Source organism: Mycobacterium sp. NGS58 (assembly GCF_059812385.1).
Window position 1 is genome coordinate 111,787 of record NZ_JCALCO010000007.1, and the last position, 56,598, is coordinate 168,384.

Sequence of the window (56,598 nt, forward strand, 5' to 3'; positions counted from 1 at the left end):
TCAACGATCCGTTCGCCGAGCCGCTGGTGCGCGCGGTCGGCGTCGAATTCTTCACCAAGATGATGGACGGTGATCTCGATGTGGATGCCATCGAGAGTGCCTCGCCGGTGCGTCTGCAATCGATGGTGGACGGAATGGCCGTGCGCACCAAGTTCTTTGACGATTACTTCATCGACGCTACCGGCGACGGGGTACGCCAGGTGGTGATCCTGGCGTCCGGGCTGGACTCGCGCGCCTACCGGTTGCCCTGGCCGGCCGGCACCGTGGTTTACGAGATCGACCAGCCCCGGGTGATCGAGTTCAAGAGCACCACCCTGGCCGCTGTGGGAGCCGAGCCGACGGCATCGCGTCGCACCATTCCCATCGATCTGCGCGCGGACTGGCCCGCCGCGCTGAACTCGGCGGGCTTCGATACGGCGGCGCCGACGGCCTGGCTGGCCGAGGGGCTCCTGATCTACCTGCCGCCGGAGGCTCAGGATCGGCTGTTCGACAACATCACCGCGCTCAGCGCGCCCGGCAGCACCATCGCCACCGAATTCGTGCCCGGCATCGTGGATTTCGACGCCGAACGGGTGCGCGAGATGTCCGGGTCATTCCGGGAGCACGGCGTCGACATCGACATGGCGTCGCTGGTCTACGCAGGCGAACGCAACCACGTCGTCGACTACCTGTCCAGCATCGGGTGGCAGGCCAAGGGCGTGACCCGTACCGAACTCTTCGGACGCAACGGCATCGAGGTGCCCGCACCGGAGAACGACGATCCCCTCGGCGAGATCGTCTTCATCAGCGCCAGGCTGACCGGCTCGCCGAAATCCGATTAGAGTCGCCGGGGCCCCAGCCACAGCGCGCTGGTCCCGCTGGAGGACCGCTCGACATTGTCGATGATGCCGCCGAGGGTGCGGCCCAGCAGCGCGCCGAGCGCCTCGGGCAGCGACGCCGCGGCCGGCTGTGAGGAGGCCCGCGGCCGCAGCATGTCCAACAGCGATCCACCCGGGTAGGTCACGATCCGCACGTCGGTCTCCTCGTCCAGTCCGGCGAGGATCTTCGCCCGGCGCAACGCAATTCGGAACCCGCCCAGTTCGTCGACCAGGCCCCGTTCGCGCGCGTCGGCGCCGGTCCACACCCGGCCCCGAGCAACGCGTTCGACGGCCTCGGTAGTCAGATTGCGGCCGTCGGCGACCCGCTCCAGGAAGTCGGCGTACACCTGATCGGCTTCGGCCTCGCGGTGAGCGCGCTGTTCCGGGGTGAACGGCGACTCCATCGACCAGGCGTCCGCATTGGCGTTGGTGCGCACGGATTCCAGCCCGACGCCCAAGCGTTCCAGCAGATCGCGAATCACCAGCTTGCCGGTGAACACGCCGATCGAACCGGTGATGGTTGCGGGGTTGGCCACGATCGCGTCGGCGGCCACCGCGATGTAGTAGCCGCCGGATGCGGCGACCGCACCCATCGACGCCACCACCGGCGTGCCCCGTTTGCGGGCCCTTTTCACTTCGCGCCAAAGGGTTTCCGATGCGGTGACCGAGCCTCCTGGGCTGTTGACCCGCAGCACGATCGCGGACACCGAGTCGTCGGCGGCGGCTTCCCGCAGCGCCGCGGCGATGGTGTCGCCGCCGACGGTGGAGTTGCCGAACGGCAGGAACTGGGGACCACCACGACCGTCGACGATCTCGCCGTCGACGTTGATGACCGCCACCGTCGGCTTGGCGCGGAGCCCGGGAACCGAGGGCACCGGCGGAGCCAGCCGTGTGCGGGCCGCACCCGCGTAGCGCGACAGGTACAGCCGCGGCGGTGTTGTGTCGGAAATATCCTCCGCGCCAACCAGTTCCGCGATGCGCTCGTAGGCTTCGTCCCGGAAGCCGATCCGGTCGACCAGGCCTGAGGCCACGGCCTCCTCGCGCAACAGCGGGGCACGATCGGCCAGCGCGTCGAGCACGCCGGCGTCGAGCTTGCGTGATTCCGCGACCGCTTCCCACACCTGCTCTTGTACGCTCCGCAACATCCGCGTGACGGCCTCGCGGTGGGCCTCGGTGAATCCGTGTTCGGTGTAGCGGTTCACCGCCGACTTGTATTCACCGCGCGCAACGAATTGCGGTTCGATGCCGGCCTTGTCGAACGCGTCGCGCAGGAAGGTGGCATTGCTGGCGAAGCCGATCAGTCCGACGCTTCCGGCCGGCTGCATCCAGACCTCGCCGAACGCCGAAGCCAGGTAATACGACAACGTGCCCGGGTAGGTCTCGGCCCAGGCCAGAGACGGCTTGGCGGCGGTGAAAGCGACGACGGCCTCGCGCAGCTCCTGCACCGCGGCCGACGGCGACGCGGTGAGTTGCACGCGTGCGATCAGCCCGGCGACCCGAGGGTCCTCGGCCGCCCGGTAGATGGCGGCCACCATGTCGCGCAGCGCGGTCGGCCGGCTGCCTCCGCTGATGATGGCCAGCGGATCAAACCCTGACGTCTCCGGCGGCATCGCACGCAGGTCCAATTCGAGCACGCAGCCGTTGGGCACGCCATGATGGCGGGCGGTATCGACCCGTCCGGCGAGGGCCCGAACCTCGTGGACGCCGGGGATCGAAGGCAGGAAAGCGAACATCTCTGCAGACTACCGATGCACGGCCGTACGGTGGTCGGGTGAGCTTTGCGATAGCGATTCCGCAGTTCGACTACGACGGCTTCGACGGAGCGGGGCTGCGCGCTTTTCTCGCGCGCGCCGAAGAGCTCGGATTCGAGGGCGGCTGGCTGCTCGAGCAGATCATCGGTCCCGCACCGCTGCTGGCGCCCCTGGAGCTGCTGGCGTACTGCGCGGCCTGCACCGAGCGGCTGCGGCTTGGTGTCGCGGTTTTGGTGACCTCGTTGCACGACCCGCTGCAGTTGGCCTCGGCCGCGACCGCCGTCGACAGACTGAGCCACGGCCGGCTGGACATCGGTGTCGCACCCGGCGGCGGCAGGCGGAAATTCGCCGCCTTCGGCGTGGAGAAGGAGAGCTTCATCTCGTATTTCACCGAGGGTCTGGAGCTGATGAAGGCGGCGTGGTCCGACGAGCCGAGGGTGACTTTTCACGGTCGGTTTCGCGACGTCGACGACCTGCCCATCCAGCCCAAGCCGGTACAGCGGCCGCACCCGCCGATCTGGTTCGGCGGCCTCGCACCCAAGGCGCTGGCCCGCGCGGTGCGGCACGGCGACTCATTCATGGGAGCCGGTTCGTCGACCACCGAGGCGTTCGCCGGGGCGGTGACCGTCGTGCGCCGCGAGCTCGACGAGCAACAGAAGAATCCCGCGAACTTCACCATCGGCAAACGGGTCTACCTGATGGTCGACGACGACGCCGCCAAGGCCCGGGAACGGGTGCTCGACGGGCTGGACCGCATCTACGGACGGATGCCCGGCGTGCAGGACGTACCTGTGTCCGGCACACCCGACGACGTGGTGCGCGGGTTACGTGAGGTCATCGACGCCGGGGCCCAGATGGTGCTGCTGAACCCCGTCGGCGCCGACACCAAAGAGAACCACGAGCAGATGGAACGCCTTGCCGCTGAAGTGATTCCGCAGCTGAGCTAGCTAGGACAGCTCGGTCGCGGAGCCGCCCGCGGCGGTGATCTTCTCGCGTGCGCTGCCGCTGAACTTGTGCGCGGTCACCTCGACCTTGACCGTCAGCTTGCCGTCGCCGAGGACCTTGACCAGCGAGTTGCGGCGAACCGCGCCCTTGGCCACCAACTCGTCCACGCCGATCGAACCACCCTGCGGGAAAAGCCGATTGAGGTCGCCGACGTTGACGATCTCGTACTCGGTGCGGAACCGGTTGCGGAAGCCCTTCAGCTTGGGCAGCCGCATGTGGATCGGCATCTGGCCACCCTCGAAGGTCGCCGGCACGTTCTTGCGCGCCTTGGTGCCCTTGGTACCGCGACCGGCGGTCTTGCCCTTGGATCCCTCACCGCGACCGACCCGGGTGCGGGCGGTCTTCGAACCGCGCGCGGGCTTGAGATCGTGCAGCTTGATCGTCATTTCTTGCTACCTCCGGTGCCCGTGGCCGTCGCCGCGGCCGGCTCCACCTCGACGAGGTGGCTGACCACCGCGATCAGCCCGCGGATCTGCGCGTTGTCCTCGCGGACCACTGACTGGCGAATCTTTCGCAGGCCCAGGGTGCGCAGGGACTCGCGCTGCTTCCAGCGGGCCCCGATGGTGCTGCGCACCTGGGTGATCTTCAGTTGACTGCTCATGGCTGCGCCCCCGAGGTCTGGGCCTCGCGTGCCGCCGCACTGGCCATCGCGTCACTTTCGCGGCGCGCCTTGAGCATTCCGGCCGGTGCAACGTCCTCGATGGGCAGGCCGCGGCGAGCGGCCACCTCCTCGGGACGCTGCAGCAGCTTCAGCGCGGCGACGGTCGCGTGCACCACATTGATCGCGTTGTCACTACCCAGCGACTTCGCCAGGATGTCGTGCACGCCGGCGCATTCCAGCACCGCGCGCGCGGCGCCGCCGGCGATCACACCGGTACCGGGGCTGGCCGGGCGCAGCAGCACCACGCCGGCGGCCGCCTCACCCTGTACCGGGTGGGTGATGGTCCCGCGGATGAGTGGCACCCGGAAGAAGCCCTTGCGGGCCTCCTCGACGCCCTTGGCGATGGCCGCGGGAACTTCCTTGGCCTTGCCATAGCCGACACCGACCATGCCGTGGCCGTCGCCGACGATCACCAAGGCGGTGAAGCTGAAGCGGCGACCACCCTTGACCACCTTGGAGACGCGGTTGATCGCGACAACCCGCTCCAGGTAGTTGCTCTTGTCGCCGTCGCGGTCGCGGCCGCCACGGCCGCCGTCGCCACGGCGACCGCGGCTGTCGCGGTCACCGCGCGAGTCACGGCTGTCGCCGCCGCCCTGTCCGCCGGTCGGCTGCTCCGCCATTATGCGGTCCTTCCAGTCGTGTTCAAGCTCTTCGTCATTCCGCTGTTCATCAGAATTGCAATCCGTTCTCGCGTGCGGCATCGGCCAGCGCCGCGATCCGTCCGCCGTAGGTGTATCCGCCCCGGTCGAAGACCACGCTGTCGATGCCGGCGGCCTTGGCGCGCTCGGCGATCAGCTGGCCGACCCGCACGCTGCGAGCCTTCTTGTCTCCCTGCAGGCTGCGCACGTCGTCCTCGATCGACGACGCGGCCGCCACCGTGGTCCCGTTCTCGTCGTTGACCAGTTGCACGTGAATGTGACGCGCGGACCGGTTGATCACCAGCCGCGGACGCTGCGGGGTACCGGAGACCTTCTTGCGCAACCGGGCGTGCCTGCGCAGCCGGGAGACGCGCCGAGTCGCGGAAACGCTCTGCCCCACCGGCTTTCGCGCGGCGGTGTCAGCTTTTGTTTGCGCCATGATTACTTACCTGTCTTTCCGACCTTGCGGCGGATCTGCTCACCCTCGTAGCGCACACCCTTGCCCTTGTACGGGTCGGGGCGGCGCAGACGACGGATGTTCGCCGAGATCTGGCCGACCTTCTGCTTGTCGATCCCGGTGATGGAGAACTTCGTCGGCGACTGCACGGCGAACGTGATGCCGTCCGGAGCCTCGATCACCACGGGGTGGCTGTAGCCCAGCGCGAACTCGAGGTTGGAGCCCTTGAGCTGCACTCGGTAACCGACGCCGAAGATCTCCATCTTGGTGGTGTACCCCTGAGTCACGCCGGTGACCAGGTTGGACACCAGGGTGCGTGACAGTCCGTGCAACGAGCGGTTGCGCCGCTCGTCGTTGGGGCGGGCGACCACGATCGCGCCATCATCGTTGCGCGACACGGTGATCGGCTCGGCCACCGTCAGGTCCAGGACGCCCTTGGGCCCCTTCACCGACACCTTCTGACCGTCGATCGTCACGTCGACCCCGGACGGAACCGGAACCGGCTGCTTACCAATGCGAGACATAGTGTTTCGTTACCTCCCCGCCCTTACCAGACGTACGCGAGGACTTCGCCGCCCACGCCTTGTCGGGCCGCCTGGCGGTCGGTCAGCAGGCCCGAGGAGGTGGAGATGATCGCCACACCCAGGCCACCGAGCACGCGCGGCAGATTGGTGGATTTCGCGTACACCCGCAAACCGGGCTTGGACACGCGGCGCAGGCCGGCGATGCTGCGCTCCCGGCTCGGCCCGTACTTGAGCTGAACGACCAGCGACTTGCCGACTCGAGCATCCTCGGTCCGGAAATCGGTGATGTAGCCCTCGCTCTTGAGGATCTGGGCGATGTTCGCCTTGATCTTCGAGTGCGGCAGAGTCACCTCGTCGTGATACGCCGAATTGGCGTTGCGCAGACGTGTCAAGAAGTCTGCGATCGGGTCCGTCATCGTCATGACAGCGTTGGTACCTTCCTCGCGGTGGTTCCCGGTCCGGGCCTATCGCGCACCTTTTCTGGGTTGGTCTTGTGGGTTAGGGCTGTTACCAGCTGCTCTTCTGCACGCCGGGCAGTTCGCCCGCGTGCGCCATCTCGCGCAGGCAGATCCGGCACAGGCCGAACTTGCGGAAGACCGCGCGCGGGCGGCCGCACTTGTTGCAACGCGTGTAGCCGCGCACCGCGAACTTCGGCTTGCGTGCGGCTTTGTTGACCAGTGCCTTCTTTGCCATCTACTCAGTTCTCCTTGAACGGAAAGCCGAGAGCCCGCAACAGCGCTCGCCCTTCGTCGTCATTCGTCGCCGAGGTGACGACGTTGATGTCCATGCCGCGGACCCGGTCGATCTTGTCCACGTCGATCTCGTGGAACACCGACTGCTCGGCGAGGCCGAAGGTGTAGTTGCCGACACCGTCGAACTGCTTGGGCGAAAGCCCGCGGAAGTCGCGGATACGGGGCAGCGCGATCGAGGTGAGCCGGTCCAGGAACTCCCACATCCGGTCCCCGCGCAGGGTGACCCGCGCGCCGATCGGCATGCCCTCACGCAGTTTGAACTGCGCGATGGACTTGCGCGCCCGACGGATCTCGGGGCGCTGCCCGGTGATCAGACTCAGGTCGCTGACCGCGCCGTTGATCAACTTCGCGTCCCGCGCCGCATCGCCGACACCCATGTTGACGACGACCTTGGTCACCGTCGGGATCTGCATGACGTTGGCGTAGCCGAACTGCTGCTGCAGCGAATCACGAATCTCGCTGCGGTAGCGCTCTTTCAGGCGCGGCTGAACTTTCTCTGCAGTACTCATCAGATGTCCTTGCCGTTGCGCTTGGAGATACGAACACGCTTGCCGGTCTCCTCGTCGACCCGGTAACCGACGCGGGCGGGCTTACCGTCCGAGTCGACGACCATCACGTTGGAGACGTGGATGGGAGCTTCCTGGGTGACGATGCCGCCCGACTGCGCTCCGCGCTGGTTGGTCGAGATCGCGGTGTGCTTCTTGATCCGGTTGACGCCCTCGACCAGCACTCTGTCACGTTCCGGGTAAGCCTGCAGCACCTTGCCTTTGGCGCCCTTGTCCTTGCCGGCGATGACCAGGACGGTGTCGCCTTTACGGACCTTCATTTACAAAACCTCCGGGGCAAGCGAGATGATCTTCATGAACCGCTTCTCGCGCAGTTCGCGGCCCACCGGCCCGAAGATGCGCGTCCCGCGCGGGTCGTTGTCGGGCTTGATGATGACCGCGGCGTTCTCGTCGAACTTGATGTAACTGCCGTCGGGACGACGGCGCTCCTTGACCGTGCGCACCACGACTGCCTTGACGACGTCCCCGCGCTTGACGTTGCCACCGGGAATGGCGTCCTTGACGGTGGCGACGATGACATCACCGATGCCGGCGTAGCGTCGCGACGAACCGCCGAGCACACGGATGCACAAGATCTCCTTGGCGCCGGTGTTGTCGGCGACCTTCAGTCGCGATTCCTGCTGAATCACTCGATCTCCTGACCTGGTTGCGTGTGCACGGCAGGGCAACCCACCTGGGTGAGCATTCGGCGGGCATGGCCCACCAAAAACCTGACGTGCGCGGTCTTTGTCACCGAAGGGCACGCGGGGCCGATTCGCACCGGCCGAGGTCTGCCCAAGGCAACCCCTAGAGTCTAGGGGACGACCAGCTCAGAGCCAAATTCTGCTCACGGGCGGTCGCGACCGGGGACGGCGTGGGCAGATGATGGCACCCTGATGTCGAGGAACACGTGCCTCGCACGCTCTTGAGCAGCGGAAACGCCTGCTGACCCGCCCGCTGGGAACTAGACTTCCCGCAATGTTCTCGGAGACGCGGTATGCGATGAACGGGGACTTGCGCGTCGCCTATAGGGCGTCGCCCACGGGTGAACGCGACATCGTGTTCGTCCCGAATTGGTTCACATGCTGCGAACTCCTGCCAGAGCTTCCACCTCTTCAAGGCTGGGTCGAGGCGATGACATCGCTCGGGCGAGTGATCTTCTTCGACCAGCCGGGGAGTGGAGCGTCGGATCCTGTCGAGCCTGGCGCGCTGCCGACTTTGGAGCAATGGGCTGACAGCATCACTGCGGTGCTCGACGATCTCCAAAGCCGCGAAGCAGTACTCATCACCGGGCCCGGTGCGTTTGCGACGGGTGCGGTGTTCGCTGCTACATATCCGGCGCGCACCTCCGCCCTTGTTGTGCTGGAGGGCTACGCCAATCCAGTTAATGAACGGGCTGATGGCGTTAATCCAGAGGAAGTCATCGCTGGCCTGGCGGCCATGTGGGGAACGGGCAATTACTGGCTTTCGATCAATCCCGACATGCCATACAACGAGGAGATCGGCGCTGCGTTGGCGCGACATGACCGGCTTGCCGCGAGCCCACGCACCTACGCTCTCTTAATGCCTTTATTGACCGAGGTAGACGTGCGGGCGGTGCTGACGACCATCCGCGTACCAACTCTCGTGCTCCAGCACACCGACGACCTTATGGTCCCGCCCCCGTGGGGTAAGTATGTCGCTGACCACATACCTGGCACGAAATACGTCGAACTGCCCGGGCGCAACCTGTACCACTTCGTGGAACCGTGGCGGGATTCGTTTCAGGAGATCGCTGAGTTCCTGACAGGCCACCGCGCAGAAGTTGCCGATGATCGGGTTCTCGCCACAGTGCTGTTCACCGACATCGTGGACTCGACGCGACGGGCCGCCGCGATGGGCGACCGCGATTGGCGTGCTCTGCTCGACGCTCACGACGCCGTCGTGCGTTCGCAGCTCGCTCGCTTTCGGGGCCGCGAGGTGAACACGTCGGGTGACGGCTTCCTCGCGATGTTCGACGGCCCGCAGCGAGCGATCCGCTGCGCCATGGCGATTCGCGATGCAGTGCAGGCGCTAGGTATTCAGGTGCGCGCCGGGTTGCACACCGGCAAGTGCGAGGTCCGCGGCGATGACATTGGCGGCATCGGGGTGCGGGTGAGCGCGCTGGCCGGGCCGAACGACGTACTGGTGTCTAGCACGCTGCGCGACCTGGTGATCGGGTCAGGACTCGAGTTCGAGGAGCGCGGCATGCACGAACTCAAGGGCGCGCACGGCGAGTGGCGTCTGTTCGCCGTCGCCACTTCGTAAGTCGTTCGTAAGTCGTTGCGCTGCAGTCAGAATGGCGGCGGCTCGTCGTCGCCGGGGGGCGCGGGCCCGCAATAGGCGGCCTCGCGTTCTCGGCGTTTCGCTTGCCGGGCTTGGTGGTTTTGCCTGCGTTCGGCCGCAACGCGATGGGCGCGGTCCTGGGCGCGGGTGCGCCGGCGGCTGGGCATCATGACACTGCGGTCACCGCAGTAGTCCGGGACGGGGTCGACTTCCGGGGCCGGTATCGCGCCGGTGGCCCCGCACAAACTCGGAAACAGCAGTGCGCTGCCCGGCGCGGTGACATAGGTGCGCCCGCCCGGTGAGGTCAGGATCAGCGACCCATCGGGCAGTTGCTCGTCGCGCCACCCCCAGAAAGTTTTGACCAAATGATGAGTGCGGCAGTAGCACTTCAGGTTGGACGCATGGGTGGGCCCGCCTTCGCTGTGGGGAATTGTATGGTCCACGTCGCAGTCGGTGGCCGGAACGTCACACCCGGGCCAGCGGCAGGTCAAATCTCGACAGCGCACGAAATCGGCCAGCGCCTTGGAGGGCACATAACCGGGTTCCGGTGGCGCATCACCGGGATGTACCAGCGGCACCAGCTTCGCCGAGGCGGCCAGTTCGGCTATCAACTCGGGCGGGATCAACCCCTCAGCACCCACCTCGACGGCCGGCACCCGGCCATCACGCAGCGTCGAATGCTCTGCGATCACATGGATTATCACCGGTCCGGCGGCGCGCCGTGTCCCCGCCGCGCAATCCGATCGCCCGCACCGGCAGCCCAACCGGTCCGCACCGGCAGCCAACGCCCCCAACGCGTCAGCGCGACGCTGATCGCGGGTGCGCGGATCGTGCTCACATGCCGTGGCTGCCAGTGCGTCCAACCGCTTATCCAGCGCGTGCGCGTCCGGACTCACCAGGCTGCCTTCGATATGCGACATGCCCTCGCCCGCATCGACGATGCAGATCTCACGATCACCCGCGCGTTCCTTGCGGCGCCGTACCGCGTCCGCATCGGCGCGGGCCACCACCTTATCCACCTGCGCAGCCAGCCGGCCCTGACTTAGGGACGGCCACCTGGTGACATTGGCGGCCAGCACGGCGTCCACGGCCCCCAAGACGTCGGGGTCGGTGATCAAATCGGTGCGGAACACGATCGTTTGAAACATTCGGTAATCGAGATCACCGGCTCGAAAGACCGCGCCCACTTTTGGCAGCCGCTCACTCATCGCGCGGGCATACCGCACTCGGCTGGCGGCCAGTCCCTGGCTGATCCGCAACTCCGCGGCAACTTCCGCACTCACCGCCGACTCGGTGTCCACCGCCCACTCCTCGGTCTCCGAACACCGCGAAAGCCGATATGAAAACAACTCTCCGATCGCCGCCAACTGCTCACCCGCAGCGCGGTTTTCGATCCGTGAAAACAACCCAATCCGCTCCAGCAGCGCCGTGGATGCCGCCGTCCGTGACGGATAGTGCCGCTCGACCAACTCATCGAACCGGGCAATCACGTCTTCGAACATAATTCGATTATGTCGGGGGGCACCGACAAGTTACGGTCCGTCGCGGCCTGCCCGCCGCGTCTCGGGCGCAACCGGCGGGCGCGGTGCTACGGATTGCATGACAAGTCCGCCACGCAGCGAAACCCGATGTGCGTCGTCGCGGAGTCCTGCGACTGCGGTGACCGGGCCGCCGGCCGGTAGCGGTGGCAGTACTCCGGCGCGCACAGGTGGCTGCCGCCCTTCAGCGTCTGGTTGACGGACGGATCGGCGGGACCCGACGGGGTGCAGCAGGACTTGGGCGGCTGGTCGAGCCGGTGATGCGCGGTGAACTCGGTGGCCGTCCACTCCCACACGTTGCCGATCATGTCGACAAGCCCAAAGGCGTTGGAGGCGAACGTCCCAACGGGCGACGTTCCCACCCAGCCGAGTGCTCCCTCATTGCGGTACGGGAAGTCGCCCTGCCAGGTGTTCGCCATCAGTCGGCCATCGCTCGTGGCCTCGTCGCCCCACGAATACGTCCTCGTGGATCCGCCCCGGGCCGCGTACTCCCACTCGGCCTCGGTCGGCAGCCGCCGCCCTGCCCAGCGGGCGTAGGCGATCGCATCCGGATACGCCACCTGCACCACCGGGTGATCACCGCGGTCCGCCACATCGCTGTCGGGGCCGAACGGATGGCGCCAGCTCGCCCCCGGCACCCACTGCCACCATTGGCGCCAGTCGCGCAAGTCGACCGGCCCGGGTGTCGGCCGGAAAACCATTGCGCCCGGGCATAACTCGCCCGGGTCCACTCCCGGATACAGCGCCGGGTCGATGGGCTGTTCCGCCACCGTCACATACCCGGTGGTGTCGACGAATTCGGCGAACTGCGCGTTGGTCACCGGGTGCCGTTCCACTGCGATCCGGCCCACCGTCACGGTGTGGATGGGCGCCTCTTCGGGGTAGAAGCTGGTCGAGCCCATGCGGAATGACCCGCCCGGCAGGTCGACCAGCTCGCTCAGCACCCCGCCAGGCTACGCCGGTCGAGCGCCCTAGTCGGATTGTCGATACCAGGTGAGCAGTGGAGAGCCGTCGACGCATCGAAACCCGAGTGAGACAGATCTTCACCCGCCGACACGTCAGTCTCGCGAAAAGGCCAGCGCGATCTCGGCTTCCACGTCCACGTAGGGCCGGCCGGACAGGTCCACGGTGACCTCGCTGATGGTGCCGCCGGTGAACGTGAACGGCGCCTTGTATCGGCTGGACACCCCCGAACCGCCGTTGCGCCCGACCGTGATACCGGCACCGGCCAGCCCGAAGGTTCCGGGGTGGGCGGTCACCCCGGCCAGCGTGCCGACGACCTTGTCGTCGATGAACAGCGTGACGTCGCCCAGCGGCGTGTGACTGTTCTCGACAGTCCCGGTGCGGGAATAGCTGGCGCCGAACAGATGCCTGCCAAGGGGCACCGCGTCGGACGAGGAGACCTCCTGCTGGCGCTCGCCGAGGAAGTTGTACACGTAGTGCAGCCGTCCGTCCTGGATGAACAGCACGTGCCCGCCGTGCGCGCCGCCCTGCTTGAACAGCACGCCCTCGGCGCCGGTGGTGTCGATGGTGACCCCGGCCAGCACCGAGAATGACCGGCCGCGGATTTCGGCGGCGGCGCCGATGCTCACATCGGCGCAATCGGGATAGTAGAGGTAGCTGTTGCGTTCGCTGACCAGATACGGCCGCGACCGCGTCATGGTCTCCAGGATGTTGAGGTCTGACAGCGGCAACCCGTTGTACTTGGCCGCTTCCGAGAACCACAGCGCCTTGAGTTCTTCGAGTTTGTCCGGGTTCTCGGCCGCCAGGTCGTGGCACTGGCTGCGGTCGGCCTCGATGTGGAACAGTTCCCAGCGGTCGGCGTCGAAATGCGACCAGCCGGCTGGGGTGGCCGCGTGCACGGTGTTGGCGAACCAGCCCTGGTGCCAGATCCCGCGAGTTCCCAGCATGGTGTAGAACTGTGTGCTCTTGCCAGTGTCGGCGCCCGGATCGGCAAGGGCCGCTTTGAAACTCACGCCGTCGAGCGGTTTCTGAACAATGCCCCTGACGGTTTCCGGCGGCGTCATTCCCAGCAGGTCGTAGACGGTCGGGGTGATGTCGCATACATTGACGTAGTTGTCGCGGACTTCCCCGTGCGCGGCAATTCCGTTGGGCCACGAGATGATTGCCGTGTCGGCGATGCCGCCCTCATGGGAGGCGTACCGCTTGTACAGCTTGTAGGGCGTGTTGAACGCCATCGCCCATCCGATGGGGTAATGGTTGTAGGTCTCGGGGCCGCCGAGGTGCTCGAACATCTTCATGCTTTCTTCGACTGTGTCGATGTAGCCGTTGAAGAACTTGCCCTCGTTGACCGATCCGTTCGGGCCGCCCTCACCGCTGGCGCCGTTATCGGAGATGACCACGATGATGGTGTTGTCCAGCTGGCCCGAATCCTCGAGATAGTCCAGGATCCGGCCGATCTGGGCATCGGTGTAGCTCAGGAATCCGGCGAAGACTTCGGCCATCCGGGAGAACAGCTTCTTCTCTTCATCGTTGAGCGTTTCCCAGGGCCGCACGGTGTCCTGCAACGGCCACGGCTCGCCACCCGGCCCCTTCACGTCGAGATACGGGTTGACCGGCGACAGTTCGGTGTCGGCCGGCACGATGCCCAGCGACTTCTGCCGCTCCAGCACGACCTCGCGGTAGCGCTCGTAGCCCATGTCGAACTTGCCGGCATACTTGTCCGCCCACTCTTTGAACACGTGGTGCGGGGCGTGCCCGGCGCCGGGGCACACGTAGGAGAACCAAGGCTTCTCGGGCGCAATTACTTTGGCGTCGCGGATGAATTCGATCGTCTTGTCGGCGATGTCCTTCGAGAGGTGGTAGCCGTCCTCCGGGGTGCCCGGCGGAGTCACCGGGTGGTTGTCGTAGACCAGGTCCGGATACCACTGATCGGTCTCGCCGCCCATGAACCCGTAGAACCGTTCGAAGCCGCGCGAGGTCGGCCAGTGCCGCTTCGTCGAGGCCAGGTTCGATTCCTCGAGGGGTGTCAGGTGCCACTTGCCCACGCAGTAGGTGTTGTATCCCCGTTCGGCGAGAGCCTCGGAAAGCAGACCTGTCTCGAACGGGATACGGCCGTTGGCGTTGGGAAAGCCCTCGGTGAACTCCTCGATGGTGGCCATGCCGACGGTGGTGGCGTTGCGGCCGGTGAGCAAGGACGCCCGGGTCGGTGAGCACAGCGCGGTGGTGTGGAATTGCGAGAGCCGGATGCCGCGCTCGGCGATGCGCGCCATGGCGGGCATCTCGACCAAGCCACCGAAGCAGTCCCAGGTCGCGATGCCCGTGTCGTCCCACACGAGATACAGGATGTTGGGTGAGTTCTCCGGCGCGGTCGGCGCGGCGTAAGGCCCCCAGTCCGGCTCGGAATCCCGGATGTCGAGCTCGATCTTGCCGGTGAACTCCCACTGCCTCGACCCAGCCACCATCGTCAGCCTCACTCTTGTAGCGGACTTGCCGAACGTGCGTGAAGACTACACCCGGGACCGGGCGTTTAGGTGCTGGTATTGAAGGGCTTACTTCGCCTTTTCCAGAATTTCGACGAGCCGCCAACGCTTGGTCGCCGACGTCGGGCGGGTCTCCATCAGCGAGACGCGGTCGCCGATTCCGGCGGTGCTGTTCTCGTCGTGCGCCTTGACCTTGGTGGTGGTCCGGATGATCTTGCCGTACAGCGGGTGACGCACACGATCCTCGAGCTCGACCACGATGGTCTTCTGCATCTTGTCACTCACCACGTAGCCGATGCGCACCTTGCGGCGGCCCCGCACCTTCGGGTTGGCCGGAGTGTTCTTGGGGCCTTTGGGATTCCCGTCCTTCGACGCGGCCTCGGTTGCGGCGGCCTTCTTGGGGGCGGCCTTCTTGGGGGCGGCCTTCTTGGCTTCTGCCATCACGATTCCTTACCGTCGGGCCCGGAAGCCAAGCCCAGTTCTCGTTCGCGCAGCACGGTGTAAACGCGCGCGATCTCCTGACGCACCGTGCGGAGCCGGCGGTTGTTGGTGAGCTGCCCGGTCGCCATCTGGAAACGCAGGTTGAACAGCTCTTCCTTGGATTCGCGCAACCGCTCGGTCAGCTCCTCTTCGGTGAGCTCACGCAGTTCGCCAGGCGAAATTCCCACTGCCATCAGAACTGATCCTCTCGAGTCACGATGCGTGCCTTGATCGGCAGCTTGTGGATTGCACGGGTGAGCGCCGCCCGGGCGGTCTGCTCGTTGGGGTAGCTGAGTTCGAACAGCACCCGGCCCGGCTTGACGTTGACGACCCACCACTCCGGCGAACCCTTACCCGAACCCATCCGGGTTTCGGCGGGCTTCTTGGTCAGCGGGCGGTCGGGGAAGACGTTGATCCACACCTTGCCGCCACGCTTGATGTGCCGGTTGATGGCGATACGAGCGGACTCGATCTGCCGGTTGGTGACGTAGGCGTGCTCCAAGGCCTGGATGCCGTAGTCACCGAAGTTCACCGCCGTGCCACCACTGGCGATACCGCGCTGGCGGGGGTGGTGCTGCTTGCGGTGTTTAACCCTGCGGGGAATCAACATGATTCAGCTCTCCGTGCTTTGTGGTTCTGCAGCGGGTGCGGTCTGGGTCGCGGCCGCTGCGCCCTCTTCGGCACTCGCGGCGGCGCGGCCGGCCTCGGTGCTGGTGCCCGTGGTGCCCGACGCGCCACTGCGACGCGGACGGGTGCCCGACGGACGCTCGCGGCGTGAACGCTCGGCGCCCGCCGGCGCGGCGGCGGCCAATTCGCGCTTCCCACCGACGATGTCGCCCTTGTAGATCCACACCTTCACGCCGATCCGGCCGAAGGTGGTCTTGGCTTCGTACAGGCCGTAGTCGATGTCGGCACGCAGCGTGTGCAGCGGCACCCGGCCCTCGCGGTAGAACTCCGAACGGCTCATCTCGGCGCCACCGAGACGGCCGGAGCACTGGACCCGGATGCCTTTCACGTTGGGCTGACGCATCGCGGACTGGATGGCCTTGCGCATCGCGCGGCGGAACGCCACGCGGTTGCTCAGCTGCTCGGCGACGCCCTGCGCCACCAATTGCGCCTGGGACTCCGGGTTTCGGACCTCGAGGATGTTGAGCTGCACCTGCTTGCCGGTCAGCTTCTCGAGGTCGGCACGGATCCGGTCGGCCTCGGTGCCGCGACGGCCGATCACGATGCCGGGACGCGCGGTGTGGATGTCCACCCGGACCCGGTCACGGGTGCGCTCGATCTCCACGTCGGCGATCCCGGCCCGCTCCAGGCCGGTCGAGAGCAGCCGCCGGATCGCGACGTCTTCCTTGACGTAGTCGGCGTACTGCTTGTCGGCGTACCAGCGTGACTTCCAGTCGGTGGTGATGCCCAGCCGGAAGCCGTGCGGATTGATCTTCTGGCCCACTAGTCTGAGCCTCCCTTCGCGTCAGAGGTCTCAGACGTCTCGGCTTCGGCTTTCGATGCGGCCTTCTTCGCGGGCGCTTTGGTGGCCGCCTTCTTGGCCGGTGCCTTGTTGGCCGGCGCTTTCTTGGCGGGTGCCTTCTTCGCGGGCGCCTTGGAGGCGGCCTTGCTGGCCTCGGCGCGACGGGCCCGGGTCGACTTCGCCGACCCCTGGTCCTTGCCCGGCCGGCTTTCCACCACGACCGTGATGTGGCTGGTGCGCTTGCGAATCCGGAACGCGCGGCCCTGGGCGCGCGGACGGATGCGCTTGGCGGTGGGTCCCTCGTCGGCGTAGACGGTGGCGACCACCAGGGTCGCCGGGTCCAGGCCGTTGTTGTTCTGCGCGTTGGCCGCGGCACTGGCGATCACCTTGGCCACCGGCTCGCTGGCGGCCTGCGGCGCCCAGCGCAAGATGTCGAGCGCGTCGGCCACCGAGCGGCCGCGCACCAGGTCGATCACCCGCCGCGCCTTCCTCGGCGACACCCGCACGAAACGTGCTTTGGCCACCGCCGATGGGAATTCCGTTGTGGTCATCGCCGTTTGGCCTTCCGGTCGTCCTTGATGTGTCCCTTGAAGGTGCGGGTGGGCGCGAATTCACCAAGCTTGTGGCCGACCATCGCCTCGGTGACGAACACCGGGACGTGCTTGCGCCCATCGTGGACGGCGAAGGTGTGGCCGATGAAGTCAGGAATGATCGTCGAACGCCGCGACCATGTCTTGATCACCTGTTTGGTGTTCTTCTCGTTCTGCGTGTCCACCTTCTTGAGCAGGTGGCCGTCGACGAACGGGCCCTTCTTCAGGCTGCGTGGCATGTGCTACTCCTGACTTCCTAGCGACCGTGCTTCTTGCCGGTGCGCCGGCGTCGGACAATGAGCTTGTTACTGGCCTTGTTCGGGTGGCGGGTGCGGCCCTCGGGCTTGCCCCACGGGCTCACCGGGTGACGACCACCTGAGGTCTTACCCTCACCACCACCGTGCGGGTGGTCCACCGGGTTCATGACCACACCACGGACCGAAGGGCGCTTGCCCTTCCACCGCATCCGGCCGGCCTTGCCCCAGTTGATGTTCGCCTGCTCGGCGTTGCCGACCTCGCCCACGGTGGCGCGGCAGCGCACGTCGACGCGGCGGATCTCACCGCTGGGCATACGCAGCGACGCGTAGGTGCCCTCCTTACCGAGCAGCTGGATGCTGGATCCGGCCGACCGCGCCAGCTTGGCGCCACCGCCCGGTCGCAGCTCCACGGCGTGGATCACGGTACCGGCCGGGATGTTGCGCAGCGGGAGGTTGTTGCCGGGCTTGATGTCGGCGTTCGGGCCGCACTCGACCACGTCACCCTGCGAAAGTCCCTGCGGCGCGATGATGTAGCGCTTCTCGCCGTCCAGGAAGTGCAGCAACGCGATGTTGGCGGTGCGGTTGGGGTCGTACTCGATGTGCGCGACCTTGGCGTTCACGCCGTCCTTGTCGTTGCGACGGAAATCGATCACCCGGTAGGCGCGCTTGTGGCCACCACCTTTGTGGCGGGTGGTGATGCGGCCGTGCGCGTTTCGCCCACCGTGGCCGTGCAGCGGGCGCACCAGCGACTTCTCCGGGGTGGAACGAGTGACCTCGGAGAAATCGGACACGCTCGAGCCGCGACGGCCGGGGCTCGTCGGCTTGTACTTACGAATTGCCATGTCTAATCAGGTTTCCTCTCGCGGCGGCTACGCCGGTGCCCCGAACAGATCGATCGGCTTGCTACCCGGCGCCAGCGTGACGATGGCCCGCTTGGTGCTCTTGCGCTTGCCGAATCCGGTCCTGGTGCGCTTGCGCTTACCTTGCCGGTTCGCGGTGTTCACCGACGCGACCTTGACGGAGAAGATCTTCTCGACAGCGATCTTGATCTGCGTCTTGTTCGAATCGGGGTGCACCACGAACGTGTACACGTTGTCGTCGAGCAGCGAATAGGACTTCTCCGAGATGACCGGGCCCAGAATGATGTCGCGGGGGTCAGTGATGGTCGCCATTACGCGGTTACCTCCACATCCTTGTCGGCGGCACCGCCGGTGGCCCCGGCGATGTAGGCGCCCAGCGCCTCGACGCTGAACACCACGTCGTCCGAGCGCAGCACGTCATAGGTGTTGAGCTGGTCGGGAGCCAGGATGTGCACACCCGGCAGGTTGCGCACGCTCTTGGCGCCGGCCTCGTCGCTGCGGCCGATCACGACCAGCACTCGCTTGCGGTCGGTCAGGCTGCCCAGGAACGCCTTGGCGCTCTTGGTGGACGGCGTCTGACCCGAGACCAGCTCGGTGATCGCGTGAATGCGGCCGTTGCGCGCCCGGTCGGACAACGCGCCACGCAACGCCGCGGCGATCATCTTCTTGGGGGTGCGCTGGCTGTAGTCGCGGGGCTTGGGACCGTGCACGATGCCACCGCCGGTGAACTGCGGGGCACGCGTCGAACCCTGACGGGCCCGACCGGTTCCCTTCTGCCGGTACGGCTTACGGCCACCACCACTGACGTCGCCGCGGGTCTTGGTCGAGTGCGTGCCCTGACGCGCCGCCGCGCGCTGCGCGGTGACCACCTGGTGCATCAGCGCGATATTGGCCGGGGCGTCGAACAATTCGGCCGGCAGCTCGATCGAGCCCTCGACCTTGCCGGCCGGCGTCTTGACGTCGATCTTGAGCGTCTTGGAGCCTTCTGCCATCACTTCTCACCTCGTTTGACCGCGCTGCGGACCACGACGAGTCCGCCGGTGCGGCCGGGGACCGCGCCCTTGATCAGCAGCACGCCGTTCTCGGTATCGACCTTGTGCACCAACAGGTTCTGGACGGTCACCCGGTCGCTACCCATCCGGCCGGACATCCGGGTGCCCTTGAACACCCGGGCGGGCGTGGCGCAGCCGCCGATGGAACCGGGACGGCGGTGCACCGCCTGGGCACCGTGGCTGGCGCCCTGGCCACGGAAGCCGTGGCGCTTCATGGTGCCGGCGAAGCCCTTGCCCTTCGAGGTGCCCGTGACGTCGACGTAGGCGCCGTCGGCGAAGATCTCCGCCGTCAGCTCCTGGCCGACCTCGTAGTCGGCGGCCGCCTCGGGGTTCTCCAGCCGCAGCTCGGCCAGGAACCGGCGCGGGTTCACACCGGCGGCGGCGTACTGACCGGTCACCGGCTTGTTGACCTTGCGGGGACTGATCTCGCCGTACGCCAGCTGCACGGCACTGTAACCGTCGCGCTCGGGCGTACGGATCCGGGTCACCACGTTCGGACCGGCCTTGACGACCGTCACCGGCACGACCTTGTTGTTCTCGTCGAACACCTGCGTCATGCCCAGCTTGGTACCCAGAATGCCTTTTCTTGCCATGAGTCTGGATCTCCTACTGGATGTTGACGTCGACGCTGGCCGGGAGGTCGATGCGCATCAGCGCGTCGACGGTCTTCGGCGTCGGGTCGAGGATGTCGATCAGCCGCTTGTGCGTGCGCATCTCGAAGTGCTCCCGCGAGTCCTTGTACTTGTGCGGGGAGCGGATGACGCAATACACGTTCTTCTCAGTCGGCAGCGGCACCGGACCTACGACGCTGGCACCCGTGCGGACGACGGTCTCGACGATCTTGCGCGCCGACGCGTCAATAGCCTCATGGTCGTAGGCCTTAAGCCTGATGCGGATCTTCTGTCCCGCCACGCTTCTCCTACCCTCACTCCTGTTGAGGCCCGGTATCCGGGCTCAAATGTCCTCAGTGCCACCGGCGCGCCGATCGGGCCGGCCAACTCTGGGCCGATCGAGCGTTGCGCCGGATATTGCGCCGCTGTTTACCTGTCGTGGTCCACCGGCCCCCGCGGTCGGGCGTGTCACCCTCACGCAGCCTCATCCGCGATCGAAATTCGTCGCTCTCAAAGGATGGGACCGGACGCGCCCGTTTGGACGCTGGTCGTATGCCCGACCAGGCGCAAGCCCGGCTCAAGGCAACCTGAACAGTATGCCTTAGATCGTGGCCCGAACAAAATTCGCCCGCGATCGCCGGCCGAATACAGCGCGCCCGACTGCAGGACGGTAGCACCGGAGCCTAAACGTAATGGTCAGAGGCCTCGGGACGGTGGGCGCCGGGGCCTCAGGCGCCCGCCGATTCGATGTTCGCCGTGCCGGCCCTGCCGCATTGCACATGTAAGAAGCCGTCGACGGCCGCCAGCGCGCACTGGTGGTAGTCGAAATCGGGCAGCGTGGACAGGCGGCCCAGCACCAGCGGGCCGATGAGCAGGGCGATCGCCCCCGACCGGTCCACCTCCCCCAGCTGGGCGGCCTCCGGGCTGTCGAAGATGACGTCGAAGGGCTCCGCGTACTGCTGGGCGATGCGTTCGCGCAGGGTGGTGATCGCCGCGCTGTCGGCGTTGTGGCTGTGCCGCGGCTCGGGCAGGCCCTCCAGGTCGCGCCCCAGCGCGAGCCAGGACATGGCGGTCATCATGGTGGGCGCCTGGGCGACGGATTCGGCCTGGGCCAGCACCACCGCGACCAGCCGGTCGCGCAGCGAACCTTCGGCGGGCGGGGCGGGCGACGGCGGGATCAGGCTGTTGAAAGCCGCTGCCAGTAGGTCGTTTCCGCTCGGGAAGTGGCGATACAGGGTCGCCCGGGCCACGTTGGCGGTGCGGGTGACCGCGTCGACCGTCACCGCGCTGGGACCCCCGGTACGCAACAGCGTGACAGCGGCTTCCAGCAGCCTGGCCCGCGACCTCGCGGGGCGCGGGTCGGACGTCCCGGCGGTAATTGTGACCCACCTCCCTGTTTCAACACGAGACTATCGGTCTACCTACAAGACTATTGGTCTCGAAACCTCGCACGCTCCTGAGGAGGCGCACCGCATGGTCGAAACCCTGGTCCGGTCTGACCAGCACCAGCGTACTGACGCGATCGGCGTCGGCGACAGCTTCCGGGCACGAAACTGGACGCTGGCGGTCGCCTGCATGGCCGTGGCCCTGGTGGTGGCGTCGATGACCGCCCTGAACACCGCGCTCGGGGACCTTGCGGTGGCCACCTCGGCCACCGCATCGCAGCTGAACTGGGTCGTCGACGGATACACCGTGGCGCTGGCGTGTCTGCTGCTGCCGGCCGGTGCGATCGGTGACCGCTACGGACGCCGTGGGGCGCTGCTGACCGGGCTGCTGGTGTTCGCGATCGGTTCGATGGCACCCGCGCTGCTGCACAATCCGTCCCAGATCATCGCGGGCCGGGCGGTGGCCGGGATCGGCGCCGCATTCGTCATGCCCGCCACCCTGTCGCTGCTGACGGTGGCCTATCCGAAAGACGACCGCACCAAGGCCGTTGGCATCTGGGCCGGGACGGCCGGTTCGGGCGGTGTCCTGGGCATGCTCGGTTCCGGTCTGTTGCTCCGCTTTTGGGATTGGCACGCGATCTTCTGGTCGCTGGGAATCGCCGGCCTGGTGATTTTCCTGCTGGCCTGCACCGTCGCGTCGTCGCGCGATGCGGCGGCTCCCCGGGTCGATGCGCTGGGCGCGATCCTGATCGGCACGGCGGTCGCCATCGCCGTAGCCGCGATCCTGGAAGCGCCCGGCCGCGGCTGGAGCGACCCGGTGGTGTGGGGCGGCCTCGTCGTCGGTGCGGTGCTCGCCGCGGGCTTCGGCGCCCTCGAATTGCGCCTGGCGTCCCGCGGCAGACAGCCACTGCTGGATGTCCGATTGTTCGCCGACCCCAATTTCGCCACCGGGGTGACCGCGATCGTCATCTTGTTCGGCGCCACCTTCGGCTTCTTCTACATCGGCATGCAATACGTGCAGCAGATCATGGGCTACTCCGCGCTGGCGACCGCGATCGCCTTCGGGCCTTTCATGGTGCCGCTGGCCATCTTCTCGGCCCTGTCGTTCTGGTACGTACCCAAGCTGGGGCTGCGGCTGGTGTTGTTCGTCGGCACCCTGCTGATGGCCGTCGGATTCGGGTGCATGTACGGGCTGGACCTGCACTCGACCTATCTCGAATTCGCTTGGCCCACACTCATTCTCGCCACAGGAATCGGAATCTGCACGGCGCCGACAACTTCGGCGATCATGGGTGCCGTCTCCGACGAAAAACAGGGTGTCGCCTCCGCCGTGAACGACACATCACGTGAGATGGGCGGCGCGCTGGGCATCGCGGTGGCGGGCTCGATCCTGGCCGGCCGCTACTCGCACGAGCTGGCGCCCATGCTGGCGGGCTTTCCCGCACCGGTGCGCGGCCAGGCCACCGACTCGCTGGCCAAGGCCGTCGAGATCGCCGGCCGGCTCGGGCCCCAGGGGCGGCAGCTGGCCGACATCAGCAAGTCCGCGTTCCTGGCGGCACTGCACGCCTCGACGATCTCGATGGCCGCGATCGTCACCGTCGCCGCCGTCGTGATCGGAGTGTGGGCTCCCGGCCGCGACGGTCGCCAGCTGCGCCCGGTGCGGCACCTGCTGACGCGTCACTGAACGAACTCCGCGGCCCGGTGGCCGATCATCACGATCGTGGCGTGCGGGCCGCGGCTGGTGATCGCCGGGAGGATCGACCCGTCGATCACCCACAGGTTGTCGATGCCGAGCACCTGGCACCGGGCGTCGACGACGGCGTGCGGGTCGCCTTCGGCGCCCATCGGTGCGGTGCCGCAGAGGTGTTGAGAGGTCGACCAGACGGCCGCCGCGGCATCGATTGTGCCGTCGGACAATTCGCGGGCCAGCTCGCTGCCCCGGCGCAGCGCCGCGACGTCTTCGGGCTCGCTGTCGTAGCGATGTTCGATTCGCGGCGCCACGTCGGGATCGGCCGAGACCAGCGTCATGCGTCCGCGCGCACGCGGCTGCATCAGCGCGACCCCGATGTGTGGCCAGTCGGCATGCCCGGCGGTGCCATCGCCGGTCATCGCCACGAATCCGCCTGTGTACGGCCTGATCTCGAGGTCGTCTGCCGTGCTGAGCACCACCTCGAGCACCGGCCGTCCGGGAGCCACCGTCCAATCGGTGGGCAGCACCCACTCGGCATGGTCGCTGAAGGACGCGCCCACCGGCAGCGGCATTACCACCGGCACCCCGACGCCCGTAAGCATCGGTTCGTCGCCGATGCCCGAGGCCATGAGCAGCCGGGCCGTCTCGATTGCGCCCGCGCACAACACGACTCGGTCGGCGGTCAGGGTGATCCGTCCGTGTGGACCGATGGCGTCGACGCCCCCCGCAACGGTGCCGGTGAAACGTAACCGGGTGGCCCGGGTCCGCGCACGCAGGTTCAGGTTCGGCCGGCTCAGCGCCGGGATCAGGTAGCCCGTGCCGGAGCCGCGCCGCACTCCGTCGACGATGTTGAGCGGGACGGCGCCGATCCCCGAAACATGCTCCGGTGCAGCGTCATTGAGGTCGGCGATCCAGTCGAATCCGGCGCGCTCGGCGGCGGCGATGAATCTTTCGGTGGTCCCGGTCATTTCGCGGGTGCGACGCACCTGGATGGGACCGCTGTCGCCGTGGGCGGGACCATCGAAGTCCAGGTCGGTCTCGATGGCGCGGAAGCTGTCCAGGACGTCTGACCATCCCCAACCCTCGATCGCGATGCGATCGAAGTCGCGCGGCAAACCGCGGCAGAAGTAGCCGCCGTTGATGGCGCCCGAACCGCCCACCGTCGCCCCGCGCACCAGGGGATGCTGGCGGGCGGGCTCGTCGGTGAGGCGGGTCTGGTAGCGCTGGACCAGCGGACTGCCGACGCCGATCGGCAGCTGAAACCCGTTGGCGGTCTGTGCGAGCAGTCCCGGGTCGTCGAGCGCCGGCCCCGCCTCGAGGACCGTCACCTGACAATGTGGATCGACGGAAAGGCGTTCCGCAACAACCGATCCTGCACTGCCGGCGCCGACGATCAGCACATCGCTCTGCGAGGCGGCTGCGGTCAAGGTGGTGGTTAACTCCGGATCTGAGGCTTCAGGGCGCGCGCGTTGCGCTCCCGTAGCACACCCCACCACAACCCGAGCCCGTACGCCAGGTCGTCGACGCGTTTGAGCACCAGGTAGGTCGGCAGCCCGATCGGTTCGACATCGTCACTGATGGCGTCGCGGCGGCGAAGCCAGTCGACCACCCCGTCCATGACGGCCGCGACCAGAACGACCCGCCTGAAGTGTCGCGACATGGCCGCGGCCAGCAACGCCAGCGGCCAGTAGTGCCGGCACAGCGCCGACGCCAGCTGCAACGCCGCTGACCACAGGCCGCGGCCCGCGATCATCGCGACATCGGTCATCGACGTCTCGGCGCTCCGCATCGCCCGCGCGATGCGGTGGCCGGTCAGCACGGCGAAGACGATGGACACCAGCCGCGACAGGGTGGACCCGAACGCCATCAATATCCACGTCATCAGTGCCCAGCCGGAGATCACCACCGGCGCCGTCTTGTCCGGGTGGCGCACGGAAAGCGGAGCCGCCGAGCCGCCGTAAAACGCTTTGCGTGCAAGCCAATCCCGCAACTCGGTGCGGTGGTCGTGGGCGACCAGCGCGATCGGCTCGTAGCGCAGCCGAGCGCCCGCCTCGATAAGCCGCCAGCACAGGTCGACGTCCTCACCCGACTGCAGCGTCTCGTCGAACCCGCCGACCCCCCGGATCGCCGAGCACCGGCAGATGATCGCCGCGCTGGGCACGTAGGACACCGTGCTGTGCGGCAGCACCGGCGCCTCGCGCTCACCGAGGTCCAGCGAGGAGTGCACCGCCTCGTACCGCGCCACCACGTTCTCGTTGTGCGACAGCCCGACGATGCGGGGCGCGACCAGGCCGACCGTGGGATCGCAGAAGTGGCCGAGCAGGGCCTCCAGCCAGCCGCGGCGCGGTGCGACATCGGAGTCCAGGAAGGCGACGAAGTCGGTCCGGCAGGCCGCCAGCCCGGTGTTGCGGGCCGCCGCCGGGCCCCTGCTGCGGTGGTGGCGCAGCACCTCGATGTCGCAGTGGGCCCCGACGAAGTCTTCGGGTTCGACCGGAGGAAACGAGCCGTCGTCCACCACCACGACGCGCAGGCCGCGCAGTGAGCTGACCAAACGGCGAACACCAGAAAGGTTGTTCCGCACCGGGATTACCACCGTCACGTCGTGGTGCGATGGCCCACCAGCGGGCCGCGGATGCGCCACCGTGGCGTCCAGCAGGGTGCGGGCGAGTTGAGCGCTGAGATCGTCGCGAACCTTCAGCCGGCCGTCCGAGAGCATGTCCTGCGCGGCGGGGGCCAACTTGAGCAGCCGGGTCGGTGAACCGCCGAGCAGCGCCGAGCCGTCGCCGAGCACGCGCACGCGGCGGTCGACCTGAACGGCGAACCCGTCCGGCAGCCGAGGCCCGGTCACGTCAGCATCCCGTCGGGTCCGGGCCGCCACCGGACCACTCGACCGACGCACCCGTCGACCATCTCCGCGAAGATCCGCTCGCCCTCGGCGGCGGTGGAGGTGGTCGGGTCGCCCAGCACGCCGACCGGGCTGACCGCGGCGACTCCCCCGCGGCGCATCGACCCGAGCAGCTCGGGCAGGGGTGCGGTGTTGCCCGCCACCCATTGATCGGCCCGGACCTCGGCCGGTGAGATGTGCAGCAACAGTGATGTTTCGGTATGGCCCGCATGGGCGTCACCGCCGGCGGCCAGGCAGGGGGACCAGCCGACGTCACGGCCCTCGGCGCGCAACCGGGCCACCGCCCGGCTGCACGCCGTGACGTTGCCGCCGTGGCCGTTGACGAAGACCAGGCGCCTGGCCCAGGCGGCGACTGACCTGCCGTACTCGAGCAGCAGCAGCGTCAACGCCTCGGTGCCGAGCGAGATCGTTCCGGCGAAACTCTGATGCTCGCCGCTGGCGCCGTAAGCGATCGCCGGGGCCACCAGCCAGTCGTGTCCGAGGCGCGGTGCAGCGGCGACGGCGACCGCCGTCGCGATCCGGGTGTCGGTGTCCAGGGGCAGGTGCGGACCGTGTTGTTCGGTCGACCCCAGCGGAACCATCACCGACGCCGACATGCTTGATAGCTGGCTCGACGTCGCGGTTCCCAAGTCGCCGAGTACGGACACTCGGTGATGGTAGGCCGAATTCACCTGGCGTGCACCAATTGTTGGAGCTTGAAAATTATTTTTTTTCTGGGTCGTTCACCGGGTGTTCGAATTGTGGGCTCGTCCGTCACGGTTACCCCGCCCGTATCACTGTTTGCGCGAGCGTCACTTAATCCCGATATATTTGCCCGGCATGGCCAGCTTTCGCTACCCGCCGCCCGCGGGCACGCCCAGCGCCCGGGTGAATCCGGGCGGCACCAGGATGTGGTCAGGTCCGAGGTCGTGAACCGAGGACAGCCCGAGGCCGATCAGCGCCGAGTCGATGCCGCCGCGCAAGATGTCGAGAACGTTCTCCACGCCCGGTTGGCCGGCCGCGGCCAGCCCCCACAAGTAGGCGCGTCCGATCATCACCGCGCGCGCTCCCAGCGCGACGGCCTTGACGACGTCACTGCCGCGCCGGACGCCGCCGTCGAGCAGTACCTCGATCTGATCGCCGACGGCTTCGGCTACCGCGGGCAGGGCACGGATCGAGGCCGGCGTGCCGTCCAGATTGTTGCCGCCGTGATTCGACACCGAAATGGCCGAAACCCCCGCGTCCACCGCCTTTTTGGCGTCATCAACGCGCATCACGCCCTTGAGCATGAACGGGCCGCCCCATAATTCGCGGAGCCAGGCGATGTCCTCCCAGGTCGGTGGCGGGGTGCCCATCCACTCCCCGTACGCCTGAAAGAAGGGGGGACCGGGCTCGCCGCGACGGGCCTGGTTGGGCACCCGCAGCTCCGGCGGCCGCATGGTCTTCGCCCACTGCATGAACCACCGCGGCTTGGTGATGACCTCCGGGCTCATCTTGACGATCGTCTTGAAGTCCATCTTCTCCGGGATGGACGGGCTGCCCCAGTCCCGGCCGTGCGAGAAGCTCCAGTCGGTGGTGACGATCAGCCCCACCGCCCCGGCGGCGCGGGCCCGCTCGACCCGCGCGGCGATCGCGTCGCGGTCACCCAGCCAATACACCTGGAAGAACACCTTGGGGTTCGCCGCGATGACCTCTTCGATCGGCTTGCTGGCGAACGACGACAGGCCCATGGCGGTGCCGCGGGCAGCGGCGGCCCGCGCCACGGCCACCTCGCCATCGGGGTGCACCGCCTGCACGCCGGTCGGTGAGATCAGTACCGGCAGCGAAATGTCTTGCCCCATAACGCTGGTCGACAAGTCGCGCTTCTCCTGTGCGCCGATGACGTGCGGTGCGAATCCCAGTTCGCTGAAGGCTGCCACGTTGTCGGAGACCGTAACTCCCTTTTCGCTGGCCGAAATCAGCGACGAATAGGCCGATTTCGGCAGCCGCCGCTTGGCGCGTTGCTGCGCGATGGCGACGGTCTCAAACCATGCGTCGGCCATCGTTACACGGGGCTTTCGTTGCACATGCGGGCCGGCGGCGCCGCCGGCGGCCGCAGCGACAGCGTGAGCGGCACCGGCTGGCGGATGCGCTTGCCCCGGGAGTGATCGGCGCGGGGGCGCGGCGTCTCGCGGTCGTGCGCCAGCGCCGTCGCGCTGTGGCCCTGGACGCATTCGGGGTCGGGTCCGTCCAGCGGCAGGCCGGTGAAGAATTTGGCGGCCATGCATCCGCCCCGGCAGCTGTCGTAGTGCCCGCAGCTGCCGCAGGCGCCCGCCGACTGGGGCTCGCGCAGCTCGCGGAACAGCGGGGCGTGTTTCCAGACGTTGTCAAAGCCACCGTCGGACAACACGTTTCCCGCCAGGAAGCGGTCGTGGATGGCGAACGGACACGCGTAGACGTCGCCGATCGGGTCGATCAGGCACACCACGCGGCCCGCGCCGCACATGTTCAGACCGGCCAGGGCGCCGGATTGGCCGAGCGGGGCCAGGTGGAAGAAGGAGTCGCCGGTGAGCACCCGCTCACCCTTGGCGACCAGCCAGTCATACAACTGCACCTGCTGGTCGGCGGTGGGGTGCAGCTCTTCCCAGACATCGGCGCCCCGCCCGGACGGGCGGAGCCGGGTGATCCGCAGTGTGGCGCCGTAACGGGTTGCCAGCGCAGCGAATTCGTCGAGCTGGTCGACGTTGTGCCGGGTGACGACCACGGAGATCTTGGCGTCGGAGAAACCGGCGTCGGCAAGGTTTTCCAGCGCCCGCACCGCCATGTCGAACGAGCCGGGTCCGCGCACGGCGTCGTTGACCTCGGCGGTGGCGCCGTCCAGCGAGATCTGGACGTCGACGTAGTCGCTGGCCGCCAGCCGCGCGGCGACCTCCGGCGTGATCCGCACGCCGTTGGTGGAGAACTTCACACCCACGTGGTGTTCGGTCGCGTAGTCGACCAGTTCCCAAAAGTCCGGGCGCACAGTGGGTTCCCCACCACCGATGTTGACGTAGAACACCTGCATGCGTTCCAGCTCATCGATGATGTCCATGCATTGACGGGTGGACAGTTCCCGAGGGTCCCGCTTGCCCGACGACGACAGGCAGTGCACGCAGGCCAGGTTGCAGGCGTACGTCAGCTCCCAGGTGAGGCAGATGGGCGCGTCGAGCCCGTGCTCGAACTGCTCGATCAGCCGGGGTACGGGGGCCGCTGTTGTCATTGATCGTCCTTCCGGGGCACCAGCATGTTGGACTCGGCGAGCACACCCAGCGCGTGCAGGTACGGACCCTGCGCGGCGTCTTGCACTCCGGCCGCGCGGCAGGCGGTCCGGATGTCGGCATGCTCAGCCAGCGACTGCACCACGGTGAGGATCGTGCGGTTCTTCAAAAACGACAGCTTGCGGGTGCCGAAGTGGTAGAGAAGCGCGCCGAACGGTTCCGGCCGAACCGCCACCTGCGGATGCAACCGCCAGCCGCGATCAGGGTCGAACGAGGTTGACGTACGAGCCTGCGCGGGCGCGGGCACGGTCAGTAGACCCCGCACATGCCGTCGATGGACACCTCTTCGACCAAGGTCTCGGTGACAAGTTGGGTGTCAGTTTCGGTCTCGTGGTCCACGGGGCTTGCCTTTCGTCCGGTCTCGACAACGATGGGATCTGAGTCACACTCGCCGTCAGAATATGGCATCGAGTGCCGAAATGGAAGGGCGGGGTCCGATGGTGCCGCAGCCGCGGGTGGGCAGGCGCCGCTCGACCACCCCGCACCACATCACCGACGTCGCCATCGACATGTTCACGGCCCGCGGTTTCGCAGACGTGAGCGTCGACGACGTCGCCCAGGCGGCCGGTATCTCGCGGAGGACCCTGTTCCGGTATTACGCGTCCAAGAACGCCATCCCCTGGGGCGACTTCGACAACCACCTTGCCCACCTGAGCGATCTGCTCGACAACGTCGATGCGCAGGTGCGCCTGGGCGATGCGCTGCGCGCTGCGTTGTTGGCGTTCAACACCTTTGACGAATCCGAGATGGCCCGACACCGCCAGCGCATGCGGGTGATCCTGCAAACCGCTGAGCTGCAAGCGTATTCGATGACGATGTATGCCGGCTGGCGCGAGGTGATCGCCGGGTTCGTGGCGCGCCGCCTGGACTGCAAGACCACGGATCTGGCGCCTCAGACCGTCGCCTGGACCATGCTCGGGGTGGCCTTGTCGGCCTACGAACACTGGCTCAGCGACGAATCCGTCCCGCTGCCGGTCGCCCTGGGCAATGCCTTCGACGTTGTCGGCGCCGGGTTGGACGGATTGGGCAGGTGACGCCCGAGCACCTGCTGCACACCCTGCGGTCACAGGGCAGGTTCTGCGCCTCGTCGGGCTCGCCGATGTACGGCGAGCTGTTCGAGTTGGTGGCCGGCGACGTCGAAGCCGGCGGTGTGTTCGCGACCGTCCTGTCGGGGCGCGAAGACGCGCCGTCACGCGATGCGGTGCCGCTGCGATTGCTCGGCGGGCTGCACCGGCTGGTGCTCGACGGCCGTGCGGCGCGGTTGCGCCGCTTCTACCCCAGCACCGGCGGCGGGTGGGACGCCCGAGCCGCCTGGCCGGAAATCCTGGACACCGCGGCCGGTCACGTCGACGTTCTGCGCGCTGCGCTCGGCCAGCCGCCGCAGACCAACGAGGTCGGCCGATCGGCCGCCCTGATTGGCGGGCTTTTGCACATCAACCACGAATTCGGCTTGCCGATAAGGCTTTACGAGATCGGGTCGAGTGGCGGGCTGAACCTGCGCGGGGATCATTACCGGTACGGGTTCGCGGGCGGCGAGTGGGGGCCGGCCGACTCGCCGGTGACCATCGACGACGCGTGGCGCGGCGCGCTGCCGCCCCGGCGCGACTTACGGATCGTGGCCCGCCACGGGTATGACATCGCGCCGATCGACGTCGGCGACGCCGACGGCGACGGCGAAACGACGGTGCTGAGCTATGTCTGGCCCGACCAGGGCGCCCGGCTGGCGCGGCTGCGCGGCGCCATCGAGGTGGCCCGCCGGGTCCCGGCCGTGCTCGAGCGCCGAACGGCGGCCGACGCGGTCGCAGGCCTGGCCCTGGCCGAGGGTGCGCTGACCGTCTTGTGGCACTCGATCACCTGGCAGTATCTGTCCGCCGACGAACGTCGCGCAGTGCGCGCGCACGTGGACGCGCTGGCCGGGCGGGCCGATGCGCGCTCGCCGTTCGCCCACCTCACGATGGAGCCCGCGCGTGACGGCCCGGGCGCACCGATCAAGTTCTTGGTGCGGGCCCGCGTCTGGCCAGGGGGCGATCCGCGGCTGTTGGGCGAGTGTCATCCGCACGGCCCGCCCGTGGACTGGCAATAACCCGTGTCAGCCCAGCATTTCGGCGATGGGCACGGCTGCGGCGATCTTCGCGCGGACCTTCATGACCTTGCCGGGCATGCCGCCGCCGACCACCCCGACGAGCGCCCCGTCGCGTTCGTAGTAGGCCAGGAACTTGCGGCCGTCGTCCTCGACGATGTGGACGATGTCGCCGGCTTCAGGCTCGCCCAGGCACTGGATCTTGACGTCGTATTGGTCGCTCCAGAAGTACGGGACGACCACCACCGAGGGCATGTCCCGTCCCAGCAACGCGGGCACGACGACCCGTGCCTGATCGGCGACGTTACTCCAATGTTCCACGCGCCCTTGGTGTCCCGTCGCATCGCGCCACGATGCGACGTCGCCGAGCGCCCACACGTTCGGCGCGCTGGTGCGACCGGCTTCGTCGCAGATGACGCCGTTGTCGACCTCGACTCCGCTGCCCTCGAGCCACTCGGTCGCCGGGCGCGACCCGATGCCGACGACGACGATGTCGGCCGGCAGTTCGCTGCCGTCACTCAACACCACCGCCTCGACGTGTGAGTCGCCGTGCACCTCAGCCACCCCGACCCCGAGGCGGACGTCGACACCCTCGGCGCGGTGCAGCCGGGCCACCAGCGCGCCGATCTGCTCGCCGAGCACCGCGGCCAGCGGCGTCGGCTGCGGCTCCACCAGCACCACGTCCACGCCCAGGCTGCGCAGGCTGGCCGCCACCTCGCAGCCGATGAAGCCGGCGCCGATGACCACGGCGCGCTGCGCCGCCGACGCGTGCTCGCGCAGGGCCATGCTCTCGTCGACCGAACGCAGCACACGGATGCCCTCGAGATCCGGGATCGCCGGAATGCGCCGCGGCACCAGGCCCGTTGCGATGACCAGTTCGGCGTACCCCAGCGTCGTCCCGTCGTCCAGCGTCACCGTCTGCGCCGCGGTGTCCAGGCTCCTCGCGGCCGACCCCAGTCGCAGCGTGATGTGGTTCTCGTCGTACCATTCGCGCGGCTTGAGCGCGGTGTCGTCGATCTCTTTGCGCAACACCTCTTTGGACAGCGGCGGGCGGTCGTAGGGCAGGTGCACCTCGTCGCTGACGATCGTGATGGGCCCGGAATACTCCGCCTTGCGCAGCTGCTCGGCGGTGCGTGCGGCGGCCAATCCGCCGCCCACGATCACGATCCCGTTGTCGGCGCTTTCGTCAGTACTCACGTGGAGTTCTTAGCACGATGGCCGGTCAGTACTTTAGGGCACCCTTATCCACCGGAATCTGGGTGCCGGTCAGCGTGCCCGATCCGTCGCCGGCCAGCCACGCCACCACGTCGGCCACTTCGTCGGCCGCCATAAAACCATTGGGCTGCACCGGCATTGGCGGGAAACTGTGGACAAAGCTGGGATGCTTAGCGAAGATCTCCATCATCGCCTCGGGCTCGATCATCGGGGTGTCCACAGAGTACGGGTGGATCGAGTTGACCCGGATGCCGAATTCGCCGAGCTCGATGGCGAGCGTGTTGGTGAGCGCCGTGAGTCCGTGTTTGCTGGCCGAGTAGTGGCCGTTGCCCGGTGTGGCCTTGATGCCCGCCGACGAGCTGACCACGACGATGGAGCCGCCGTTTCCAGCCTCGATCATCGCGGGCACGGTGGCGCGCAGCGTCCGCCAGGTGCCGGTCAGATTGACCCCGATGACCGTGTCCCACTGCTCGTCGGTGAGCTCCCAAATGCGGCCCCAGCTCAGCACTCCGGCGTTGGCCACCACGACGTCCAGCCGGCCGAACTGTTCGATCCCGTCGGCGACCACGTCCCGCAGCGCGGCGTCGTCGCGGATGTCGACCTCCCGGCTCAAGACCTTGCGCCCCTCGTTCTCCACCAGACGGGCGGTCTCGTCCAGGTCTTCGCGGGTGGCCGGCGCGTACGTCACGCTGGCGGAGGCCGGCGCGCAGATGTCCAGCGCGATGATGTCGGCGCCCTCGCGGGCCAGCCGCACCGCGTGGGAGCGTCCCTGCCCGCGGGCGGCCCCGGTGATGAATGCGACCCGTCCCTGCAATGATCCGGTCTGTCCAGCCACGTCCAACCCCTTCGACCGCCGATAGATCACGCCAGGCTAGCAGCGCAACTGAAACGTGTTCTAATTCACCCGGCGGCCGGAACGAGCCGTCAGATTTCGGAGATGATCGACGCGCGCCGGCTGGTGTATTCGGCGTCGGTCAGCGCGCCGCTCGCATGTAGATCCTTCAATTCTTGCAACCGCGCGGCGATCGACGATTCGGGCGGTGTGACGACCGCCGCGGGCGCCGCGGCCGGCGCGGCGGCCGGGGCCGGTTGTGCGGCCGGCGCCGGCTGTTCGACCGCTCGGCGCACGACCGCCTGGATCTGCGCGCGCAGGGCCGGATTAGACCGGATGTCGACCATCTGATTGAGCGCGATGTTGTTGGCCTTGAGGATCTGCAGAATCTCCATCAACGGGCCCGCCTGCCCGCTCAGGTCGTAAGTCTTGTTGTCCTCGGCCACGGTGAACTGCGCGGGCACCAGGCCGTTCACCAAAGCGCTTCGCTCCCAGTCGATCCGGTATTCGCTGGTGGTGGGGTTGACCAGGACCACCACCTTGCGGGCGTTGAGGTTGCCGAGCCGGGTGACGCTGGCGATCACGCGGTCTTCGCTGTCGAACGGCAGGATTCCCGGGCCGGCGATGTGTAGGCGCACCTTGACCACCTGCTGGTTGTTCACCCAGGTACCGGTTTCGGTGATCCCGGTGATCTGCGCGAGCGCCAACACCCCGTTCTGCTCCAACGCGGCGACCTTGGCCGACGACTTGGCCCCATAGTTCGCCAACGCGAGCGCGACCAACACGTCGGCCACGGTGATCAGCAACCCGACGTAGAACATCCACTGCAGCAGGCTGCCGAGCCCCAGGGTGAAGTACACGATCAAGAAGATCGGTCCGACCAGTCCGCCGCACAGCAAAACCACCAACTGTGCCTTCAGGTAGCGCGCTAACACATGCCCCTCCTCGGCTTACTGGGGAATTCGTGTCAGATTAGCGCTCGCGAAGTCGTGGCGAATGAATTACGCGCAAACCGCGTCTGGCAACTACAGCCGTTCGGGGGGCACGACCGGCATCCGCTTGGCCGGGGTGCCCGCCGGGTGCGCCGGCTGCGCCTCGCCCGACGCGTGCGGCACCGTGCGCGCCGACACCGGCATCGTCGAAGCCGGCGAGGTCTGCGTCGGCACTCCCGTCTGCGGGACGGCGGCGGTAGCGCCGACAGGTGTCGCCACCGACGGCGCCGGCTCGACGGTGGCCGGAGAACTTGCCGCAGCGTAGGACGGCGTCACCACTCGCGCCGCGCCGCCCGGCGTGGTGGCCGAGGCCAGCGTCGCCGATCCGGCCGGGGCCGCCGCGACCGGCGTGCCGGCCGGTGTCCCGGTGGTAGCCGGCGCCACCGCCGCCACCAGCGGCCCGGCGGGCGCGACCGGCGCCGACGTGCCCACGGCGCCCGCGCTCACCGCCGGTATCTGCGCGGCCACCGACGCCTGGGCCGCCGCGGCCCGCAACGGCGCGGCGTTTGCGGCCTCGGCGAGCGCATAGCGCGCCGCACCGCCGTTCATCAACTCGACGAACTGGCTGTGAAACGCGGTCGCCTGGGCGCTGAGCGCCTGATAGACCTGGGAGTGCGCGTCGAAGAGCGCGGCGATACTCACCGACACCTCGTCGGCGCCGGGGGCCAGCACGCCCGATGTCGGACCCATCGCGGCGGTGTTGGCGGAGCTGATCGTCGACCCGATCGTGGCCAGGTCCCCCGCGGCGGCCTCTACGAATTCGGGCGTCGCTTGAACGAACGACATGGCACCCCCCGCAACGCTCCGGTCAGGAAATATTGGGCAAATCGTAGACCAGAGGCCACCCCTGCCGCAGGGACTCCTCCGCTTTGGTACCAGCTGGGCTCAAACGCACAAAGCCCGGATTGCCGAGTCGGCGATCCGGGCCCTGCGACGATCCGGAACTACTTGATGATCTTGACGACCCGGCCGGCGCCGACGGTGCGGCCACCCTCACGGATCGCGAACCGCAGACCGTCGTCCATGGCGACGGGCTGGATCAGCTTCACCGAGATGTTGGTGTTGTCACCGGGCATCACCATTTCGGTGCCCTCCGGCAGCGTCACCACACCGGTCACGTCGGTGGTGCGGAAGTAGAACTGCGGACGGTAGTTGTTGAAGAACGGCGTGTGCCGGCCGCCCTCGTCCTTGGACAGGATGTAGACCTGGCCCTCGAACTCGGTGTGCGGGGTGGTGGTGCCGGGCTTGGTCACGACCTGACCGCGCTCGACGTCCTCACGCTTGATACCACGCAGCAACAGCCCGACGTTGTCGCCGGCCTGACCCTGGTCGAGCAGCTTGCGGAACATCTCCACGCCGGTGACGGTGGTCTTGGTGCTGGTCGGCTTGATGCCGACGATCTCGACCTCTTCGTTGACGTTGATGATGCCGCGCTCGACACGACCGGTGACCACCGTGCCACGACCGGTGATGGTGAAGACGTCCTCGACGGGCATCAGGAACGGCTTCTCCGTCTCGCGGACCGGGTCCGGGATCGACTCGTCGACGGCCTCCATGAGCTGCTCGACGGACTCGACCCACTTGGCGTCGCCCTCGAGCGCCTTGAGCGCCGAGACCCGCACGACCGGGGCGTCCTCGTCGAACTCCTGGGCGGCCAGCAGTTCGCGGACCTCCATCTCGACGAGCTCGAGCAGCTCCTCGTCGTCGACCATGTCGGCCTTGTTCAGCGCGACCAGGATGTAAGGCACGCCGACCTGACGGGCCAGCAGCACGTGCTCACGGGTCTGCGGCATCGGGCCGTCGGTGGCGGCGACCACCAGGATGGCGCCGTCCATCTGGGCCGCACCGGTGATCATGTTCTTGATGTAGTCGGCGTGGCCCGGGGCGTCGACGTGTGCGTAGTGGCGCTTCTCGGTCTGGTACTCCACGTGGGAGATGTTGATGGTGATACCGCGCTGACGCTCCTCGGGCGCGTTGTCGATCTGGTCGAACGCGCGGGACTCGTTCAGGTTGGGGTACTTGTCGTGCAGAACCTTGGTGATAGCCGCGGTCAGCGTGGTCTTGCCGTGGTCAACGTGACCAATGGTCCCGATGTTGACGTGCGGCTTCGTCCGCTCGAACTTCGCCTTCGCCACTTCTGTGTCCTCCTGGACTAGTTGGTGCTTGTTAAAGCAGTGTTGGTGTTTTCAGTTGTGCCGCGTCCAAGGCATTCCAATGACCCGGCAAGATTACTCCGAGGGTTTTCTACTGACCCGTCGCCTTCGCGATGATCTCCTTTGACACGTTCGCCGGCACTTCGGCGTACGAATCGAACACCATGGAGTAATTCGCCCGGCCTTGCGTCTTGGACCTCAGGTCGCCGACGTAGCCGAACATCTCCGACAGCGGCACGTGCGCCTTGACGACGCGCGCACCGCTGCGCTCCTCCATGGCCTGGATCTGGCCGCGGCGGGAGTTCAGGTCGCCGATCACGTCGCCCATGTAGTCCTCGGGCGTGGTGACCTCGACGGCCATGATCGGTTCCAGGATGACCGGCTGCGCTTGCTGCGCAGCCTTTTTCAGCACCTGCGAACCTGCGATCTTGAACGCCATCTCCGACGAGTCGACCTCGTGGAACGCCCCGTCGAGCAGGGTGACCTTCAAGTTCACCAGCGGATAGCCTGCCAGCACGCCGTACTGCATCGCGTCCTGGGCTCCGGCGTCCACCGACGGGATGTACTCACGCGGGATACGGCCACCGGTGACCTTGTTCTCGAACTCGTAGGTCGCACCGTCCTCGCCGTGGAACGGCTCGAGGTTGATCAGCACCTTCGCGAACTGGCCCGAGCCACCCGTCTGCTTCTTGTGGGTGAACTCGACCTTCTCCGCCACGCGACGGATGGTCTCCTTGTAGGCGACCTGCGGCTTACCGACGTTCGCCTCGACCTTGAACTCGCGCCGCATCCGGTCCACCAGGATGTCCAGGTGCAACTCGCCCATGCCACCGATGACGGTCTGGCCGGTCTCGGTGTCCTGGTGCACCTTGAAGGTCGGGTCTTCCTCGGCGAGCTTCTGGATCGACAGCGACAGCTTCTCCTGGTCGCTCTTCGTCTTGGGCTCGATGGCCACCTCGATGACCGGGTCCGGGAAGGTCATCGACTCCAGCACGATCTGCTGGTTCGGGTCACTCAGGGTGTCACCGGTGGTGGTGTCCTTGAGCCCGATCACCGCGTAGATGTGACCGGCCGAGGCCGTCTCCACCGGGTTCTCCTTATTGGAGTGCATCTGGAACAGCTTGCCCAGCCGCTCCTTCTTGCCCTTGGTGGCGTTGATGACCTGGCTGCCGGAGTCGACCTTGCCCGAGTACACCCGGACGTAGGTCAGCTTGCCGAAGAACGGGTGAGTCGCGACCTTGAACGCGAGCGCGGAGAACGGCTCGTCGGTCGAGGGGTTGCGGGTGACCTCGTCGTCCTCCTTGCCCGGAACGTGGCCGACGGCCGGCGGCACGTCCAGCGGCGAGGGCAGGTAGTCGATGACGGCGTCCAGCATCGGCTGCACACCCTTGTTCTTGAAGGCGCTGCCGCAGAGCACCGGGTAGGCCTCCGAGCTGATTGTCAGCTTGCGGATGGCGCCCTTGATCTCCTCGATCGTCAGCTCTTCGCCGCCGAGATACTTCTCCAGCAGCGCCTCATCGGTCTCCGCGACGGCCTCGAGCAGCTTGGTGCGGTACTCCTCGGCCTTCTCGGCCAGCTCGGCCGGGATCTCGATGGTGTCGTAGGTCTCGCCCAGCTTCGTCTCGCCGCGCCACACCTTCGCGTTCATCTCGACCAGGTCGACGATGCCCTCGAAGTCACCCTCGGAGCCGACGGGCAGCTGAATCGGGATGGCGTTGGCGCCCAGGCGCTCCTCCATCGTCCTCACCGAGAAGTAGAAGTCGGCCCCGATCTTGTCCATCTTGTTGACGAAGCAGATGCGCGGGACGTCGTACTTGTCGGCCTGCCGCCAGACCTGCTCGGACTGCGGCTCGACACCCTCCTTGCCGTCGAAGACGGCCACCGCACCGTCGAGCACGCGCAGGCTGCGCTCCACCTCGACGGTGAAGTCGACGTGCCCGGGGGTGTCGATGATGTTGATCTGGTTGTCTTTCCAGAAGCAGGTGGTAGCCGCGGAGGTGATGGTGATCCCCCGCTCCTGCTCCTGCTCCATCCAGTCCATGGTGGCGGCGCCGTCGTGCACCTCACCGATCTTGTAGCTGATACCGGTGTAGTAGAGGATGCGCTCGGTCGTCGTCGTCTTGCCGGCGTCGATGTGCGCCATGATGCCGATGTTGCGGACCTTGGTCAGGTCGGTCAGCACGTCCTTCTGTGCCACAGAAGTCTTCCCACTCTTTCGATTGCTTGATTAGTTCGCGGTCGGTTGGCGCCCGGCCACACTGCCTTTGGCGCCGTTGGAGCCCTACCAGCGATAGTGCGCAAACGCGCGGTTGGCCTCGGCCATCTTGTGGGTGTCCTCGCGCCGCTTGACTGCGGCACCGAGGCCATTGCTGGCATCCAGGATCTCGTTGGCCAGCCGCTCGACCATGGTTTTCTCGCGGCGTTGCTTGGAGAAGCTGACCAACCAACGCAGAGCCAGCGTCACGGAGCGATCCGGACGCACCTCGACGGGGACCTGGTACGTAGCGCCACCGACGCGGCGGCTGCGCACCTCGAGGGAGGGCTTGACGTTGTCCATTGCGCGCTTGAGCGTGATCACCGGGTCCGTGCCGGTCTTTTCCCGGGCATTCTCGAGCGCTCCATAAACAATGCGTTCGGCCAGCGATTTCTTCCCGTCCAGCAGAACTTTGTTCACCAGCTGCGTCACCAGCTGCGACCCGTAGACCGGGTCATTGACCAGCGGACGCTTCGGCGCGGGCCCCTTGCGCGGCATCAGCTCTTCTCCTTCTTGGCGCCGTAACGGCTGCGAGCCTGCTTGCGGTTCTTGACGCCCTGGGTGTCGAGCGAACCGCGGATGATCTTGTACCGGACACCGGGCAGGTCCTTCACCCGGCCGCCGCGCACCAGCACCATCGAGTGCTCCTGCAGGTTGTGGCCCTCGCCGGGGATGTAGGCGGTGACCTCAACCTGGCTCGTCAGCTTCACGCGGGCGACCTTCCGAAGCGCCGAGTTCGGCTTCTTCGGGGTGGTGGTGTACACGCGGGTGCATACGCCACGGCGCTGCGGGCTGCCCTTCAGGGCCGCGGTCTTGACCTTGGCGACCTTGTCGCGGCGACCCTTGCGGACCAGCTGCTGAATGGTTGGCATCTACCGGCTTTCTGTGTTCGTGTTCGGCATACTTCGAGCGTTGTCAAGTCTGTGTACTGCAGTTATGTCCGGCCGCGTCACCCCGCGTCCGGGTGTGTCGCATGCGCTGCGCATCGGAGGAGGTCCGATGCTTCGTGGACACGCGAATTCGCCCGGCATTCACTCCCTTACGGTTAGGCGCCGTAAGCCGCCAGGCACGAGGGACCACAATACCCGCCGCCGGTCTCGCAGGTCAAAGCGACGGCGGTGCTAGTGGCGATCGCAAGTGCGGCGTAGCCGGGCGCAGCGGGTCGCCACCATCGGCGCTAGTGGCGGGCGTAGCCGGGCGCAGCGGGTCGCCCTCTGGCTAGTGCAGCGCACCATCGGCGGCGGTGCGCCTTTCCAGGCCCGCCGCCAGCCGCAGCACCATGTCGGAGAACAACGCGTCGGTGTCGATCTCGTCCATCACCCCGGTCATCTCCAGCAAAACGAAGCCGTGCATCGCGGACCAGAACTCGATTGCCGCGTGAAAGGCCGCCTCGCCGTCCAGGCCGTAGGAGGACAGCACCGCGATCACCGGTGCGGCCGCGCCGCGGGTCGCGGCTGTGTATTCGGGGTCGTCGCCGCCCAACGGCATCCGGGTGAAGGCCGAGTAGCGGCCGGGATGGTGGTGGGCGTAGCTGCGGTAGGCACCGGCCATCACCAGCACCGCGTCGTCGCGGGCGCGGCCCTCGCCGACCCGGTTCAGCATCGTGATGATGTCGTCGATGACGCGGATCCGCACCGCGCGCCGCAGATCCTCCAGGCTGTCGACGTGGTTGTACAGCGACGGCCCCTTGGTACCCAGCTGCATCGCCAGCGCGTTGATGGTCAGCGCGTCCCAGCCCTCGCGGTCCAAAAACGTCAGGGCGCCGTCGATGATCCCGTCCCGGCTCAGCTTGGCCGGACGGGAAGCGGGCCGTCCCGCGCGTTGGCGCCCGGCCGCCGACGGCGGATCCGGTGGAACTGCCATGGCGTCGCCCTTCGATCGCATGAACGGGTTGCGGTTAACTAATGACTCTAGTTGACGAGCTTCCAGACTTTAATCTCATCGGGATATGGGGATATGAGCGCCGGGCCAAGGAAATCAAAGTCTGCCGGCAAGCGGGCAAATGGACGTAATGTCATGCTTGCCTCGTTTCGAGCAGCCGACCCGTCCAAAAGGGGGCCCGCAGTGAAGTGGACGACTGTCGCCGGGTCACTGGCCACCTGTGTCATCGCCGTCGTTGCCACCTCCGCCGCGCCGCCGCGCGTCGCGCAGGCCAAGAACGGTGACACACACATCGTCGGGGAGGGCATCGAGCAGACGATCGACTGCAACGACGCCACGCTGATGGTCAACGGCACCGGCAACGACGTCACCGCGCTGGGCAACTGCTACGCCGTGACGGTGATGGGTTCGTCGAACACCGTCATCGCCGACTCGGTGTCGCACGACATCACCGTGTACGGCTACAACCAGACGGTGTTCTACAAGGGCGGCCAACCCGCCCTGTGGGACCGCGGCCGCGAACTGGGCATGACCAACCGGCTCCAGCAGGTGCCGGGCTAAACCACGGCACCACAACATCATCCGAACAGAATCGAGGAACCATGCCCGCCTACATCCGTGACCGTTCGTTGCGCCTGGCCGTGTTCGCGATGACGCCGGCCGCCGTAGCCCTGGTGCTGTCCAGTTGCAGTTCGACGGCCGGCCCGCCGGCGGGCTCATCGACGACCACGACCAAAAGCAGCGCGACGAGCGCGACGACCAGTGCCGGCGCCGCTCCGACGACGGGATCGAGCGGGGCGAGCACCACCGCGTCCCTCGAGATCGGCAACACGATGAACTACGGATCGATGGGCACGACCACCACCCTCGACTGCGCAAGCGGAAAATCGCTGAACGTCGGCGGCTCGAATAACACGCTGACCGTCACGGGCACCTGCGAGTCGGCCACCGTCACCGGCGCCAACAACAAGATCACCTTCGACAAGGTCAACACCCGCATCACGGTGCTGGGAATGGACAACACCATCACCTACAAGGACGGCACGCCCAAGGTCGACGAGCTGGGTTCGGGCAACACGATCAACAAGGGCGGCTGACCGGTATTCGTTGGCCGGCATCGGTTTTCACCAGCGCCGCCGTGGTCCGCGCCGCGGAGCGGTCGAGATTTGCCGGAGCAGCGTTTGCGGTTGCACCACAACCGTCTTCTCTGCCGCTCGAGGTGCCGCGCGCAGAGCCGCGGCATATGATCGTGCCGGCAGAACGGAATCCGTCATGTTCAGCACCAACGACGCCAGCGCCCTGGTTACGGCCTTCGTGGTACTGACCGGCGTCGTCATGCTGCCCCACGGCACCGCGGCGGCCGATCCCAACCCCGACGATCAGTTCGTGGCACTGCTCGACCAAAAGCAAATCCCCGCCCTCGAGAATGTGCCGAGCCTCATCGCCGCCGCCCACAGGATTTGTCGCCAACTCGACGGCGGAATGCCGGTCGACGGCGTGGTCGACGACATGAAGCAACGGGCGTTCAACGCCAACGCGGGCGGCGGCCCATACCCTCCCGACCGCGTGATGCGCACCGTTGCCCGCTTCATCTCCGCCGCGGTCGAGGCCTACTGTCCGAACAATCAAGCGAAGATCGCTTCCATCTCGGCCTTGGCGAATCCCGTGCCCGGATCGCAGGACCCGACGCAGCGGGGCACCGCGCACCCGCGCTACGCCGCCCTGGCATGGCAGTTTCCCTCGGGGGAGACGGGCCAGCCGGACCCACCGCAACTTCCGCCGGCCCCGCCGCCGACGGTTCAAATCATGACGCCACCCCAGCCCGTCGTGAAGCCGCCGCAAGCGAAACAGCCAGCGCCGCAACAGGAGCCGCCGCCGGGACCGCAGCAGGAGCCGCCCGCCGCTCCCGCGCCTGGGGGTCCTCCCAGCGGGGGCGGGGGTGGTACAGACTCGCCGCCCACGCCGCCCACGCCGCCCGGCCGGGTGAGGCTGGCACCGTAACTCAGGAGCCAAACGTCGGTTACCCTGCTGGCGCCCCGTGCCGTCCGGCACCCGACGCGAAACGCCCGGCCCCTTCGTTCGCCTCCGCGGCCACCCGGGCGATGCTCGCGAATTCGAAATCCATTGCCTCGGATTCTGTTGTCCCCCATTGGTTCAGCGCCGAAAGCCGGTCCGATCGCAGGCACTGCTGCGGCAGCGCCGCCAGTTGTGCCGCCAGCTCCTCCGCGGCCTGGCGCGACTGGCCCTTGGGGACAACGAGATTCGCCAATCCCATGGCCAGGGCCTCGTCGGCGCCCACCGCGCGGCCGGTGAGGATCATGTCCATCGCCCGGCTGTGCCCGATCAGCCTGGGCAACCGCACGGTGCCGCCGTCGATCAGGGGAACGCCCCAGCGCCGGCAGAACACGCCGAACACCGCGCCCTCCTCGGCCACCCGCATGTCACACCAGATGGCCAATTCCAGGCCGCCCGCGACGGCGTAGCCGCTCACCGCGGCGATCACGGGTTTGGACAGCACCATCCGGGTCGGGCCCATCGGACCCGGGCCCGTGCGATGCACGGCGTTGGCGTCGGACGTGCCGAAGGCCTTCAAATCGGCTCCGGCGCAGAATGTCCCATTATCGCCCCACAGCACGGCCACCGACGCGGTGTCATCGCGGTCGAACTCCTCGAACGCGGCATACAGCGCGGCGGCCGTCGGGCCGTTGACCGCGTTACGGGCCCCCGGCCGGTTGATGATCACCGTGGTCACCGGGCCGTTGCGCTCGATACGCACCGGGTCAGTCATGTCGCCTCCGCAAATAGTGGTTCGCGCCGCCGAAGCAGCTCAGCGGCAAAGTCGTGGTATGCCGCCCGCAACCGGGCGCCGGGCCAGCCGGCCGGCAGCAGCTCGTCGGGCAACACCGGGTCGGTGAGCAGGTGGCGCACCATCGCCGCGGCCACCAGGAAACGGCCGGGAATGTCTGGCGCCGCGGACATCTCGTCGAGCAGCCGATGGCCGGTCTGAGCCCAGGCGGGCAGGTCCCACAGCTGCTGGGCAAGTTCGCCGGGGTCGTCGTCGCGCGTCCGCAGCACCCTCGCCTGGGCGGTGACCTCGGGACCGGCGTCCGCATCGATGTTGTCGGGGCGCATCCACACTCCTTCGCGGAGTTCACCGAAGCGCTTGTCGTGCAGGGTAATTCGCAGTGCCGCGCGGGTCCGCGCATCCTTCCCCACGCTGGTCACGATCAGCGTGACCCACTCCCCGCTCCAGGGGCGCAGCCGCGGGTCGATGGCGTCGTCCTGGCGGCGCTGACGAGCCAGCAGGCGATCCGAGAGCCGGTAGCCGTCCGCGGAGCGGATCAGGTCACCGGCACCGACCATGCGCGTCAGCGCCACCCGAAGCGTCGGCTCCTTGATACCGAAATCGGAAGTAAGCCTGACTAACTCGCTGGCCCGGGCGTGGGCGGGGTGGGCGCCGAGCAGCACGCTGAGCACCACCGACCGCGCCGTCATGTCCGGCATGGTTACACCCCGGAGGCGCGGCGGCCGTGGTCGCCGAACGGTTCGTCGCGGTGCCGCACCGCCTCACGGAATCCGTGCTCGACGGCGTCCGCGACGAAGGCGTGTCCTTCGGGCGTATGGCGGGCGACACCGTCGAACACCGTGCTGACCATCCGGCTGGTCGCCACGCCCTGTTGCAGCAGTGCGGAATTCAGCGCGAGCTTGACCATGATCAGCTGGTTGACGGGGACCGCCGCGATCCGCTCGACCAGCCGCTCGGTGCGCTCGTCGAGGTCCGCCGGGTCCGGCGCCTCGATTGCCCATCCCCACTCGGCGGCCTGCGCGCCGGTGATGCAATCGCCGGTGAACAACAGCCGTTTCGCGCGCTGGTCACCCAGGCGGTGCGCCCACAGCCCGGCCGCCGGGACGCCCCACACCCGGGTCGGCGGGTAGCCGATCTTGGCGTCGGCGGCGGCGATCACCTGGTCGGCGTGCAGTGCGATGTCGGTGCCGCCGGCCACGCAGTATCCGTGGATCTTGACCACCGTCGGCTTGTCGGCGTGCATGAGGCTGGAGAAGCCCCGCACGAAGCGACTCATCATCTGGTAGTCGATCATCGGATCCCAGGGCTGATCGGCCAAATGGTTGACCGCCTGGGTCTTTCCGTCCAGCACGGTGCCCTGATAGGCACCGGTGCCGCCGGCCGAGCCGGTGCGATCCGCGTAGGCGCTCAGGTCGAAGCCCGCGCAGAAACCCTCGCCACGACCGGACACCAGGATGACATGAACATTCGGGTCGAGATCGGCGCGCTCCACCAGGGCCGAGAGCTCCAGCGGGGTGTCCGCGACGATCGCGTTGCCTTTGTCCGGCCGGTTGAACGTGATCCGCGCAACCCGGTCGGTGACCTCGTAGGTCATCGTCTTGAGGTTGTCGAAGTCGACCGGCCTGATCGCGTGGGTCAATGGCGCCACTCCTCCTCATCGCTTCGCTCTGCATCGTCGCCAGCGCGAGTCATGTTGCGGCTCAGCCCTTTACCAGCGCCCGCTCCAGGATCGGCGCGAGGTCGAGCCCGTCCGGCATGGTGCCGAAGGCACCGCCCCACTGCCGGTCGAGCCGGGTGGTCAGGAACGCCTCGGCGACGGCGGGATGGCCGTGGCGCACCAGCAGCGAGCCCTGCAGCGCCAGGCAGATGTCTTCGGCCACCTTGCGGCCGCGGTAGGCGATGGTCTCCAGGTCGCCGAGCTGCTTCTTCAGCGCCTCAACGTGGTTGGCGAGCCGCCGGTCCTGTCCCGCGCCGTCGGCCAGCTCGTCGAACAGCACCTCCACGCATTCGGGGCGAGTCGCCATGGCGCGCAACGTGTCCAGTGCGCTGACGTTGCCCGAACCCTCCCAGATGCCCATCAGCGGCGCCTCGCGATACAGCCACGGCATCCCGGAGTCCTCGACATAGCCGTTGCCGCCCAGGCATTCCAGTGCCTCGGCGGCGTGCGGCGTGGAGCGCTTGCACACCCAGTACTTGCTGGCCGCCAGGCCGATGCGGCGCAGCAGCGCCTCTCGCTGGTCGCCGCGCACCGCCTTGTCGGTGGCGCCGGCCATCCGCATCGCGACCATGGTGGCCGCCTCCGCTTCGACCGCCAGATCGGCCAGCACGTTGCGCATCAGCGGTTGGTCGATCAGGTAGGCGCCGAAGGCCTTTCGGTGCTGGGCGTGATAAATCGCACGGGTCAGGCCGGTGCGCATGCTGGTGGCGCTGCCCAACGTGCAGTCCAGCCGGGTGAGGTTGACCATCTCGATGATGGTGGGCACGCCGCGCCCTTCCTCCCCCACCAGCCATGCGATCGCGCCGTCGTATTCGACCTCGCTGGACGCGTTGGCGTGGTTGCCGAGCTTGTCCTTGAGGCGCTGCAGGAACATCCGGTTGCGGGTGCCGTCGGGCAGGACCCGGGGCAGCAGGAAGCAGGACAGTCCGCCCGGCGCCTGCGCCAGCACCAGGAAGATGTCGCACATCGGCGCCGAGGTGAACCACTTGTGACCGGTCAAGCTATAACTGCCGTCGGCGTTCGGGGTCGCCTGGGTGGTGCCCGCGCGGACGTCGGAGCCACCCTGTTTCTCGGTCATCGACATGCCCGCGGTGATGCCCGGCTTGGTGGTGGCGAGCCTGAGCTCGGGGTCGTATTCGCGGCTGGTCAACAGCGGCTCGTAGACCTCGGCCAGCTCGGGATTGCAGCGCAGCGCCGGAACGACGGCGTACGTCATCGAGATCGGGCAGATGTGGCCCGGTTCCACCGTCCACACCGAAGTTTTGGCGGCGCGCACGACGTGCGCACCGGGGCGCTCGTCGGCCCAGGGCGCGGCGTGCATGCCATGCGCGACCGCGGCGCGCATCAGCTCGTGATAGGCCGGGTCGTATTCGACCTCGTCGACGCGGTGACCGTTGCGGTCATGGGTGTGCAGGACGGGCCGGTTGCGGTCGGCGAGTTCGCCCCACCGCTGCGCCTGCCGGGTGGCCGAGAGCGCGCCCACCTCGTTCACCTCGTCCAGGCCCCACTGCCCGCCCTCGCGGATCAGCGCCTCGATCAGCACCGCGGAGCTGGCGGGATTGTGGTTCTCCAGGGGCGGGACCTGGTTGGTCACGACATGCGTATCCGACATTGCACCAATGTTACATTTTTCCGACAGTTGCACAAGAGGTGTAACAGTCGGGCGCGGTCAGCCCGCGGTGTTCTCCCGCAAAAAGGCGATGTCGTCCTTGCGTCCCTCGTCCGCGGTTTCGCAGATCACCGGCGCACCGGCGGCCTCGACCACGGCGACCAGCAGCGCCGGGTCAATCTGGCCGGTGCCGAAGTTGGCGTGCCGGTCCGCACCGGATCCCGCCGCGTCCCTCGAGTCGTTGCAGTGCACCAGGTCGATGCGTCCGGTCAGGGCCTTGATCCTGTCGACCGCATCGATCAGGGCCTCACCGGCGGCCCAGGCGTGACAGGTGTCCAGGCAGAAGCCAATTCCCTTGTCGCCGATGTGATCCCACAGTTTGCCGATGGTGTCGAAATAGCGGGCCATCGCGTGGTCGCCGCCGGCGGTGTTTTCCAGATACACCTGCACGTCTGTTTCCAGGTAGTCCAGCGCCTTGACCCACCGCTCGAAGCCGGCTTCCATGTCGTCGTCGTCGGCGTGGCCGCCGTGCACGATGACCGCGGTCGCGTTGATTTCCGCGGCCGCGTCGCAGGTGTCCTGCAGGATCTTGCGCGACGGGATCCGGATGCGATTGTTCGCCGATGCGACGTTGATGAGGTACGGCGCGTGGACGTACAGCGGCACGGTCGAGGCCTTGAGCGCCTCGGCATCGTCGCGGGGCTTCGGTTTCTTCCAGCTCTGTGGGTTGCCGAGGAAGAACTGCACCACGTCGGCGCCGTCGGCTTGCGCGGCGGCCAGCGGGTCGTCGTTGTGGACGTGTGAACCGATGAGCACGTCGGCCAGTCTAGTGACGGGCTCCGACGCCGGGCACAGCCGTCATCTCCGCCAGAACAGGTGGTGCGTGACCCCACTTGGGCTGGGCACCACCTCGTGGTGGAACCGGTCTTCGAGCTCGTCCGGTGACTCCCAGAGTCGCGATCCGGCGCCGATGTCGACGTCGGCGACCGCAACGTGGAGAGTGTCGACCAGACCGGCGTCGAGGAATTGCCGGACGGTGGTCGCGCCCCCTCCGAGGCGGACATCCTTGCCGGCCGCGGCCGCTTTCGCCTGTTCCAGGACACTCGCCGGATCATCGGAGACGAAGTGAAACGTTGTCTCTCCCAAGGCCAGTGACGGGCGCGCATGGTGTGTCATGACGAACACCGGCGTATGGAACGGCGGTTCGTCGCCCCACCATCCCTGCCAGTCGGGGTGGTCCTCCCAGGGACCGCGGTGAGGGCTGAACTTGTTGCGGCCCATGATCTCCGCGCCGATGTTGTTCCTGAAGTCTCGTGCGAAATAGTCGTCGAGGCCGCGTGTCCCGCCCGGCTCGCTGCGGCCCACCCAGCTCGCCGTCGCGCCGACCCACGCGAACAGGGCGGGTTGGTCGGCATCGCCGAACGGCCGCTCGAGGCATTGGTTCAGCCCCGCGCCGAAGCCGTCGCGCGACAGCATGAAGTTGTGGACTCTGAGCAGTTGGGCCACGCGCGTTCCTCCTGGGATTCTTCGACGGTCGACAGGTAGACCTCGATCGCAGGCCGAACTCATCGGCATACGAAAAAGCCCCGGGCGAACCCGGGGCTTTCTCGTCGTCGATCAGCGGTAGTCGCTGTAGCCGTAATCGTCCAGCGGCACCGCGGCCCCGGTGGCCTGGCCGAAGTCCGGGCTGTAGTACTGATCCTCGTAGGACGGGATCGTGTACGCGGCGGCCCGGGCCTCCTCGGTCGGCTGCACCGCGATGTTGCGGTACCGGTTGATACCGGTACCGGCCGGGATCAGCTTTCCGATGATCACGTTCTCCTTCAGACCGTTGAGCTTGTCGCTGCGGCAGTTGATCGCCGCATCGGTCAGCACTCGCGTGGTCTCCTGGAACGACGCCGCACTCAGCCACGAGTCGGTGGCCAGCGACGCCTTCGTGATGCCCATCAGGACCGGACGTCCGGCGGCGGGCTCGCCGCCCTCGGCCACCACCCGGCGGTTCTCCGCCTCGAACTCCGCACGGTCGATCAGCGAGCCGGGCAGGAACTCCGTCGAGCCCGAGTCGATGATGGTGACGCGGCGCAGCATCTGGCGAACGATCACCTCGATGTGCTTGTCGTGAATCGACACACCCTGCGCGCGGTAGACCTCCTGGACCTCGCGGACCAGGTGGATCTGCACCTCGCGGGGGCCCTGGACGCGCAGCACCTCGTGCGGGTCGGCCGAGCCTTCCATCAACTGCTGGCCCACCTCGACGTGGTCGCCGTCGGACAGCACCCGCTCGGAGCCGTCTTCGTGCTTGAACACACGCAGCCGCTGCCGCTTGGAGAGCTTGTCGTACACGACCTCTTCGCTACCGTCGTCGGGAACGATGGTGATCTTGTAGAACCGCTCACCGTCCTCGAGACGCACCCGCCCGGTGACGTCGGCGATCGGCGCCTTGCCCCGCGGGATGCGGGCCTCGAACAGCTCCTGCACACGGGGCAGACCGCCGGTGATGTCCTCACCGACACCACCCTGGTGGAAGGTACGCATGGTCAGCTGGGTACCGGGCTCGCCGATGGACTGCGCCGCGACGATACCGACGGCCTCGCCGATGTCGACCAGCTTCCCGGTGGCCATGGACCGCCCGTAACAGGTCGCACACACGCCGGTGCCGGTGGTGCACGTCAGCACCGAACGCACCTTGATCTGCGTGATGCCCGCAGCCAGTAGGGCTTCGATCGACGGGTCACCCAGGTCCTCGCCACGCGCGACGACGACGTTGCCGGCCTCGTCGACCGCGTCGGCGCCCAGAGTCCGTGCGTACGCCGAGGTTTCGATGTACGGGTCGCGGATCAGTGTGCCGTCCGGCTGACGCTCGGCCAGCTCGACGATGATGCCCCGCTCGGTCTCGCAGTCGTGCTCGCGGACGATGACGTCCTGGCTGACGTCCACCAGACGACGGGTCAGGTAACCCGAGTCGGCGGTACGCAACGCGGTGTCCGCCAGGCCCTTTCGAGCGCCGTGCGTGTTGATGAAGTACTCCAGCACCGTCAGGCCCTCGCGGAACGACGACTTGACCGGACGCGGGATGAACTCACCCTTCGGGTTGGTCACCAGACCCTTCATGCCGGCCAGCGTTCGCGTCTGGGTGAAGTTACCCGTGGCGCCCGAGTCCACGATCGTGATGATCGGGTTGTCGGCCGGGTAGTGCTCACGCAGCGCCTGACCGACCTCGTCGGTGGCTTCCTTCCAGATCTCCACCAGCGCCTCGTTGCGCTCGTCGTGGTTCAAAGCACCACGCTGGAACTGCTTTTCGACCTTCTCGGCCCGCTCCTCGTACTGGTCGAGGATCTCCTTCTTGCGCGGCGGGACGAGCACGTCGGCCATCGAGACCGTGACACCGCTGCGGGTCGCCCAGTAGAAACCGGCGTCCTTCAGCTTGTCCACGGTCTGCGCGACGACGATCATCGGGTAGCGCTCGGCCAGATCGTTGATGATCGAAGCCTGGACCTTCTTGTGCATCTGCTTGTTCACGAACGGGTAGCCCACCGGCAGCAGTTCGTTGAAAAGCACACGGCCCAAGGTGGTCTCGGCCATCCAGGCATCGCCCGGCTGCCAGCCGTTCGCGCCGAACAGCTCGGCCTCGATCTCGGCGGGCGGACGCAACTGGGTCAGCCGCACCTTGATCTTGGCCCGCACCGACAGCACGCCACGGTCGGACGCCATGATCGCCTCGGCCGGCGAGGAGTACACCCCGACCTCGGGCTCGTCCTTGGCGGCCGCCTTGAATTCGCCCTTGTCCCCCTCGACCTCGGTGGTCAGGAAGTACAGACCGGTCACCATGTCCAGCCGCGGCATGGCCAGCGGACGGCCGGACGCGGGCGACAGGATGTTGTTCGAGGACAGCATCAGGATGCGGGCCTCGGCCTGCGCCTCGGCGCTCAGCGGCAGGTGCACCGCCATCTGGTCACCGTCGAAGTCGGCGTTGAACGCCTCACACACCAGCGGGTGCAGCTGGATCGCCTTGCCCTCCACCAGCATTGGCTCGAAGGCCTGGATACCCAGCCGGTGCAGGGTGGGTGCGCGGTTCAGCAGCACCGGGTGCTCGGCGATGACCTCTTCGAGGACATCCCACACCTGGGGGCGCTGACGCTCCACCATGCGCTTGGCGCTCTTGATGTTCTGCGCGTGGTTGAGGTCGACCAGTCGCTTCATCACGAACGGCTTGAACAGCTCCAGCGCCATCAGCTTGGGCAGACCGCACTGGTGCAGCTTGAGCTGCGGACCGACCACGATGACCGAACGGCCCGAGTAGTCGACACGCTTGCCGAGCAGGTTCTGACGGAACCGGCCCTGCTTACCCTTGAGCAGATCGGAGAGCGACTTCAGCGGGCGGTTACCCGGCCCGGTGACCGGGCGGCCGCGACGGCCGTTGTCGAACAGCGCGTCCACGGACTCCTGCAACATCCGCTTCTCGTTGTTGACGATGATCTCGGGCGCGCCGAGGTCGATCAGCCTCTTGAGGCGGTTGTTCCGGTTGATCACGCGGCGGTACAGGTCGTTCAGGTCCGACGTGGCGAACCGGCCACCGTCGAGCTGCACCATCGGGCGCAGTTCCGGCGGAATCACCGGGACGGCGTCGAGCACCATGCCCATCGGGGAGTTCCCCGACTGCTGGAAGGCGGCGACCACCTTGAGCCGCTTGAGCGCGCGAAGCTTCTTCTGCCCCTTGCCGTTCCGGATGACGTCACGCAGGATCTCGGCCTCGGCGTCGATGTCGAAGTTCTCGATCAGCTTCTGGATCGACTCCGCGCCCATGGCGCCGGTGAAGTACTCACCGAAGCGGTCGATCAGCTCGCGGTAGAGGTTCTCGTCGACGATCAGCTGCTTGGGAGCCAGCTTGGTGAAGGTCGTCCAGATCTCCTCGAGCCGGTCCAGCTCACGCTGGGCCCGGTCACGCAGCTGGCGCATCTCGCGCTCACCGCCGTCACGGACCTTGCGGCGCGCGTCGGCCTTGGCGCCCTCGGCCTCCAGTTCGGCCAGGTCGGCCTCGAGCTTCTGGGCGCGGGCCTCCAGGTCGGCGTCGCGCTGGTCCTCAATGGCCTTGCGCTCCACCATCATTTCGGCCTCGAGCGTCGAGAGCTCGTTGTGGCGCATCTCGTCGTCGACCGACGTGATGACGTAGGCGGCGAAGTAGATGATCTTCTCGAGATCCTTCGGCGCCAGGTCGAGCAGATACCCCAACCGCGACGGCACGCCCTTGAAGTACCAGATGTGCGTGACGGGCGCGGCCAACTCGATGTGGCCCATCCGCTCGCGACGCACCTTGGCGCGGGTCACCTCGACGCCGCAGCGCTCACAGATGATGCCCTTGAACCGGACACGCTTGTACTTGCCGCAGTAGCACTCCCAGTCGCGAGTCGGTCCGAAGATCTTCTCGCAGAACAGGCCGTCCTTCTCCGGCTTCAGCGTGCGGTAGTTGATCGTCTCCGGCTTCTTGACCTCGCCGTAAGACCATTGCCTGATGTCCTCCGCGGTGGCCAGGCCGATACGGAGTTCATCGAAGAAGTTGACGTCGAGCACGTAACTCCCTTTCCCCTTGCGGGTTTAGTTACCAATAAGAGGCTGGCTGCAACGTTGCCGCTAAGCCAGATCCTCAACAGACGCAGATTCGTTGCGGGACAAGTTGATTCCCAGGTTCGCCGCCGCCCGCTCGAGGTCCTCGTCCTCGCCTTCGCGCAGCTCGATCGCCGCACCGTCCGAGGAGAGCACCTCGACGTTGAGGCAGAGCGACTGCAGCTCCTTGAGCAACACCTTGAAGGACTCGGGAATGCCCGGCTCCGGGATGTTCTCGCCCTTCACGATCGCCTCGTACACCTTGACCCGGCCGACGGTGTCGTCGGACTTGATGGTCAACAGCTCCTGCAGCGTGTACGCCGCGCCGTAGGCCTGCATGGCCCAGCACTCCATCTCACCGAAGCGCTGGCCACCGAACTGCGCCTTACCACCCAGCGGCTGCTGCGTGATCATCGAGTACGGGCCGGTGGAGCGGGCGTGGATCTTGTCGTCCACCAAGTGGTGCAGCTTCATGATGTACATGTAGCCGACGGTCACCGGGTACGGGAACGGCTCACCGCTGCGGCCGTCGAACAGCACCGCCTTGCCGTCGCCGTTGACCATGACCTCACCGTCGCGGTTGGGCAGCGTGCAGGACAGCATGCCGGCCAGCTCCTCCTCCTTGGCGCCGTCGAACACCGGCGTCGACACGATCTGGTTCGGCTGGGCGTGCAGCAGCTGCTCGGGCAGGTTGACCGCCCAGTCGGGCGAACCGTCGATGTTCCAGCCGGACTTGGCCACCCACCCGAGGTGGGTCTCCAGGATCTGGCCGATGTTCATCCGTCGTGGCACACCGTGGGTGTTCAGGATGATGTCCACCGGGGTGCCGTCCGGCAGGAACGGCATGTCCTCCTGCGGCAGGATCTTGCCGATGACGCCCTTGTTGCCGTGGCGTCCGGCGAGCTTGTCGCCGTCGGAGATCTTGCGCTTCTGGGCCACGTAGACGCGCACCAGCTCGTTGACACCGGCCGGCAGCTCGTCGTCGTCCTCGCGGGAGAACACCCGGATGCCGATGACCTTGCCGGACTCGCCGTGCGGCACCTTCAAAGAGGTGTCGCGCACCTCGCGGGCCTTCTCACCGAAGATCGCGCGCAGCAGCCGCTCCTCCGGGGTCAGCTCAGTTTCACCCTTCGGGGTGACCTTGCCCACCAGGATGTCGCCGTCGCGAACCTCGGCACCGATGCGAACGATGCCGCGCTCGTCCAGGTCGGCCAGCACCTCGTCGGAGACGTTCGGGATGTCCCGGGTGATCTCCTCGGCGCCCAGCTTCGTGTCGCGGGCGTCGATCTCGTGCTCCTCGATGTGGATCGAGGTGAGCACGTCCTCCTCGACCAGCCGGTTGGAGAGGATGATCGCGTCCTCGTAGTTGTGGCCCTCCCACGGCATGATCGCCACGAGCAGGTTCTTGCCCAGCGCCATCTCACCGTTCTCGGTGCAGGGACCGTCGGCGATGACCTGGCCGGCCTCGACCCGCTCCCCCGCGTCGACGATCGGCGACTGGTTCGCGCAGGTTCCGTGGTTGGACCGCTCGAACTTGCGCATCCGGTAGGTGTGCCGGGTGCCGTCGTCGGCCATCACGGTGATGTAGTCGGCGGAGACCTCCTCGATCACCCCGGCCTTGTCGGCCACGACCACGTCGCCGGCGTCGATCGCCGCGCGCAGCTCCATACCGGTACCCACCAGCGGGGCCTCGCTGCGCACCAGCGGAACCGCCTGGCGCTGCATGTTGGCACCCATCAGGGCACGGTTGGCGTCGTCGTGCTCGAGGAACGGGATCATGGCCGTCGCGACCGACACCATCTGGCGCGGCGAGACGTCCATGTAGTCCACCTCGGACGAGGGCACGTACTCGACCTCGCCCGCCTTCCGGCGGACCAGGACGCGTGCCTCTTCGAACCGGCCCTTGGCGTCGATCGGCGAGTTGGCCTGCGCCACGACGTGGCGGTCCTCCTCGTCGGCGGTCAGGTAGTGGATCTCGTCGGAGACCACACCGTCGACCACCTTGCGGTACGGCGTCTCGATGAACCCGAACGGGTTGACCCGGGCGTACACCGACAGCGAGCCGATCAGACCGATGTTCGGGCCTTCCGGGGTCTCGATCGGGCACATCCGGCCGTAGTGCGACGGGTGGACGTCGCGGACTTCCAGGCCGGCGCGCTCACGGGACAGACCACCGGGGCCCAGCGCCGACAGACGACGCTTGTGGGTCAGCCCGGACAGCGGGTTGTTCTGGTCCATGAACTGCGACAGCTGGCTGGTGCCGAAGAACTCCTTGATCGCGGCGACGACCGGCCGGATGTTGATCAGGGTCTGCGGCGTGATGGCCTCGACGTCCTGGGTGGTCATCCGCTCACGGACCACGCGCTCCATGCGCGACATGCCGACCCGGATCTGGTTCTGGATCAGCTCGCCCACGGTACGCAGCCGGCGATTGCCGAAGTGGTCGATGTCGTCGGTTTCCACCGGCACCTCGGTGCCGCCGGGGACCGTCATCGTGGCCTGGCCCTCGTGCAGGCGCACCAGGTATTCGATGGTGGCGACGACGTCTTCCTCGGTCAGCGTCGACGACGTGATCGGCTCGCCCGCGTGCAGGCCGAGCTTCTTGTTGACCTTGTAGCGGCCGACACGGGCCAGGTCGTAGCGCTTCTCCTTGAAGAACAGGTTCTCCAGCAGGGTCTGCGCGGACTCCTTGGTCGGCGGCTCGCCCGGACGCAGCTTGCGGTAGATGTCCAGCAGCGCCTCGTCGGTGCCGGCGGTGTTGTCCTTCTCCAGCGTCGACATCATGATCTCGGAGAAGCCGAACCGCTCCGTGATCTGCTCGTTGGTCCAGCCCAGCGCCTTGAGCAGCACGGTGACGGGCTGGCGACGCTTGCGGTCGATGCGCACGCCGACGGTGTCGCGCTTGTCGACGTCGAACTCCAGCCACGCGCCGCGGCTCGGGATCACCTTGACGCTGTGCAACAGCTTCTCGGTCGACTTGTCGATCGACTCGTCGAAATACACACCCGGCGAGCGGACCAGCTGGCTGACCACGACCCGCTCGGTGCCGTTGATGATGAAGGTGCCCTTTTCGGTCATCATCGGGAAGTCACCCATGAACACCGTCTGGCTCTTGATCTCGCCGGTGTTGTTGTTGATGAACTCGGCCGTGACGAACAGCGGGGCCGCGTACGTCATGTCCTTGTCTTTGCACTCGTCGACCGGCGCCTTGACCTCGTCGAAACGCGGGTCGGAGAACGACAGCGACATCGAGCCCGAGAAGTCCTCGATCGGCGAGAGCTCGTAGAGCACCTCTTCCAGGCCACCCACCGGAGTCACGTCCCCGCGCGCGGCGGCGGCCTCACGCCACCGGGGCGCGCCGATCAACCACTCGAAGGAGTCGATCTGCACGTCAAGCAGGCCCGGAACCTCGAGCGGTTCGCGGAGCTTGGCGAAGGAAACTCGGTTGGGCGCTCCAGGCACGGAGCCGTTTGAGGAACTTCCGTTAGAGGAACTTTGTGGGCGATCCGTCTTGCTCTGGCGGAAATCTGCCAAGATGCATCCTTCCAGCACCTCGTGCGACTCACGAAGACCGGAACCACCGGTCAGCTCGCCGCGAATTGTGTCGGTTCGGCCGGCGGACGATCTGTCCGGATCTCACGCGCAACTAGAACTAAGCCGCTAGAGGGGCTCAGGCTTAGACCACGGTGTCAGGTGGCGGGTGAGGTGGGCAGGAGGTAGCCAGCGCAACGTCCAACAATAGCGCAGGACGGCGCATTCCTCAACTGCCCAGCATTAGCAGTCCAGGGACATCGGCGCTGGCTGGCATCTCGACTTTCCGCTGGATACATGCTGCCCAACAGACTGGCCCGTTTACGGCCTGTCGTCAAGAGGGCGGGCCGGGAGTGTTACGCGGAGTTATCGCGAAACCCGGCGGCCACCCGCCCTAGTCGCCGAACTCGTGCGACCGGAACTTGTGGGTCCCTTCGAGGTCGTCGAGGATGGCGGCCTGCGCGTTCTTGGGCAGGGTGTGCAGGATCTCACGCACCCGGGCCTGGCGGCGGGCGACGGCCTTGCGCTCGGGCATGCCGGGCGTGGCGGTGATCTGCGGGGGCACACCCTCGATCTCCTCGACACCGCCGGCGTGGTGACCCGCGTCGAGCAGGGCCTGCTCTTCGGCCATGGTCGCCTCGTCCTTTTCCTCCGACATGCCGATCGGCCCGATCCGGCGACCGTTGAGGAACTGCCGCACGACCGGCTCGTCGCTGGTCAGCAGTACCTCGCGGGGGCCGAACATGACCAGCTTGCGCCGGAACAGCATGCCCATGTTGTCCGGCACTGTGCGGGCGATGTTGATGTTGTGGGTGACGATCAGCACGGTGGCGTCGATCTGGGCGTTGATGTCGAGGATCAACTGGCTCAGGTAGGCGG

The 56,598-nt window shown here is 67.2% G+C and carries 60 protein-coding genes (2 of these 60 cut by a window edge); 9 read left to right on the plus strand and 51 right to left on the minus strand.

Annotated features, from left to right (window positions below):
• A protein-coding gene (locus AC5Y4H_RS09055; RefSeq protein ID WP_499980503.1) for a class I SAM-dependent methyltransferase crosses the window boundary here: on the plus strand, positions 1–821 show its 3' portion. 109 nt of this gene lie to the left of the window's left edge; only the last 821 of its 930 coding nucleotides appear in the window; its start codon lies off the left edge, out of view; the stop codon is at positions 819–821.
• Here AC5Y4H_RS09055 and sppA read toward each other — a convergent pair.
• Positions 818–2,590, minus strand: a complete 1,773-nt coding sequence (gene sppA / locus AC5Y4H_RS09060) for a signal peptide peptidase SppA (RefSeq protein ID WP_499980505.1) — start codon at positions 2,588–2,590, stop codon at positions 818–820. The genes AC5Y4H_RS09055 and sppA overlap by 4 nt on opposite strands.
• Before the next feature lie 38 nt (positions 2,591–2,628).
• On the opposite strand from sppA, the gene AC5Y4H_RS09065 reads away from it, so the two are divergent.
• Entirely contained in the window at positions 2,629–3,555 is a 927-nt protein-coding gene (locus AC5Y4H_RS09065; protein WP_499980507.1) for an LLM class flavin-dependent oxidoreductase, read from the plus strand.
• On the opposite strand, the gene rplO is transcribed toward AC5Y4H_RS09065, so the two are convergent.
• From rplO to rplN, 10 genes are all read right to left on the minus strand, one after another.
• Complete coding sequence (gene rplO / locus AC5Y4H_RS09070; protein WP_064950241.1) at positions 3,556–3,999, minus strand: 50S ribosomal protein L15; 444 nt, start codon at positions 3,997–3,999, stop codon at positions 3,556–3,558.
• Positions 3,996–4,214 carry a 50S ribosomal protein L30 gene (rpmD, locus tag AC5Y4H_RS09075; protein WP_499980510.1) on the minus strand — a complete coding sequence of 73 codons (219 nt, stop codon included), beginning with the start codon at positions 4,212–4,214 and terminating at the stop codon, positions 3,996–3,998. The genes rplO and rpmD overlap by 4 nt, the downstream gene beginning before the upstream one ends.
• Positions 4,211–4,894, minus strand: a complete 684-nt coding sequence (rpsE, locus tag AC5Y4H_RS09080; RefSeq protein WP_499980512.1) for a 30S ribosomal protein S5 — start codon at positions 4,892–4,894, stop codon at positions 4,211–4,213. Before rpsE ends, rpmD begins: the two co-directional genes overlap by 4 nt.
• Positions 4,895–4,943: 49 nt before the next feature.
• A complete protein-coding gene (rplR, locus tag AC5Y4H_RS09085) occupies positions 4,944–5,312 on the minus strand; it encodes a 50S ribosomal protein L18 (RefSeq protein WP_499980748.1) in 369 nt (122 codons plus the stop codon).
• Positions 5,313–5,353: 41 nt separating this feature from the next.
• Complete coding sequence (rplF, locus tag AC5Y4H_RS09090; protein ID WP_499980514.1) at positions 5,354–5,893, minus strand: 50S ribosomal protein L6; 540 nt, start codon at positions 5,891–5,893, stop codon at positions 5,354–5,356.
• 23 nt (positions 5,894–5,916) lie between these two features.
• Positions 5,917–6,315 carry a 30S ribosomal protein S8 gene (gene rpsH / locus AC5Y4H_RS09095; RefSeq protein WP_096437471.1) on the minus strand — a complete coding sequence of 133 codons (399 nt, stop codon included), beginning with the start codon at positions 6,313–6,315 and terminating at the stop codon, positions 5,917–5,919.
• Between the two features lie 85 nt (positions 6,316–6,400).
• Positions 6,401–6,586: a type Z 30S ribosomal protein S14 gene (locus AC5Y4H_RS09100; RefSeq protein WP_003873499.1), complete on the minus strand. Its 186-nt coding sequence runs from the start codon at positions 6,584–6,586 to the stop codon at positions 6,401–6,403.
• 4 nt (positions 6,587–6,590) lie between these two features.
• A complete protein-coding gene (gene rplE, locus AC5Y4H_RS09105) occupies positions 6,591–7,154 on the minus strand; it encodes a 50S ribosomal protein L5 (protein WP_067122532.1) in 564 nt (187 codons plus the stop codon).
• Positions 7,154–7,471, minus strand: a complete 318-nt coding sequence (gene rplX / locus AC5Y4H_RS09110; RefSeq protein WP_066999320.1) for a 50S ribosomal protein L24 — start codon at positions 7,469–7,471, stop codon at positions 7,154–7,156. The genes rplE and rplX overlap by 1 nt, the downstream gene beginning before the upstream one ends.
• Positions 7,472–7,840: a 50S ribosomal protein L14 gene (rplN, locus tag AC5Y4H_RS09115; RefSeq protein ID WP_003403649.1), complete on the minus strand. Its 369-nt coding sequence runs from the start codon at positions 7,838–7,840 to the stop codon at positions 7,472–7,474. It lies immediately after the preceding gene.
• Positions 7,841–8,168: 328 nt separating this feature from the next.
• On the opposite strand from rplN, the gene AC5Y4H_RS09120 reads away from it, so the two are divergent.
• The gene (locus tag AC5Y4H_RS09120; protein ID WP_499980524.1) at positions 8,169–9,476 is read left to right on the plus strand and encodes an adenylate/guanylate cyclase domain-containing protein; all 1,308 of its coding nucleotides are present in this window, start codon (positions 8,169–8,171) and stop codon (positions 9,474–9,476) included.
• Positions 9,477–9,502: 26 nt separating this feature from the next.
• Here AC5Y4H_RS09120 and AC5Y4H_RS09125 read toward each other — a convergent pair whose 3' ends face one another.
• The 15 genes from AC5Y4H_RS09125 to AC5Y4H_RS09195 form a co-directional block, all read right to left on the minus strand.
• Positions 9,503–10,996, minus strand: a complete 1,494-nt coding sequence (locus AC5Y4H_RS09125) for an HNH endonuclease signature motif containing protein (RefSeq protein ID WP_499980528.1) — start codon at positions 10,994–10,996, stop codon at positions 9,503–9,505.
• 86 nt (positions 10,997–11,082) lie between these two features.
• A complete protein-coding gene (locus AC5Y4H_RS09130; RefSeq protein WP_499980532.1) occupies positions 11,083–11,976 on the minus strand; it encodes a formylglycine-generating enzyme family protein in 894 nt (297 codons plus the stop codon).
• A 114-nt stretch (positions 11,977–12,090) separates the two neighbouring features.
• Positions 12,091–14,457, minus strand: a complete 2,367-nt coding sequence (locus tag AC5Y4H_RS09135) for an arylsulfatase (RefSeq protein ID WP_499980535.1) — start codon at positions 14,455–14,457, stop codon at positions 12,091–12,093.
• Between the two features lie 87 nt (positions 14,458–14,544).
• Positions 14,545–14,916: a 30S ribosomal protein S17 gene (rpsQ, locus tag AC5Y4H_RS09140; protein WP_499980537.1), complete on the minus strand. Its 372-nt coding sequence runs from the start codon at positions 14,914–14,916 to the stop codon at positions 14,545–14,547.
• Positions 14,916–15,149, minus strand: a complete 234-nt coding sequence (rpmC, locus tag AC5Y4H_RS09145; RefSeq protein WP_055401869.1) for a 50S ribosomal protein L29 — start codon at positions 15,147–15,149, stop codon at positions 14,916–14,918. Before rpmC ends, rpsQ begins: the two co-directional genes overlap by 1 nt.
• Positions 15,149–15,565 carry a 50S ribosomal protein L16 gene (gene rplP, locus AC5Y4H_RS09150; protein ID WP_007773582.1) on the minus strand — a complete coding sequence of 139 codons (417 nt, stop codon included), beginning with the start codon at positions 15,563–15,565 and terminating at the stop codon, positions 15,149–15,151. Before rplP ends, rpmC begins: the two co-directional genes overlap by 1 nt.
• 3 nt (positions 15,566–15,568) lie before the next feature.
• On the minus strand, positions 15,569–16,405 hold the full coding sequence (rpsC, locus tag AC5Y4H_RS09155; RefSeq protein WP_499980542.1) for a 30S ribosomal protein S3: 837 nt from the start codon (positions 16,403–16,405) through the stop codon (positions 15,569–15,571).
• A complete protein-coding gene (rplV, locus tag AC5Y4H_RS09160) occupies positions 16,405–16,974 on the minus strand; it encodes a 50S ribosomal protein L22 (protein WP_499980546.1) in 570 nt (189 codons plus the stop codon). The genes rpsC and rplV overlap by 1 nt, the downstream gene beginning before the upstream one ends.
• Positions 16,971–17,252, minus strand: coding sequence for a 30S ribosomal protein S19 (gene rpsS / locus AC5Y4H_RS09165; protein WP_007773585.1), 282 nt, complete (start codon positions 17,250–17,252; stop codon positions 16,971–16,973). The genes rplV and rpsS overlap by 4 nt, the downstream gene beginning before the upstream one ends.
• Before the next feature lie 17 nt (positions 17,253–17,269).
• Positions 17,270–18,112: a 50S ribosomal protein L2 gene (gene rplB / locus AC5Y4H_RS09170; protein WP_007773586.1), complete on the minus strand. Its 843-nt coding sequence runs from the start codon at positions 18,110–18,112 to the stop codon at positions 17,270–17,272.
• A gap of 27 nt (positions 18,113–18,139) precedes the next feature.
• A complete protein-coding gene (gene rplW, locus AC5Y4H_RS09175; protein ID WP_067350595.1) occupies positions 18,140–18,442 on the minus strand; it encodes a 50S ribosomal protein L23 in 303 nt (100 codons plus the stop codon).
• On the minus strand, positions 18,442–19,122 hold the full coding sequence (rplD, locus tag AC5Y4H_RS09180) for a 50S ribosomal protein L4 (RefSeq protein ID WP_499980551.1): 681 nt from the start codon (positions 19,120–19,122) through the stop codon (positions 18,442–18,444). The genes rplW and rplD overlap by 1 nt, the downstream gene beginning before the upstream one ends.
• Complete coding sequence (gene rplC / locus AC5Y4H_RS09185) at positions 19,122–19,775, minus strand: 50S ribosomal protein L3 (protein ID WP_499980553.1); 654 nt, start codon at positions 19,773–19,775, stop codon at positions 19,122–19,124. Before rplC ends, rplD begins: the two co-directional genes overlap by 1 nt.
• A 13-nt stretch (positions 19,776–19,788) precedes the next feature.
• A complete protein-coding gene (rpsJ, locus tag AC5Y4H_RS09190) occupies positions 19,789–20,094 on the minus strand; it encodes a 30S ribosomal protein S10 (protein ID WP_003873519.1) in 306 nt (101 codons plus the stop codon).
• A 427-nt stretch (positions 20,095–20,521) separates the two neighbouring features.
• Positions 20,522–21,121: a TetR/AcrR family transcriptional regulator gene (locus AC5Y4H_RS09195; RefSeq protein WP_499980751.1), complete on the minus strand. Its 600-nt coding sequence runs from the start codon at positions 21,119–21,121 to the stop codon at positions 20,522–20,524.
• A gap of 145 nt (positions 21,122–21,266) precedes the next feature.
• On the opposite strand from AC5Y4H_RS09195, the gene AC5Y4H_RS09200 reads away from it, so the two are divergent.
• Positions 21,267–22,862: an MFS transporter gene (locus AC5Y4H_RS09200; protein ID WP_499980555.1), complete on the plus strand. Its 1,596-nt coding sequence runs from the start codon at positions 21,267–21,269 to the stop codon at positions 22,860–22,862.
• Here the strand turns inward: AC5Y4H_RS09200 and mftG are convergent.
• From mftG to mftA, 7 genes are all read right to left on the minus strand, one after another.
• Positions 22,856–24,295: a mycofactocin dehydrogenase MftG gene (gene mftG, locus AC5Y4H_RS09205; protein ID WP_499980557.1), complete on the minus strand. Its 1,440-nt coding sequence runs from the start codon at positions 24,293–24,295 to the stop codon at positions 22,856–22,858. The genes AC5Y4H_RS09200 and mftG overlap by 7 nt on opposite strands.
• An 8-nt stretch (positions 24,296–24,303) precedes the next feature.
• Positions 24,304–25,716: a mycofactocin biosynthesis glycosyltransferase MftF gene (gene mftF, locus AC5Y4H_RS09210; RefSeq protein WP_499980560.1), complete on the minus strand. Its 1,413-nt coding sequence runs from the start codon at positions 25,714–25,716 to the stop codon at positions 24,304–24,306.
• Positions 25,713–26,444, minus strand: coding sequence for a mycofactocin biosynthesis peptidyl-dipeptidase MftE (gene mftE, locus AC5Y4H_RS09215; protein ID WP_499980563.1), 732 nt, complete (start codon positions 26,442–26,444; stop codon positions 25,713–25,715). Before mftE ends, mftF begins: the two co-directional genes overlap by 4 nt.
• A gap of 162 nt (positions 26,445–26,606) precedes the next feature.
• Positions 26,607–27,794, minus strand: coding sequence for a pre-mycofactocin synthase MftD (gene mftD / locus AC5Y4H_RS09220; RefSeq protein WP_499980567.1), 1,188 nt, complete (start codon positions 27,792–27,794; stop codon positions 26,607–26,609).
• A gap of 2 nt (positions 27,795–27,796) precedes the next feature.
• A complete protein-coding gene (mftC, locus tag AC5Y4H_RS09225) occupies positions 27,797–28,990 on the minus strand; it encodes a mycofactocin radical SAM maturase (RefSeq protein ID WP_499980570.1) in 1,194 nt (397 codons plus the stop codon).
• Positions 28,987–29,313, minus strand: coding sequence for a mycofactocin biosynthesis chaperone MftB (gene mftB, locus AC5Y4H_RS09230; RefSeq protein ID WP_499980572.1), 327 nt, complete (start codon positions 29,311–29,313; stop codon positions 28,987–28,989). Before mftB ends, mftC begins: the two co-directional genes overlap by 4 nt.
• Positions 29,298–29,387, minus strand: coding sequence for a mycofactocin precursor MftA (gene mftA / locus AC5Y4H_RS09235; protein WP_007773607.1), 90 nt, complete (start codon positions 29,385–29,387; stop codon positions 29,298–29,300). The genes mftB and mftA overlap by 16 nt, the downstream gene beginning before the upstream one ends.
• A gap of 98 nt (positions 29,388–29,485) precedes the next feature.
• On the opposite strand from mftA, the gene mftR reads away from it, so the two are divergent.
• Complete coding sequence (gene mftR, locus AC5Y4H_RS09240; protein ID WP_499980754.1) at positions 29,486–30,082, plus strand: mycofactocin system transcriptional regulator MftR; 597 nt, start codon at positions 29,486–29,488, stop codon at positions 30,080–30,082.
• Entirely contained in the window at positions 30,079–31,131 is a 1,053-nt protein-coding gene (locus AC5Y4H_RS09245) for a DUF2332 domain-containing protein (RefSeq protein ID WP_499980576.1), read from the plus strand. Before mftR ends, AC5Y4H_RS09245 begins: the two co-directional genes overlap by 4 nt.
• A gap of 6 nt (positions 31,132–31,137) precedes the next feature.
• Here the strand turns inward: AC5Y4H_RS09245 and AC5Y4H_RS09250 are convergent, their stop codons facing one another.
• From AC5Y4H_RS09250 to AC5Y4H_RS09290, 9 genes are all read right to left on the minus strand, one after another.
• Positions 31,138–32,325 carry an NAD(P)/FAD-dependent oxidoreductase gene (locus AC5Y4H_RS09250; RefSeq protein WP_499980581.1) on the minus strand — a complete coding sequence of 396 codons (1,188 nt, stop codon included), beginning with the start codon at positions 32,323–32,325 and terminating at the stop codon, positions 31,138–31,140.
• A gap of 25 nt (positions 32,326–32,350) precedes the next feature.
• Entirely contained in the window at positions 32,351–33,178 is an 828-nt protein-coding gene (locus tag AC5Y4H_RS09255; RefSeq protein ID WP_499980585.1) for a mycofactocin-coupled SDR family oxidoreductase, read from the minus strand.
• An 89-nt stretch (positions 33,179–33,267) separates the two neighbouring features.
• Positions 33,268–34,110, minus strand: a complete 843-nt coding sequence (locus AC5Y4H_RS09260; RefSeq protein WP_499980587.1) for an SHOCT domain-containing protein — start codon at positions 34,108–34,110, stop codon at positions 33,268–33,270.
• Between the two features lie 90 nt (positions 34,111–34,200).
• Positions 34,201–34,953, minus strand: coding sequence for a PE family protein (locus tag AC5Y4H_RS09265; RefSeq protein ID WP_499980589.1), 753 nt, complete (start codon positions 34,951–34,953; stop codon positions 34,201–34,203).
• 158 nt (positions 34,954–35,111) lie between these two features.
• Positions 35,112–36,302: an elongation factor Tu gene (gene tuf, locus AC5Y4H_RS09270; protein WP_044483827.1), complete on the minus strand. Its 1,191-nt coding sequence runs from the start codon at positions 36,300–36,302 to the stop codon at positions 35,112–35,114.
• A 109-nt stretch (positions 36,303–36,411) separates the two neighbouring features.
• Positions 36,412–38,517, minus strand: coding sequence for an elongation factor G (fusA, locus tag AC5Y4H_RS09275; RefSeq protein ID WP_499980592.1), 2,106 nt, complete (start codon positions 38,515–38,517; stop codon positions 36,412–36,414).
• 84 nt (positions 38,518–38,601) lie between these two features.
• Positions 38,602–39,072 carry a 30S ribosomal protein S7 gene (rpsG, locus tag AC5Y4H_RS09280; RefSeq protein WP_007767793.1) on the minus strand — a complete coding sequence of 157 codons (471 nt, stop codon included), beginning with the start codon at positions 39,070–39,072 and terminating at the stop codon, positions 38,602–38,604.
• Positions 39,072–39,446: a 30S ribosomal protein S12 gene (rpsL, locus tag AC5Y4H_RS09285; protein ID WP_007767794.1), complete on the minus strand. Its 375-nt coding sequence runs from the start codon at positions 39,444–39,446 to the stop codon at positions 39,072–39,074. The genes rpsG and rpsL overlap by 1 nt, the downstream gene beginning before the upstream one ends.
• Before the next feature lie 346 nt (positions 39,447–39,792).
• Positions 39,793–40,437: a TetR/AcrR family transcriptional regulator gene (locus AC5Y4H_RS09290; RefSeq protein ID WP_499980596.1), complete on the minus strand. Its 645-nt coding sequence runs from the start codon at positions 40,435–40,437 to the stop codon at positions 39,793–39,795.
• A 201-nt stretch (positions 40,438–40,638) separates the two neighbouring features.
• Here AC5Y4H_RS09290 and AC5Y4H_RS09295 point away from each other — a divergent pair, with 201 nt between their 5' ends.
• The 3 genes from AC5Y4H_RS09295 (at position 40,639) to AC5Y4H_RS09305 (ending at position 42,456) form a co-directional block, all read left to right on the plus strand.
• Positions 40,639–41,016, plus strand: coding sequence for a DUF3060 domain-containing protein (locus AC5Y4H_RS09295; RefSeq protein ID WP_499980598.1), 378 nt, complete (start codon positions 40,639–40,641; stop codon positions 41,014–41,016).
• 41 nt (positions 41,017–41,057) lie between these two features.
• A complete protein-coding gene (locus AC5Y4H_RS09300; protein WP_499980600.1) occupies positions 41,058–41,552 on the plus strand; it encodes a DUF3060 domain-containing protein in 495 nt (164 codons plus the stop codon).
• 175 nt (positions 41,553–41,727) lie between these two features.
• Entirely contained in the window at positions 41,728–42,456 is a 729-nt protein-coding gene (locus AC5Y4H_RS09305) for a DUF732 domain-containing protein (RefSeq protein ID WP_499980602.1), read from the plus strand.
• Between the two features lie 19 nt (positions 42,457–42,475).
• Here AC5Y4H_RS09305 and AC5Y4H_RS09310 read toward each other — a convergent pair whose 3' ends face one another.
• From AC5Y4H_RS09310 to AC5Y4H_RS09350, 9 genes are all read right to left on the minus strand, one after another.
• Positions 42,476–43,243 carry a crotonase/enoyl-CoA hydratase family protein gene (locus AC5Y4H_RS09310; protein ID WP_499980605.1) on the minus strand — a complete coding sequence of 256 codons (768 nt, stop codon included), beginning with the start codon at positions 43,241–43,243 and terminating at the stop codon, positions 42,476–42,478.
• Positions 43,240–43,959, minus strand: a complete 720-nt coding sequence (locus AC5Y4H_RS09315) for a PaaX family transcriptional regulator C-terminal domain-containing protein (RefSeq protein WP_499980608.1) — start codon at positions 43,957–43,959, stop codon at positions 43,240–43,242. The genes AC5Y4H_RS09310 and AC5Y4H_RS09315 overlap by 4 nt, the downstream gene beginning before the upstream one ends.
• 2 nt (positions 43,960–43,961) lie before the next feature.
• The gene (locus AC5Y4H_RS09320; RefSeq protein WP_499980758.1) at positions 43,962–44,900 is read right to left on the minus strand and encodes a crotonase/enoyl-CoA hydratase family protein; all 939 of its coding nucleotides are present in this window, start codon (positions 44,898–44,900) and stop codon (positions 43,962–43,964) included.
• 61 nt (positions 44,901–44,961) lie between these two features.
• Positions 44,962–46,590, minus strand: a complete 1,629-nt coding sequence (locus tag AC5Y4H_RS09325; protein ID WP_499980610.1) for an acyl-CoA dehydrogenase family protein — start codon at positions 46,588–46,590, stop codon at positions 44,962–44,964.
• A 57-nt stretch (positions 46,591–46,647) separates the two neighbouring features.
• Entirely contained in the window at positions 46,648–47,403 is a 756-nt protein-coding gene (locus tag AC5Y4H_RS09330; protein ID WP_499980612.1) for a deoxyribonuclease IV, read from the minus strand.
• Positions 47,404–47,445: 42 nt separating this feature from the next.
• Positions 47,446–48,093 (minus strand): dihydrofolate reductase family protein, encoded by a 648-nt coding sequence (locus AC5Y4H_RS09335; RefSeq protein ID WP_499980614.1) that lies wholly within the window; start codon positions 48,091–48,093, stop codon positions 47,446–47,448.
• A 111-nt stretch (positions 48,094–48,204) separates the two neighbouring features.
• Positions 48,205–52,155: a DNA-directed RNA polymerase subunit beta' gene (locus AC5Y4H_RS09340; protein ID WP_499980616.1), complete on the minus strand. Its 3,951-nt coding sequence runs from the start codon at positions 52,153–52,155 to the stop codon at positions 48,205–48,207.
• Between the two features lie 60 nt (positions 52,156–52,215).
• Entirely contained in the window at positions 52,216–55,722 is a 3,507-nt protein-coding gene (gene rpoB, locus AC5Y4H_RS09345; protein ID WP_499980618.1) for a DNA-directed RNA polymerase subunit beta, read from the minus strand.
• Positions 55,723–56,113: 391 nt separating this feature from the next.
• Positions 56,114–56,598 carry the end of an ABC transporter ATP-binding protein gene (locus AC5Y4H_RS09350; RefSeq protein WP_499980621.1) on the minus strand. Its footprint extends 526 nt past the window's final position, so 485 of the gene's 1,011 nt are visible here — the last part of the coding sequence; the start codon falls outside the window, past its right edge; it ends in the stop codon at positions 56,114–56,116.

Coding starts and splice junctions, on each gene's coding strand:
- sppA (WP_499980505.1), bottom strand. CDS start 2,590: ATGTTCGCTTTCCTGCCTTCGATCCCCGGCGTCCACGAGGTTCGGGCC.
- rplO (WP_064950241.1), bottom strand. CDS start 3,999: ATGACGATCAAGCTGCACGATCTCAAGCCCGCGCGCGGTTCGAAGACC.
- rpmD (WP_499980510.1), bottom strand. CDS start 4,214: ATGAGCAGTCAACTGAAGATCACCCAGGTGCGCAGCACCATCGGGGCC.
- rpsE (WP_499980512.1), bottom strand. CDS start 4,894: ATGGCGGAGCAGCCGACCGGCGGACAGGGCGGCGGCGACAGCCGTGAC.
- rplF (WP_499980514.1), bottom strand. CDS start 5,893: ATGTCTCGCATTGGTAAGCAGCCGGTTCCGGTTCCGTCCGGGGTCGAC.
- rpsH (WP_096437471.1), bottom strand. CDS start 6,315: ATGACGATGACGGACCCGATCGCAGACTTCTTGACACGTCTGCGCAAC.
- AC5Y4H_RS09100 (WP_003873499.1), bottom strand. CDS start 6,586: ATGGCAAAGAAGGCACTGGTCAACAAAGCCGCACGCAAGCCGAAGTTC.
- rplE (WP_067122532.1), bottom strand. CDS start 7,154: ATGAGTACTGCAGAGAAAGTTCAGCCGCGCCTGAAAGAGCGCTACCGC.
- rplX (WP_066999320.1), bottom strand. CDS start 7,471: ATGAAGGTCCGTAAAGGCGACACCGTCCTGGTCATCGCCGGCAAGGAC.
- AC5Y4H_RS09120 (WP_499980524.1), top strand. CDS start 8,169: ATGTTCTCGGAGACGCGGTATGCGATGAACGGGGACTTGCGCGTCGCC.
- AC5Y4H_RS09125 (WP_499980528.1), bottom strand. CDS start 10,996: ATGTTCGAAGACGTGATTGCCCGGTTCGATGAGTTGGTCGAGCGGCAC.
- AC5Y4H_RS09135 (WP_499980535.1), bottom strand. CDS start 14,457: ATGGTGGCTGGGTCGAGGCAGTGGGAGTTCACCGGCAAGATCGAGCTC.
- rpsQ (WP_499980537.1), bottom strand. CDS start 14,916: ATGGCAGAAGCCAAGAAGGCCGCCCCCAAGAAGGCCGCCCCCAAGAAG.
- rpmC (WP_055401869.1), bottom strand. CDS start 15,149: ATGGCAGTGGGAATTTCGCCTGGCGAACTGCGTGAGCTCACCGAAGAG.
- rplP (WP_007773582.1), bottom strand. CDS start 15,565: ATGTTGATTCCCCGCAGGGTTAAACACCGCAAGCAGCACCACCCCCGC.
- rplV (WP_499980546.1), bottom strand. CDS start 16,974: ATGACCACAACGGAATTCCCATCGGCGGTGGCCAAAGCACGTTTCGTG.
- rpsS (WP_007773585.1), bottom strand. CDS start 17,252: ATGCCACGCAGCCTGAAGAAGGGCCCGTTCGTCGACGGCCACCTGCTC.
- rplB (WP_007773586.1), bottom strand. CDS start 18,112: ATGGCAATTCGTAAGTACAAGCCGACGAGCCCCGGCCGTCGCGGCTCG.
- rplW (WP_067350595.1), bottom strand. CDS start 18,442: ATGGCGACCATCACTGACCCCCGCGACATCATTCTGGGCCCGGTCATC.
- rplD (WP_499980551.1), bottom strand. CDS start 19,122: ATGGCAGAAGGCTCCAAGACGCTCAAGATCGACGTCAAGACGCCGGCC.
- rplC (WP_499980553.1), bottom strand. CDS start 19,775: ATGGCAAGAAAAGGCATTCTGGGTACCAAGCTGGGCATGACGCAGGTG.
- AC5Y4H_RS09200 (WP_499980555.1), top strand. CDS start 21,267: ATGGTCGAAACCCTGGTCCGGTCTGACCAGCACCAGCGTACTGACGCG.
- mftD (WP_499980567.1), bottom strand. CDS start 27,794: ATGGCCGACGCATGGTTTGAGACCGTCGCCATCGCGCAGCAACGCGCC.
- mftC (WP_499980570.1), bottom strand. CDS start 28,990: ATGACAACAGCGGCCCCCGTACCCCGGCTGATCGAGCAGTTCGAGCAC.
- mftR (WP_499980754.1), top strand. CDS start 29,486: ATGGTGCCGCAGCCGCGGGTGGGCAGGCGCCGCTCGACCACCCCGCAC.
- AC5Y4H_RS09265 (WP_499980589.1), bottom strand. CDS start 34,953: ATGTCGTTCGTTCAAGCGACGCCCGAATTCGTAGAGGCCGCCGCGGGG.
- rpsG (WP_007767793.1), bottom strand. CDS start 39,072: ATGCCGCGCAAGGGGCCCGCGCCGAAGCGTCCGCTGGTCAATGACCCG.
- rpsL (WP_007767794.1), bottom strand. CDS start 39,446: ATGCCAACCATTCAGCAGCTGGTCCGCAAGGGTCGCCGCGACAAGGTC.
- AC5Y4H_RS09290 (WP_499980596.1), bottom strand. CDS start 40,437: ATGGCAGTTCCACCGGATCCGCCGTCGGCGGCCGGGCGCCAACGCGCG.
- AC5Y4H_RS09300 (WP_499980600.1), top strand. CDS start 41,058: ATGCCCGCCTACATCCGTGACCGTTCGTTGCGCCTGGCCGTGTTCGCG.
- AC5Y4H_RS09305 (WP_499980602.1), top strand. CDS start 41,728: ATGTTCAGCACCAACGACGCCAGCGCCCTGGTTACGGCCTTCGTGGTA.
- AC5Y4H_RS09310 (WP_499980605.1), bottom strand. CDS start 43,243: ATGACTGACCCGGTGCGTATCGAGCGCAACGGCCCGGTGACCACGGTG.
- AC5Y4H_RS09315 (WP_499980608.1), bottom strand. CDS start 43,959: ATGCCGGACATGACGGCGCGGTCGGTGGTGCTCAGCGTGCTGCTCGGC.
- AC5Y4H_RS09325 (WP_499980610.1), bottom strand. CDS start 46,590: ATGTCGGATACGCATGTCGTGACCAACCAGGTCCCGCCCCTGGAGAAC.